Annotated in this window: 55 protein-coding genes, 1 other RNA gene, 1 pseudogene and 1 riboswitch (2 of these 58 only partly in view); of the genes and pseudogenes, 22 read left to right on the forward strand and 35 right to left on the reverse strand. The window is 60.0% G+C overall.

Annotated elements, in window-relative coordinates; all coding sequences use genetic code 11:
* The 7 genes from ACF6ZU_RS07340 to rsmI form a co-directional block, all read right to left on the reverse strand.
* Positions 1-373, reverse strand: partial view of a UDP-N-acetylmuramoyl-L-alanyl-D-glutamate--2,6-diaminopimelate ligase gene (locus tag ACF6ZU_RS07340; RefSeq protein WP_392891179.1) — the beginning only. The gene continues 1,091 nt to the left of window position 1, outside the view; 373 of the gene's 1,464 nt are visible here — the first part of the coding sequence; its start codon is at positions 371-373; its stop codon lies beyond the left edge, outside the window.
* Positions 373-2,112 carry a peptidoglycan D,D-transpeptidase FtsI family protein gene (locus ACF6ZU_RS07345; RefSeq protein WP_392893732.1) on the reverse strand — a complete coding sequence of 580 codons (1,740 nt, stop codon included), beginning with the start codon at positions 2,110-2,112 and terminating at the stop codon, positions 373-375. Before ACF6ZU_RS07345 ends, ACF6ZU_RS07340 begins: the two co-directional genes overlap by 1 nt.
* On the reverse strand, positions 2,112-2,405 hold the full coding sequence (ftsL, locus tag ACF6ZU_RS07350; protein ID WP_392891180.1) for a cell division protein FtsL: 294 nt from the start codon (positions 2,403-2,405) through the stop codon (positions 2,112-2,114). Before ftsL ends, ACF6ZU_RS07345 begins: the two co-directional genes overlap by 1 nt.
* A complete protein-coding gene (gene rsmH, locus ACF6ZU_RS07355; RefSeq protein WP_392891182.1) occupies positions 2,402-3,349 on the reverse strand; it encodes a 16S rRNA (cytosine(1402)-N(4))-methyltransferase RsmH in 948 nt (315 codons plus the stop codon). The genes ftsL and rsmH overlap by 4 nt, the downstream gene beginning before the upstream one ends.
* Positions 3,346-3,801 carry a division/cell wall cluster transcriptional repressor MraZ gene (gene mraZ, locus ACF6ZU_RS07360; RefSeq protein ID WP_186530428.1) on the reverse strand — a complete coding sequence of 152 codons (456 nt, stop codon included), beginning with the start codon at positions 3,799-3,801 and terminating at the stop codon, positions 3,346-3,348. The genes rsmH and mraZ overlap by 4 nt, the downstream gene beginning before the upstream one ends.
* A gap of 354 nt (positions 3,802-4,155) precedes the next feature.
* An RNA gene (gene rnpB / locus ACF6ZU_RS07365) (RNase P RNA component class A) lies at positions 4,156-4,509 on the reverse strand.
* Between the two features lie 75 nt (positions 4,510-4,584).
* The gene (rsmI, locus tag ACF6ZU_RS07370; RefSeq protein WP_392891184.1) at positions 4,585-5,490 is read right to left on the reverse strand and encodes a 16S rRNA (cytidine(1402)-2'-O)-methyltransferase; all 906 of its coding nucleotides are present in this window, start codon (positions 5,488-5,490) and stop codon (positions 4,585-4,587) included.
* A gap of 176 nt (positions 5,491-5,666) precedes the next feature.
* Here rsmI and ACF6ZU_RS07375 point away from each other — a divergent pair, with 176 nt between their 5' ends.
* The 4 genes from ACF6ZU_RS07375 to ACF6ZU_RS07390 all read left to right on the forward strand — a co-directional run bounded on the left by ACF6ZU_RS07375 (position 5,667) and on the right by ACF6ZU_RS07390 (position 9,113).
* A complete protein-coding gene (locus ACF6ZU_RS07375; protein ID WP_392891186.1) occupies positions 5,667-7,478 on the forward strand; it encodes a penicillin-binding protein activator in 1,812 nt (603 codons plus the stop codon).
* Positions 7,478-7,840 carry a YraN family protein gene (locus tag ACF6ZU_RS07380; protein WP_392891188.1) on the forward strand — a complete coding sequence of 121 codons (363 nt, stop codon included), beginning with the start codon at positions 7,478-7,480 and terminating at the stop codon, positions 7,838-7,840. Before ACF6ZU_RS07375 ends, ACF6ZU_RS07380 begins: the two co-directional genes overlap by 1 nt.
* A gap of 104 nt (positions 7,841-7,944) precedes the next feature.
* Positions 7,945-8,538, forward strand: coding sequence for a phosphoheptose isomerase (locus ACF6ZU_RS07385; RefSeq protein WP_008025961.1), 594 nt, complete (start codon positions 7,945-7,947; stop codon positions 8,536-8,538).
* Positions 8,535-9,113 carry a BON domain-containing protein gene (locus ACF6ZU_RS07390; protein WP_392891190.1) on the forward strand — a complete coding sequence of 193 codons (579 nt, stop codon included), beginning with the start codon at positions 8,535-8,537 and terminating at the stop codon, positions 9,111-9,113. Before ACF6ZU_RS07385 ends, ACF6ZU_RS07390 begins: the two co-directional genes overlap by 4 nt.
* A gap of 160 nt (positions 9,114-9,273) precedes the next feature.
* Here ACF6ZU_RS07390 and ACF6ZU_RS07395 read toward each other — a convergent pair whose 3' ends face one another.
* The 7 genes from ACF6ZU_RS07395 to rplM all read right to left on the reverse strand — a co-directional run bounded on the left by ACF6ZU_RS07395 (position 9,274) and on the right by rplM (position 14,161).
* Positions 9,274-9,687, reverse strand: coding sequence for a ClpXP protease specificity-enhancing factor (locus ACF6ZU_RS07395; RefSeq protein WP_392891191.1), 414 nt, complete (start codon positions 9,685-9,687; stop codon positions 9,274-9,276).
* A 16-nt stretch (positions 9,688-9,703) separates the two neighbouring features.
* Positions 9,704-10,321: a glutathione S-transferase N-terminal domain-containing protein gene (locus ACF6ZU_RS07400; RefSeq protein ID WP_007905304.1), complete on the reverse strand. Its 618-nt coding sequence runs from the start codon at positions 10,319-10,321 to the stop codon at positions 9,704-9,706.
* A gap of 150 nt (positions 10,322-10,471) precedes the next feature.
* Complete coding sequence (locus ACF6ZU_RS07405; protein ID WP_392891194.1) at positions 10,472-11,254, reverse strand: cytochrome c1; 783 nt, start codon at positions 11,252-11,254, stop codon at positions 10,472-10,474.
* Positions 11,254-12,465 carry a cytochrome bc complex cytochrome b subunit gene (locus tag ACF6ZU_RS07410; RefSeq protein WP_262165670.1) on the reverse strand — a complete coding sequence of 404 codons (1,212 nt, stop codon included), beginning with the start codon at positions 12,463-12,465 and terminating at the stop codon, positions 11,254-11,256. The genes ACF6ZU_RS07405 and ACF6ZU_RS07410 overlap by 1 nt, the downstream gene beginning before the upstream one ends.
* Positions 12,465-13,058 (reverse strand): ubiquinol-cytochrome c reductase iron-sulfur subunit, encoded by a 594-nt coding sequence (gene petA / locus ACF6ZU_RS07415; RefSeq protein WP_150633468.1) that lies wholly within the window; start codon positions 13,056-13,058, stop codon positions 12,465-12,467. Before petA ends, ACF6ZU_RS07410 begins: the two co-directional genes overlap by 1 nt.
* Before the next feature lie 267 nt (positions 13,059-13,325).
* Positions 13,326-13,718: a 30S ribosomal protein S9 gene (rpsI, locus tag ACF6ZU_RS07420; protein ID WP_003205364.1), complete on the reverse strand. Its 393-nt coding sequence runs from the start codon at positions 13,716-13,718 to the stop codon at positions 13,326-13,328.
* A gap of 14 nt (positions 13,719-13,732) precedes the next feature.
* Positions 13,733-14,161, reverse strand: a complete 429-nt coding sequence (gene rplM, locus ACF6ZU_RS07425) for a 50S ribosomal protein L13 (protein ID WP_007905295.1) — start codon at positions 14,159-14,161, stop codon at positions 13,733-13,735.
* A gap of 245 nt (positions 14,162-14,406) precedes the next feature.
* On the opposite strand from rplM, the gene ACF6ZU_RS07430 reads away from it, so the two are divergent.
* On the forward strand, positions 14,407-15,447 hold the full coding sequence (locus ACF6ZU_RS07430) for an NADP(H)-dependent aldo-keto reductase (protein ID WP_392891199.1): 1,041 nt from the start codon (positions 14,407-14,409) through the stop codon (positions 15,445-15,447).
* A gap of 90 nt (positions 15,448-15,537) precedes the next feature.
* Here the strand turns inward: ACF6ZU_RS07430 and ACF6ZU_RS07435 are convergent, their stop codons facing one another.
* The gene (locus ACF6ZU_RS07435) at positions 15,538-16,674 is read right to left on the reverse strand and encodes an acyl-CoA dehydrogenase family protein (RefSeq protein WP_392891200.1); all 1,137 of its coding nucleotides are present in this window, start codon (positions 16,672-16,674) and stop codon (positions 15,538-15,540) included.
* A 244-nt stretch (positions 16,675-16,918) separates the two neighbouring features.
* Between ACF6ZU_RS07435 and ACF6ZU_RS07440 the strand changes: the two genes are divergently transcribed.
* From ACF6ZU_RS07440 to ACF6ZU_RS07460, 5 genes are all read left to right on the forward strand, one after another.
* Entirely contained in the window at positions 16,919-17,815 is an 897-nt protein-coding gene (locus ACF6ZU_RS07440; protein ID WP_392893733.1) for a GlxA family transcriptional regulator, read from the forward strand.
* Between the two features lie 171 nt (positions 17,816-17,986).
* Complete coding sequence (locus tag ACF6ZU_RS07445; RefSeq protein WP_392891202.1) at positions 17,987-19,933, forward strand: flavin monoamine oxidase family protein; 1,947 nt, start codon at positions 17,987-17,989, stop codon at positions 19,931-19,933.
* Between the two features lie 206 nt (positions 19,934-20,139).
* Positions 20,140-21,027 carry a nitrilase family protein gene (locus tag ACF6ZU_RS07450; RefSeq protein ID WP_392891204.1) on the forward strand — a complete coding sequence of 296 codons (888 nt, stop codon included), beginning with the start codon at positions 20,140-20,142 and terminating at the stop codon, positions 21,025-21,027.
* A 17-nt stretch (positions 21,028-21,044) separates the two neighbouring features.
* Positions 21,045-22,256 carry a hypothetical protein gene (locus ACF6ZU_RS07455; protein ID WP_392891206.1) on the forward strand — a complete coding sequence of 404 codons (1,212 nt, stop codon included), beginning with the start codon at positions 21,045-21,047 and terminating at the stop codon, positions 22,254-22,256.
* A 70-nt stretch (positions 22,257-22,326) separates the two neighbouring features.
* The gene (locus tag ACF6ZU_RS07460; protein WP_392891208.1) at positions 22,327-23,307 is read left to right on the forward strand and encodes an asparaginase; all 981 of its coding nucleotides are present in this window, start codon (positions 22,327-22,329) and stop codon (positions 23,305-23,307) included.
* A gap of 171 nt (positions 23,308-23,478) precedes the next feature.
* Here the strand turns inward: ACF6ZU_RS07460 and zapE are convergent, their stop codons facing one another.
* The 3 genes from zapE to ACF6ZU_RS07475 form a co-directional block, all read right to left on the reverse strand.
* Entirely contained in the window at positions 23,479-24,573 is a 1,095-nt protein-coding gene (gene zapE / locus ACF6ZU_RS07465) for a cell division protein ZapE (protein WP_008025947.1), read from the reverse strand.
* Positions 24,574-24,663: 90 nt separating this feature from the next.
* Positions 24,664-26,019, reverse strand: a complete 1,356-nt coding sequence (locus ACF6ZU_RS07470; RefSeq protein ID WP_392891210.1) for a tryptophan--tRNA ligase — start codon at positions 26,017-26,019, stop codon at positions 24,664-24,666.
* A 24-nt stretch (positions 26,020-26,043) separates the two neighbouring features.
* Positions 26,044-26,673, reverse strand: a complete 630-nt coding sequence (locus ACF6ZU_RS07475) for an alpha/beta hydrolase (RefSeq protein WP_392891212.1) — start codon at positions 26,671-26,673, stop codon at positions 26,044-26,046.
* Positions 26,674-26,817: 144 nt separating this feature from the next.
* Between ACF6ZU_RS07475 and ACF6ZU_RS07480 the strand changes: the two genes are divergently transcribed.
* On the forward strand, positions 26,818-27,252 hold the full coding sequence (locus tag ACF6ZU_RS07480; protein WP_392891214.1) for a YhcB family protein: 435 nt from the start codon (positions 26,818-26,820) through the stop codon (positions 27,250-27,252).
* Between the two features lie 272 nt (positions 27,253-27,524).
* On the opposite strand, the gene ACF6ZU_RS07485 is transcribed toward ACF6ZU_RS07480, so the two are convergent.
* From ACF6ZU_RS07485 to ACF6ZU_RS07515, 7 genes are all read right to left on the reverse strand, one after another.
* Positions 27,525-28,259 carry an OmpA family protein gene (locus ACF6ZU_RS07485; protein ID WP_392891216.1) on the reverse strand — a complete coding sequence of 245 codons (735 nt, stop codon included), beginning with the start codon at positions 28,257-28,259 and terminating at the stop codon, positions 27,525-27,527.
* Between the two features lie 101 nt (positions 28,260-28,360).
* Positions 28,361-29,002, reverse strand: a complete 642-nt coding sequence (locus ACF6ZU_RS07490; protein ID WP_008025937.1) for an MBL fold metallo-hydrolase — start codon at positions 29,000-29,002, stop codon at positions 28,361-28,363.
* Between the two features lie 86 nt (positions 29,003-29,088).
* Positions 29,089-31,827 carry a LuxR C-terminal-related transcriptional regulator gene (locus tag ACF6ZU_RS07495; RefSeq protein ID WP_392891218.1) on the reverse strand — a complete coding sequence of 913 codons (2,739 nt, stop codon included), beginning with the start codon at positions 31,825-31,827 and terminating at the stop codon, positions 29,089-29,091.
* 174 nt (positions 31,828-32,001) lie between these two features.
* The gene (locus ACF6ZU_RS07500) at positions 32,002-33,366 is read right to left on the reverse strand and encodes a DUF1329 domain-containing protein (protein ID WP_392891220.1); all 1,365 of its coding nucleotides are present in this window, start codon (positions 33,364-33,366) and stop codon (positions 32,002-32,004) included.
* Positions 33,367-33,394: 28 nt separating this feature from the next.
* Positions 33,395-35,359, reverse strand: a complete 1,965-nt coding sequence (locus ACF6ZU_RS07505) for a DUF1302 domain-containing protein (protein WP_392891222.1) — start codon at positions 35,357-35,359, stop codon at positions 33,395-33,397.
* A gap of 337 nt (positions 35,360-35,696) precedes the next feature.
* Positions 35,697-37,379, reverse strand: coding sequence for a fatty acid--CoA ligase (locus ACF6ZU_RS07510; protein WP_392891224.1), 1,683 nt, complete (start codon positions 37,377-37,379; stop codon positions 35,697-35,699).
* Positions 37,380-37,652: 273 nt separating this feature from the next.
* Entirely contained in the window at positions 37,653-38,282 is a 630-nt protein-coding gene (locus ACF6ZU_RS07515) for a LysE family translocator (protein ID WP_392891225.1), read from the reverse strand.
* 227 nt (positions 38,283-38,509) lie between these two features.
* Between ACF6ZU_RS07515 and ACF6ZU_RS07520 the strand changes: the two genes are divergently transcribed.
* From ACF6ZU_RS07520 to ACF6ZU_RS07530, 3 genes are all read left to right on the forward strand, one after another.
* Positions 38,510-39,475, forward strand: coding sequence for a 2-hydroxyacid dehydrogenase (locus ACF6ZU_RS07520; protein WP_392891227.1), 966 nt, complete (start codon positions 38,510-38,512; stop codon positions 39,473-39,475).
* 33 nt (positions 39,476-39,508) lie between these two features.
* The gene (locus ACF6ZU_RS07525) at positions 39,509-40,507 is read left to right on the forward strand and encodes a methyltransferase (protein ID WP_392891229.1); all 999 of its coding nucleotides are present in this window, start codon (positions 39,509-39,511) and stop codon (positions 40,505-40,507) included.
* A gap of 40 nt (positions 40,508-40,547) precedes the next feature.
* Positions 40,548-40,684, forward strand: a riboswitch (yybP-ykoY riboswitch).
* A gap of 76 nt (positions 40,685-40,760) precedes the next feature.
* Positions 40,761-41,345 carry a TMEM165/GDT1 family protein gene (locus tag ACF6ZU_RS07530; protein ID WP_214378618.1) on the forward strand — a complete coding sequence of 195 codons (585 nt, stop codon included), beginning with the start codon at positions 40,761-40,763 and terminating at the stop codon, positions 41,343-41,345.
* Between the two features lie 147 nt (positions 41,346-41,492).
* Here ACF6ZU_RS07530 and ACF6ZU_RS07535 read toward each other — a convergent pair whose 3' ends face one another.
* Positions 41,493-42,311, reverse strand: a complete 819-nt coding sequence (locus ACF6ZU_RS07535) for a M48 family metallopeptidase (RefSeq protein WP_392891231.1) — start codon at positions 42,309-42,311, stop codon at positions 41,493-41,495.
* A 1,453-nt stretch (positions 42,312-43,764) separates the two neighbouring features.
* On the opposite strand from ACF6ZU_RS07535, the pseudogene ACF6ZU_RS07540 reads away from it, so the two are divergent.
* Positions 43,765-43,824: pseudogene (locus ACF6ZU_RS07540) on the forward strand (hypothetical protein); the annotation flags it as partial.
* A gap of 198 nt (positions 43,825-44,022) precedes the next feature.
* Entirely contained in the window at positions 44,023-44,727 is a 705-nt protein-coding gene (locus ACF6ZU_RS07545) for a methyl-accepting chemotaxis protein (RefSeq protein ID WP_392893735.1), read from the forward strand.
* A 53-nt stretch (positions 44,728-44,780) separates the two neighbouring features.
* Here ACF6ZU_RS07545 and ACF6ZU_RS07550 read toward each other — a convergent pair whose 3' ends face one another.
* Genes ACF6ZU_RS07550 through ACF6ZU_RS07560 form a run of 3 tightly spaced genes read right to left on the reverse strand, consistent with a single transcriptional unit; the run spans position 44,781 to position 45,894 of the window.
* Positions 44,781-45,404: an SOS response-associated peptidase gene (locus tag ACF6ZU_RS07550; protein ID WP_392891233.1), complete on the reverse strand. Its 624-nt coding sequence runs from the start codon at positions 45,402-45,404 to the stop codon at positions 44,781-44,783.
* A gap of 35 nt (positions 45,405-45,439) precedes the next feature.
* Complete coding sequence (locus ACF6ZU_RS07555) at positions 45,440-45,703, reverse strand: putative signal transducing protein (RefSeq protein WP_392891234.1); 264 nt, start codon at positions 45,701-45,703, stop codon at positions 45,440-45,442.
* Between the two features lie 8 nt (positions 45,704-45,711).
* On the reverse strand, positions 45,712-45,894 hold the full coding sequence (locus tag ACF6ZU_RS07560) for a CPXCG motif-containing cysteine-rich protein (RefSeq protein WP_392891236.1): 183 nt from the start codon (positions 45,892-45,894) through the stop codon (positions 45,712-45,714).
* A gap of 139 nt (positions 45,895-46,033) precedes the next feature.
* Between ACF6ZU_RS07560 and ACF6ZU_RS07565 the strand changes: the two genes are divergently transcribed.
* The gene (locus ACF6ZU_RS07565) at positions 46,034-47,200 is read left to right on the forward strand and encodes a 1-acyl-sn-glycerol-3-phosphate acyltransferase (RefSeq protein WP_392891238.1); all 1,167 of its coding nucleotides are present in this window, start codon (positions 46,034-46,036) and stop codon (positions 47,198-47,200) included.
* A 137-nt stretch (positions 47,201-47,337) separates the two neighbouring features.
* Here the strand turns inward: ACF6ZU_RS07565 and ACF6ZU_RS07570 are convergent, their stop codons facing one another.
* Positions 47,338-47,616, reverse strand: coding sequence for a hypothetical protein (locus ACF6ZU_RS07570; protein ID WP_392891240.1), 279 nt, complete (start codon positions 47,614-47,616; stop codon positions 47,338-47,340).
* A gap of 195 nt (positions 47,617-47,811) precedes the next feature.
* On the opposite strand from ACF6ZU_RS07570, the gene ACF6ZU_RS07575 reads away from it, so the two are divergent.
* Complete coding sequence (locus ACF6ZU_RS07575; protein ID WP_214378627.1) at positions 47,812-48,018, forward strand: hypothetical protein; 207 nt, start codon at positions 47,812-47,814, stop codon at positions 48,016-48,018.
* 185 nt (positions 48,019-48,203) lie between these two features.
* Here ACF6ZU_RS07575 and ACF6ZU_RS07580 read toward each other — a convergent pair whose 3' ends face one another.
* Positions 48,204-48,788: a YajG family lipoprotein gene (locus ACF6ZU_RS07580; RefSeq protein ID WP_123410123.1), complete on the reverse strand. Its 585-nt coding sequence runs from the start codon at positions 48,786-48,788 to the stop codon at positions 48,204-48,206.
* 206 nt (positions 48,789-48,994) lie between these two features.
* Between ACF6ZU_RS07580 and ACF6ZU_RS07585 the strand changes: the two genes are divergently transcribed.
* A complete protein-coding gene (locus ACF6ZU_RS07585) occupies positions 48,995-49,228 on the forward strand; it encodes a hypothetical protein (RefSeq protein WP_392891242.1) in 234 nt (77 codons plus the stop codon).
* Positions 49,229-49,976: 748 nt separating this feature from the next.
* Positions 49,977-51,485 (forward strand): malate dehydrogenase (quinone), encoded by a 1,509-nt coding sequence (mqo, locus tag ACF6ZU_RS07590; protein ID WP_392891244.1) that lies wholly within the window; start codon positions 49,977-49,979, stop codon positions 51,483-51,485.
* Positions 51,486-51,657: 172 nt separating this feature from the next.
* Here mqo and ACF6ZU_RS07595 read toward each other — a convergent pair whose 3' ends face one another.
* From ACF6ZU_RS07595 to ACF6ZU_RS07610, 4 genes are all read right to left on the reverse strand, one after another.
* Complete coding sequence (locus tag ACF6ZU_RS07595; protein WP_392891246.1) at positions 51,658-51,945, reverse strand: PA4642 family protein; 288 nt, start codon at positions 51,943-51,945, stop codon at positions 51,658-51,660.
* Positions 51,946-52,008: 63 nt separating this feature from the next.
* Positions 52,009-52,494: a hypothetical protein gene (locus tag ACF6ZU_RS07600; protein WP_392891248.1), complete on the reverse strand. Its 486-nt coding sequence runs from the start codon at positions 52,492-52,494 to the stop codon at positions 52,009-52,011.
* A gap of 171 nt (positions 52,495-52,665) precedes the next feature.
* Positions 52,666-53,139: a WbuC family cupin fold metalloprotein gene (locus ACF6ZU_RS07605; protein WP_392891250.1), complete on the reverse strand. Its 474-nt coding sequence runs from the start codon at positions 53,137-53,139 to the stop codon at positions 52,666-52,668.
* Positions 53,140-53,143: 4 nt separating this feature from the next.
* Positions 53,144-53,701 (reverse strand): hypoxanthine-guanine phosphoribosyltransferase, encoded by a 558-nt coding sequence (locus ACF6ZU_RS07610; RefSeq protein ID WP_392891252.1) that lies wholly within the window; start codon positions 53,699-53,701, stop codon positions 53,144-53,146.
* A 163-nt stretch (positions 53,702-53,864) separates the two neighbouring features.
* Here ACF6ZU_RS07610 and upp point away from each other — a divergent pair, with 163 nt between their 5' ends.
* Together upp and ACF6ZU_RS07620 are read left to right on the forward strand one after the other, a co-directional pair.
* Positions 53,865-54,503: a uracil phosphoribosyltransferase gene (upp, locus tag ACF6ZU_RS07615; protein ID WP_027925972.1), complete on the forward strand. Its 639-nt coding sequence runs from the start codon at positions 53,865-53,867 to the stop codon at positions 54,501-54,503.
* A gap of 2 nt (positions 54,504-54,505) precedes the next feature.
* Positions 54,506-55,619, forward strand: the 5' portion of a protein-coding gene (locus ACF6ZU_RS07620) for a uracil-xanthine permease family protein (RefSeq protein ID WP_392891254.1). Its footprint extends 161 nt past the window's final position; 1,114 of the gene's 1,275 nt are visible here — the first part of the coding sequence; its start codon is at positions 54,506-54,508; its stop codon lies off the right edge, out of view.

The raw sequence follows: 55,619 nt of genomic DNA on the forward strand, positions 1-55,619 counted from the left end.
GATCCAGTGCCTGCGCAACCAATTGGGTCACGCTGGTTTTGCCGTTGGTGCCGGTCACGCCGATCAGATTCAGGTGGCGGCTCGGGTCACCGTAGAAACGCCCGGCGATGTCCGACAGCTGCGCCGCCAGGCCTTTGACCGGAATCAGCGGCACGTCGGTGATCGGCAGCACGGTCGCGCCTTCGACTTCATAAGCCACTGCCGCCGCGCCGCGCTGCAAGGCGTCGGCAATGTGCGCACGCCCGTCGAACTTGCCGCCCGGTACAGCGAGAAACAGATCGCCAGCCCGTACGTTGCGGCTGTCGAGCGCCAATTCGCGGATCAACAGATCACGGCCGGCGTGGGCGAAAATCTTGTTCAGACTCAGAGACATCAGCCGCGCCCTCCATTGGCTTTCAGCGGAACGACCGGTGTCGCGTTGGCCTGTTGCACCGGCGGCAGGTTGTCCGGCGTGACGTTCATCAGGCGCAAGGTCCCGGACATCACTTTGCTGAACACCGGCGCCGAGACCAGGCCACCGAAGTAACCGGCCTTGGTCGGTTCGTCGATCACGACGACGATAGCGTAGCGTGGATCGCTCATCGGGCCGAAGCCGGCGAACAGCGAACGGTAGGAATTCTCGGCATAACCCTTGGTGCCGACCGACGTTTTACGCGCCGTACCGGACTTGCCGCCGACGTGATACGCCGGCACCTGCGCACGGAACACACCGCGCGGGGCCTCGATCACTTGTTGCAGCATGGTCTGCATGGTTTTCGCCACGGCTTCCGGCAACACTTGTGTGGTTTGCGGCGCTTTGTCGGTCTTGATCAGGGTCAGCGGTGCAAGGCGACCGTTGTTGGCCAGGGCCGAGAAGGCGTGGACCAGCTGGATCGCAGTCACGGAAATACCGTAGCCATAGGACAGCGTGGCGGTTTCGGCCTTGCGCCATTCGCGGTAGTTCGGCAGGTTGCCCACACGCTCGCCCGGGAAGCCGAGGCCGGTGTCCTGGCCGAGGCCGACTTTCTGCGCCAGACGGAAAATGGTTTCGCCGCCGATATCGAACGCGACCTTACTCATGCCGACGTTACTGGAGTTGATCAGGATGCCGGTCAGGTCGAGCACCGGACCTTCGGTCTTGGACACGTCCTTGATGGTGTACTTGCCGATCTGCAGGCTGCCCGGGTACACCTCGACGGTGTCGCTCGGTTTCCAGCGGCCGGTTTCGATCGCGGCGCTCATGGAGATCGCTTTCATGGTCGAACCCGGTTCGAACACGTCGATCATCGCGCGGTTACGCATCATCGCCGGTTGCAGGTTGCGACGGTTGTTCGGGTTGTAGGTCGGCTGGTTGACCATGGCGAGGATCTCGCCGGTCTTCACGTCCATGATCACCAGGCTGCCGGCCTTGGCGCCGTTCTCGATGATTGCGTTGCGCAGCTCGCGGTTGGCCAGGTATTGCAGACGCAGGTCAATGGACAACGCCAAGGGCTTGCCGGCCTTGGCGTTTTTTGTCACCTGAACATCTTTGATAAGTCGACCGCGCCGGTCCTTGATGACCTGCCGTTTGCCAGGGACACCGGCGAGCCATTCGTCATAGGCCAGCTCGACACCTTCACGACCGTGGTCATCAATGTCGGTGAAGCCGACCATATGAGCAGTCACTTCACCGGCGGGGTAGAAACGGCGGAATTCTTCGATGCCGTAGACACCCGGCACTTTCAGGTCGAGCACGGACTGGCCCTGCTCAGGCGTCAACCCGCGCACCAGATAAATGAATTCTTTGTTGGCCTGGGCTTCGAGACGTTCGGCCAGGGCTTTAGGATCCTGACCCAGCGCGGCCGCCAGGGCTGGCCACTTCTCTTTGGCCAACTGCATTTCCTTGGCGTTGGCCCACAGGGTGGTGACCGGGGTACTGACGGCCAGGGGCTCGCCGTTACGGTCGGTGATCAGGCCACGGTGAGCCGGAATCGGAATGTGACGAACGCTGCGCGCGTCGCCCTGACCTTTCAGGAAGGCACGGTCGACGACTTGCAGGTCAATGATGCGCCAGCAGATCGCAGCCACCATGACGCCGAGCAATCCTACCACCAGGCGGAAACGCCACGGGAACAGTGCGCCTTCGAGTTTCATCATGGCGCCACCATCTGCACGTCGGCGGCACCGGGGATGTGCATTTTCAGTTGTTCGGTGGCCAGCACTTCGATGCGGCTATGCGCCGTCCAGGTACTTTGCTCCAGGATCAAGCGACCCCATTCGGCCTGCGCCTTGTCGCGCACGCTCAACTCGTTGTATAGCGAGTTCAGCAACTGGCGGTTCCAGTGGGCGCTGTACGACACGCCGATCGCCGACACGAGCACGCCAATAAACAGCAGCAGCATGAAAAAGCTTCCGCCGGGAAGTGGCTTGGCGAAAAGCTTGCTCACCGCAGCTTCTCCGCGACGCGCATGACGGCGCTACGGGAACGTGGGTTGGCTTTGAGTTCGGCCTCGGAGGCGGACTGCGCTTTGCCATGGACTTTGATTTTCGGTTCGAAAGCGACGTGACGAACCGGCAGGTTGCGCGGCAGGTTGTCGGCTTCGCCTTTCACCAGCTTGCGCATGAACAGTTTGACGATACGGTCTTCCAGCGAGTGGAAGCTGATGACCACCAGACGGCCGCCGATCTCCAGCGATTCAAGCGCGGCTTCAAGGCCGGCTTCCAGATCGCCCAGTTCGTTGTTGACGTGAATGCGCAGGCCCTGGAATGCGCGGGTTGCCGGGTTCTTGCCCTTTTCCCACGCCGGGTTGGCGACTTTCAGTACTTCAGCGAGGTCGCCGGTGCGCTCGAACGGCTTGATGTCGCGACGCTCGGCCACGGCACGGGCCATGCGCCCGGAAAAACGTTCTTCGCCATATTCCTTGAACACCCGCGCGATTTCTTCCACCGGCGCGGTGTTGACGAACTCGGCCGCACTGATCCCGCGGGACGGATCCATGCGCATGTCCAGCGGGCCATCGTTGAGGAAACTGAAACCGCGTTCAGGGTCATCGAGCTGTGGCGAAGACACGCCCAGGTCGAGCAAGACACCGCTGACCTTGCCGGCCAGACCGCGTTCGGCGACTTCCGAACCGAGTTCGGCAAAGCTGCGCTGCACAACGACAAAGCGGCCGTCTTCGGCCGCTAGCGTCTGCCCGGTGGCAATCGCTTGTGGATCCTTGTCGAATCCGAGCAACCGGCCATCGGGACCGAGCTGGCTGAGGATCAACCGGCTGTGCCCGCCGCGCCCGAACGTGCCGTCCAGATAGCAGCCATCAGGACGTACGGCGAGAGCCTCGACGGCTTCGTCAAGCAGTACGGTGATGTGGTTAAAGCCGCTATCAATAGTCACAGGATCAAATCACGCAGTTCATCAGGCATGGCGCCCGGTTGTTGAATAGCAGCCAGGTCAGCGGCAGAAACCGCATTCCAGGCATCCTCGTCCCACAATTGGAACTTGTTCAGTTGGCCCACCAGCATTGCGCGCTTGTCCAGACGGGCATATTCACGAAGACGCGGTGGAACCAGGAAACGACCACTGCCATCGAGCTCGAGGTCGACGGCATTACCAATCAGTAAACGTTGCAGGCGGCGGTTCTCTTCGCGAAGCGAAGGCAGTGCGCGCAGTTTGGTTTCAATAATTTCCCACTCATCGAGGGGGTAGACACACAAACACGGATCAACGGCATCAATTGTGACGATCAGCTGGCCGGAACTACGCGAAACGAGCTCGTCACGGTACCGGCTCGGCATGGCGAGACGGCCCTTTGCGTCGAGACTGATAGCGTTAGCTCCGCGAAACACGTCAGCGTTTCTCCAAATATTAGCGTTTTGCGTTCAAAAAACCCACTTCATGCCACTTTCCGCCACTTGCGCACACTATAGGAATGCGGCCACCGCACCGTCAAGGCGCGGATTAAAGGAAAACCCTTACAGAACTGAGATTTAGGAGCGTATCGGGAGGGGTTACGAGAATCTGACAGATGAATCGCGGCAATAACTTGAGTCAACACAGAAAGCTGCGCTCAGAAGTTAAAGTAGTTTGTTAAGAGTAAGATTTTTTCGGTATTACAAAAGAGGTTCTGCGACTGATTTTACAAGGAGGGAAACTGCCATTACGAGCGCCCTGTTCAATGCTTCAAACAGGGAGGGGAAAAGGTGGAGAGTCGATCTGTAAGCCGGGTTCTGTCTTGAACAGTCATTCGTCTACGATGGCCATCACTGGACATCTTTAGCAACCTACCCGGTCCCAGCGCGGGCCACGCCTTGGGACCCTATTTGGTCTTGCTCCAAGTGGGGTTTACCTAGCCACGAACTGTTGCCAGACGTGCGGTGCGCTCTTACCGCACCTTTTCACCCTTACCGGCGCCGAAGCGCTTAGGCGGTTATTTTCTGTGGCACTTTCCGTAGGCTCACGCCTCCCAGGCATTACCTGGCACTTCGCCCTATGGAGCCCGGACTTTCCTCCCCCCCCTAATTTTCATAGAGGGCAGCGACTGTCCGATCGACTCTCCGCCGCGAAGGTTAACGGCAGAGCGCCCGAAGAACAAGCGCTAAACGCCTTCGGGCACGCCAGCACGTCGGGTTTCACTCGCCCTTCTGCTTATCCAGCGCGACCTGATACAGAACATTCTTGCGCTCGCCGGTGATTTGCGCCGCCAGGGCTGCGGCACGCTTGAGCGGCATTTCCTCGAGCAACAGGTTGAGAATGCGCATGGCCTCACTGCTGACGGCATCTTCGGATTCGGGAGCCGACCAGCCCGCCACCAACACCACACACTCTCCGCGCTGCTGGTTGCTGTCCGACTCGACGAACTCACGCAACTCGGCCAGCGGCAACCCCTTGAGGGTTTCGAAGGTTTTAGTGATTTCACGGGCCAGCAATGCCTGGCGTTCACCACCGAACACCAGTTCCATGTCTTGCAGGCATTCAAGGATGCGATGCGGCGCCTCATAGAAAATCAGCGTGCGCGGCTCTTCCTTTACCAGTTCCAGACGAGCACGCCGCCCGACCGCCTTCGCCGGCAGGAAACCTTCGAAGATAAAACGGTCCGACGGCAGCCCCGCCGCCGACAATGCCGCGATCAACGCGCAGGCGCCGGGAACCGGCACGACGTTGATGCCCGCCGCGCGAGCCTGACGCACCAGGTGATAACCCGGATCGGAAATCAGCGGCGTCCCCGCATCGGAGATCAGCGCCACGTCGTCGCCGGCGAGCAGACGGGTAATAAAGCGGCTACCTTCATCCCGTTCGTTGTGTTCATGACAGGCCGCCAACGGCGTGAGGATGCCGAAATGCTGCATCAGTCGCTGGGAATGTCGCGTGTCTTCAGCGGCAATCAACGAGACTTCACGCAGGATTTTCAGCGCGCGCGCACTGATGTCGTCCAGGTTGCCGATGGGCGTCGCCACCACATAAAGCGAGCCAGCAGCGGAATTCAAAGCACCTGGAGCAGTCAAAGCGCACACCTCATGATCGGTAAAAGTCGCCATTGTAGCGCGTAGAGTGGTTTGCGATACGCGCAAGCAAGCCCGGTTTTTTCGGCCTTTTGTGCAGCGTTGCAACATTTGCACGAGCTAAATTGATCGATTCACGCCAGTAACATCGCGCCCCGGCCAGTGCTTGGGTACAATTCCACGCTAATTTGATCGAGTATCAGGAACACTACATGATCGCTTGCCTGCGGCTGTTCACTGCCCTCTGCCTCGCTGCCTTGCTGGCGGCTTGCGCCAGCTCGCCCTCTTCCAGCCTTGGCGAACTTCCACGGACCCCGGATGCCAGTATCGAGCAACTGCTCGATCAGGCCGCCAAGAGCAAAACGCCTGAAGAGGCCGCGCTGCTTCGCTTGAGCGCTGCCGACCTCGCCTATCGCCAGGGTAATGCCGGACAATCCGCGCAAATCCTGCAACAAGTGCCGGTCGAGCAACTCAAGCCCGGCCAACAAGTGTTTGCCAGCACCCTGGCGGCCGAACTGGCCATGACCCGCAATCAGCCGAAAGCCGCACTGACCGCCTTGAGCCATCCGAGCCTGCAACGCCTGGGCGAATTGCCGGAGGAGCAACAGGTTCGCACCGGCACTGTCCGTGCCCGCGCCCTCGAGGCCGACGGCCAGACCCTCGCCGCGGCACGGGAGCGTATTTTCATCGCACCAATGCTCAGCGGTGATGCCGCCAGCAAAAACCACGAAGCGATCTGGACCCTGATTGCCTCGCTGCCAACCGATCAATTGCAGCCGACCAGCAACGACGACCTCGGTGGCTGGATGGGCCTGGCGCTCGCCGTTAAAACGGCCGGCACCCTGGAGCAACAGCAAGCCGCGATCGACACCTGGCGCGCCCAGAACCCTAAACACCCGGCCGCCATCCAGCTGCCGCTGTCGCTGACCAAACTCAAGGAACTGGCCAGCCAGCCCCTGAGCAAGATCGCCCTGCTGCTGCCGCAAGACGGCCAGCTTGCATCGGTCGGCAAGGCGCTGCGCGACGGCTTCATGGCCGCTCACTACCAGGCACAACAAGCCGGGCAGAAGCCGCCAGCCATCGTGTTTTATGACAGCTCGAAGCTGACGTCGATGGACGAGTTCTATCGCAAGGCCCAGGCCGATGGCGTGCAACTGGTCGTCGGTCCGCTGGAAAAACCACTGGTCAAACAACTCAGCAGCCGCCCGCAACTGCCGATCACGACTCTGGCGCTGAACTACAGCGAAGGCGAACAAGGTCCGGCGCAGCTGTTCCAGTTCGGCCTAGCCGCTGAAGACGAAGCCCGCGAAGTGTCCCGCCGTGCGCGCGCCGATGGCCTGCATCGTGCCGCGATCATGGTGCCGAAAGGCGAATGGGGCGACCGCGTCCTCCGGGCGTTCAGCCAGGATTGGCAAGCCAACGGCGGCAGCATCGTTGCCACCGAACGCGTTGATCAGCCAGTGCAACTGGCCCAGCAGATTGCCGACATGTTCCAGCTGCGCCAGAGCGAAGGCCGGGCCAAGAGCCTGCAAAGCACGGTGGGTTCGCAGGTAGCGGCACAGCCTTCGCGCCGCCAGGACATCGAGTTCATCTTCCTGGCTGCAACGCCTCAGCAGGCCCAGCAGATCAAACCGACCCTGAACTTCCAGTACGCAGGCGATGTGCCTGTTTACGCCACGTCCCATGTGTTCAGCGCGAGCGGCGACGTCAACCAGTACAACGACATGAACGGCATTCGCTTCTGCGAAACCCCATGGCTGCTGGACGCCAATGACCCGGTTCGCAAGCAAGTGACCGCACAATGGCCGCAAGCCGGTGGCAGCCTGGGTCGCCTGTATGCGATGGGCGTCGACGCCTACCGCCTGGCTCCGCGCCTTGGGCAACTCAAAGCCTTGCCGGACAGCCGCATCGAAGGTCAGTCGGGCAGCCTGGGCATGACTCAGAACCAGCGCGTCGTGCGTCAGTTGCCGTGGGCACAGTTCGTCAACGGCCAGGTTCAACGCCTGCCGGACACCCCGCGCTGATGCCCGACAGGTCACGCCAGCAAAGCGGTAAAGATGCCGAGCGCCATGCGCTCGAGCATCTGCAACAACAGGGTCTGCGCCTGCTGGCGCAGAACTGGTTGTGTAAACGCGGCGAGCTTGATCTGGTCATGCTTGATGGCGATACAGTAGTATTCGTTGAAGTTCGCTACAGAAAGAACACCCAGTGGGGTGGCGCGCTCGATAGCATCGATGAGCGCAAACGGCAGAAACTGATATTCGCCGCGCAGTATTTTCTTCAGCGCGAGTCGCGTTGGGCCCATTCCCCTTGCCGCTTCGACGTGGTTGCCATCGACAGCAACCATGATCAGTTGAACTGGCTGCAGAATGCCTTCGACAGCTGATCACGCGCGTCCTGAAGCGGACACTTTCACCCAACAATTTTGCTCTTTGCTTTGCGGGCTGCACATTCATGTGCCGAGTAGCCGCGCTAATTAAGGTCACACAGATGGACATGCAATCCCGAATTCGCCAGCTTTTCCAGGCCAGTATCGACACCAAGCAAATGGCGATGGACGTACTTGCACCGCACATCGAGCAAGCCAGCCAGGTGATGGTCAACGCCCTGCTCAACGAAGGCAAAATGCTTTCCTGCGGCAACGGCGGTTCTGCCGGTGACGCCCAGCACTTTTCGTCCGAGCTGCTCAACCGCTTCGAACGTGAGCGCCCGAGCCTGCCGGCCATCGCGCTGACCACTGACAGCTCGACGATCACCTCGATCGCCAACGACTACAGCTACAACGAAATCTTTTCCAAGCAGATCCGTGCGCTCGGCCAGCCGGGCGACGTATTGCTGGCGATTTCCACCAGCGGCAACTCGGCAAACATAATTCAAGCGATCCAGGCCGCACATGATCGCGAAATGATTGTCGTAGCATTGACGGGACGAGATGGCGGCGGCATGGCGTCACTGCTATTGCCCGAGGACGTCGAGATTCGCGTACCGGCCAACGTCACCGCACGTATTCAGGAAGTCCACCTGCTGGCGATCCATTGCCTTTGCGACTTGATCGACAGCCAACTGTTCGGGAGTGAAGAATGACCCCTAATCGCCTAGGCCTTCTGGCCTTGACCCTGTGCCTCGGCATCAGCGGCTGCACCTCGGTGGTGAATGCCAGCCGTGAAGCGCCGATCGATGATGACCGCGGCACACGTACCCTGGGCAGCAAGATCGACGACTCACTGATCGACACCAAAGTGGGCGTGAACATCGCCAAGGCCGATCCAGCCCTGGACAACGATTCGCACATTGTCGTCACCAGCTTCAACGGTGTCGTGCTGCTCGCCGGCCAAACCCCACGCGCCGACCTCAAGGCCAAGGCCGAACAAGCCGCCGCCTCCGTCCAGCGCGTGAAGACGGTGCACAACGAATTGCAGGTCCTGCCACCTTCCGGCTTCCTCGCCCGCCAAAACGACACCTGGCTGACCTCCAAGATCAAAACCCAGATGCTCGCGGACGCGAACATCCCGGGCTCGCGCATCAAGGTTGTCACCGAGAACGGCATCGTCTACTTGCTGGGTTTGCTGACCAAACAGGAAGCGGCGCAGGCAACCAATCTGGTGCAGGGCGTTTCCGGCGTGCAGAAGATTGTGAAGCTGTTTGAGTACATCGATTGATGGGCTTCTGTAGGAGCGAGCTTGCTCGCGAAAAACGTTCCGAGAATGCGTTCATTCAGACAGCACGCGCTATCGTTCACGTCCATCGCGAGCAGGCTCGCTCCTACAACGTTTGAAAGTGGTGAAATAAAAAGGGCGATCCTTGCGGATCGCCCTTTTTTTATTTCACCACTTTCAAACTAGGCCGACCGCTAGGGCGCGGCGGCTCGCTGTCCGGTGGCGGAAGATCATCTTCCGGCTCGATCTCGTCTTCGTCTTCCATAGGCGATTCCAGATCGAACACCATGCCCTGGCCGTTCTCCCGGGCGTAAATGCCCAGGATCGAGGCGATAGGCACGTACAGGGTGTGCGGCACGCCACCGAAGCGACCTTCGAAGCTCACTGCTTCGTTGTCCATGTGCAAATGACGCACGGCGGCCGGCGATACGTTCAGGACAATCTGTCCGTCACTGGCGAAACCTTGTGGCACCTGCACCGACGGATACTCGGAATTGACCAGCATGTGCGGGGTGCAATCGTTGTCCACAATCCACTCGTAGAGCGCGCGGACCAGATAAGGTCGACTGGAGTTCATAGCGGCTCCTTAAGCCTTAGCGCATATCGCGTTCGACACCAGACAGACTCGCCTGGAAAGCCTCACGCGCAAACGAGCGCTCCATATAATCAAGCAGCGGCTTGGCTGGCCGCGGCAGTTCAATACCCAGAATCGGCAAGCGCCAGAGTATTGGTAATAGGCAGCAATCCACCAGACTTTGTTCCTCACTGAGGAAAAACGGCTTGTCGGCGAACAGCGGCGACACACCGGTCAGGCTTTCGCGCAGCTCTTTACGAGCCACGACCCGGGCTGCTTCCTTGGTCCGCGAATCCAGGATCAGATCCACCAGACCACACCAGTCACGCTGAATACGATGAATCAGCAGGCGACTGTTGGCACGCGCCACTGGATAAACCGGCAGTAACGGCGGATGCGGGTAACGCTCATCCAGATATTCCATCACCACGGTCGACTCCCACAACGCCAGGTCACGATCGACCAGGGTGGGCAGGCTTCCGTAAGGGTTCACCTCAATCAGTTTAGGCGGCTGGCGACCAGCTTCCACGTAAATGATCTCGGCGCTGACACCCTTCTCTGCAAGTACGATACGCACCCGGTGGGAATAGTGGTCGGCGGGGTCGGAGTAACAGGCCAACCGATTGGTCACGCCCATGGCGATCCTCCTCGCTTGTTGAAATTATCGGAAGCGGAAAAACGAGCGCGCCCAGAGGGCGCCTCCCGTAACGTCTGGCTCACCAGACTCGTTACACCTTCAGAGACGCCCTTGGGCGCGCGCGATTAACAGCAATTGCTTGAAACTTAATCAGTGCACATCTTTCCAGTATTCGCGCTTCAGCAAGTAGGCGAAGACGAAGAAGAACGCCAGGTACAGCAAGACGTAGGTACCGATGCGCTGATGCTGCAGCTTAACCGGGTTAGCCGAGTAAGCGAGGAAGGTTACCAGATTCTTGACCTTCTCATCGAACTGCTCTTCGGTCAGGGCACCGCTCTTCGGCACGATGGTCAGCTGATCGCACGCTTCATGAGTCAGCGCGGTACCGGTCAGCGGATCATATTGCTTCTTGCCGTCCTCGACGATCTGCACCTGTTTGCAGCCGACCACCTGGCGACCTTGCAGGCCCACCAGAACGTTCGGCATGCCGACGTTCGGGAAGACCTTGTTGTTCACGCCCCAAGGGCGCGACGGGTCTTCGTAGAACGACTTCAGGTAACCGTAGAGCCAGTCGGTACCACGAACACGAGCTACCAGGGTCAGGTCGGGTGGCGCAGCACCGAACCAGGTCTTGGCGTCTGCCGGCTGCATGCCGATGTTCATGTGGTCGCCGATCTTGGCGCCAGTGAACACCAGCTTCGACAGCATCAGATCGTGGGGAATGCCCAGATCGTCGGCAACACGCTCATAGCGCTGGAACTTGGCACTGTGGCAGCCCATGCAATAGTTGGCGAACGTCCGTGCGCCGTCCTGCATGGCAGCCTTGTCGGAAACGTCGATGTCGACCTTTTCCAGCTCAGGACCACCGTGCTCGGCGGCGAAGGACAGTACAGGCATAGCAGCAAGAATCAGTACAGCAAATAGCTTTTTCATCAGCCAGTCACCCTTTCCGGAACCGGTTTGGTCTTCTCGAGCCTGGTGTAGAACGGCATCAGAATGAAGTAGGCGAAGTACAGGAACGTACACACCTGCGACAGCAACGTACGCTCAGGGGTTGGGGCCAATACGCCCAGCACGCCCAGGATCACGAACGAGATGCAGAACACCCAGAGCCAGATCTTGCTCAACCAGCCCTTGTAGCGCATCGACTTGACCGGACTACGGTCCAGCCATGGCAGGACGAACAGTACAGCGATGGCCGCGCCCATGGCGATAACGCCCAGGAGCTTGTCCGGAACCGCCCGAAGAATTGCGTAGAACGGCGTGAAGTACCAGACCGGTGCAATGTGCTCGGGCGTCTTGAAGGCGTTCGCCACTTCAAAGTTCGGCTTCTCGAGGAAGTAGCCGCCCATTTCCGGGAAGAAGAACACGATCGAGCAGAAGATGAACAGGAACACCACCACGCCGACGATATCTTTCACGGTGTAGTACGGGTGGAAGGCGATGCCATCCAGCGGTACGCCGTTTTCGTCCTTGTGTTTCTTGATGTCGACGCCGTCCGGGTTGTTCGAACCGACTTCGTGCAGCGCCAGAACGTGCAGCACCACCAGACCGAGGATCACGATCGGCAGGGCAACAACGTGCAGGGCGAAGAAGCGGTTCAGGGTAATACCGGAAATCAGGTAGTCACCACGAATCCACTGGGTCAGGTCGTTGCCGATGACCGGGATCGCACCGAACAGCGAGATGATCACCTGGGCACCCCAGTAGGACATCTGGCCCCACGGCAGCAGGTAACCCATGAAGGCTTCCGCCATCAGCGCCAGGTAGATCAGCATGCCGAAGACCCACACCAGCTCACGCGGTTTCTGGTACGAACCGTAGAGCAGGCCACGGAACATGTGCAGATAGACCACGATGAAAAACGCCGAAGCGCCGGTGGAGTGCAGCAGACGCAGGATCGAGCCGTACTCGACGTCGCGCATGATGTATTCGACGGAGGCGAATGCCTCTTCCGCCGACGGGGTGTAGCTCATGGTCAGCCAGACACCGGTAACGATCTGGTTGACCAGAACGAGCAATGCCAGGGAACCAAAGAAATAGAAGAAGTTGAAGTTCTTCGGGGCGTAGTACTTGCTGAGATGGTCTTCCCACATTTTGGTCGCGGGGAAGCGCGCATCAACCCAATCCATGAACTTGCTCATCACGCTTTCTCCGTATCGACGCCAATGACAATAATCTCATCGGTCTCATAGGAATGCGGGGGAACTGGCAGGTTCAAAGGCGCAGGTTGCGACTTGTAGACGCGGCCAGCCAAATCGTAGTGGGAACCGTGGCAAGGGCAGAAATAACCACCTACCCAATCCTTGCCCAGATCCGCAGGCGCCACTTCGGGACGGAAGGTCGGCGAGCAACCGAGGTGGGTGCAGATACCGATCAGCAGCAGAACCTCTGGCTTGATCGAACGCGTTTCCGGGTCGACATAAGTCGGTTGAGTCGAGTTCTTGGAGGTCGGGTCAGACAGCTGGCCCTCGATCTTTTTCAGATTCCCCAGGATTTCCTCGGTACGGCGGACGATGAACACCGGCTGACCGCGCCACTCAGCAATCATCTGCTGGCCTGGCTCGATTTTGCTGACATTCACTTTCACCGGTGCACCTGCGGCTTTCGCCTTGGCACTGGGAAACCATGACCCCACGAACGGGACCGCAGCCCCCACCGCTCCTGCAGCACCCACCACGGATGTGGCTGCTACCAAGAAGCGACGCCGGCCTGCATTCACGCCGTCATTGCTCATTCAGTCCTCTCCCATCAGCTTTGTGGCCTGTTAAATCAGGCATCTACTAAGTAAATCTATGTACTTATAAAAATTTTGCCGAATGGTAATGAAAAGCCCCAATTCTGACAAGGTAATTACCGAAGGGCCCCACTGCCAAGCCTTGTAGTATAGGGGCTCTGCGGATGTGGCAAGTTGTCACAGAGCAATTCTTTGATAAATCGCACGCATAAAAAAACGCCCAGCTCCGTGAGGAAACTGGGCGTTCTTTTTGAACGAGAAAGCGAATTAACGCTTCGAGTACTGCGGACGCTTACGCGCTTTACGCAGACCGACTTTCTTACGTTCAACTTCACGAGCGTCGCGGGTAACGAAGCCAGCTTTGCGCAGAGCGCCACGCAGGGTTTCGTCATAGTCCATCAGAGCGCGAGTGATGCCGTGGCGGATTGCGCCAGCTTGACCACTTACACCACCGCCGATCACGGTGACGTAGATGTCGAACTTCTCGACAGTCTCAGTCAATTCCAGCGGCTGACGAACTACCATGCGGGCAGTTTCGCGGCCGAAGAAATTATCCAGCGAACGGTTGTTGATGGAGATGTTACCAGTACCCGGACGCAGGAAAACGCGTGCGGTTGCGGTCTTGCGACGGCCAGTGCCGTAATTTTGAGTCGCCGACATAATGAACTATTCCGTTAAAACTTCAGTTCTTGGGGCTGCTGAGCAGTATGAGGGTGTACAGCGCCCGCATAGACTTTCAGCTTACGATACATGTCGCGACCCAGCGGGTTCTTAGGCAGCATGCCTTTGACCGCGGTCTCGATCACGCGCTCAGGGGCTTTAGCGATCAGCTTTTCGAAGTTGATCGACTTGATGCCGCCCGGGAAACCGGAGTGGGAGTAGTAGATTTTGTCGGTGGTTTTAGCACCGGTTACACGAATCTGCTCGGCATTGATAACGACGATGTAATCGCCGGTGTCAACGTGAGGAGTGTACTCAGCTTTATGCTTGCCACGCAGACGGCTCGCGATTTCGGTGGCCAGACGACCCAGGGTCTGACCTGCAGCGTCGACGACAAACCAGTCGCGCTGTACTGTTTCCGGTTTAGCAGTAAAAGTTTTCATTCTTTATAGCCTCAGGGGCCGCCCTGTAAATTAGACGGCGGATCTTACTGAATAGTGCGTACTTTGACAAGTCAAAGGCAGCCGGATACAGACGCTTTCGGGGGCTCGGGTCGGCGCGTCCGTTCAACGGCAAGATTCTTCGGCGGCGGCGCATCACTTCCACTGCAGAAAGAGGTGCGCAATTATGCAGATTGCGAAAAATATTTCAACCTGCTTTTATGATTGTTTTGCCCAAGGAGCACCCGATGGACTATCGCCAGCTAGGCCGCACCAATCTGAACGTGAGCGCCATCTGCCTCGGAACCATGACCTGGGGCGAGCAAAACAGCGAAGCTGAAGCCTTCGCCCAGATTGAACGGGCCAAAGGCGCCGGGATCAATTTCATCGACACCGCCGAGATGTATCCGGTGCCGCCGAAGGCCGACACCTACGCCACCACCGAGCGCTACATCGGCAATTATTTCAAAAGCCGCGGTGATCGCGCCGACTGGATCCTCGCCAGCAAGATCGCCGGCCCAGGCAACACCATCGACTACATCCGCGACAAAAACCTGCGGCACAACCGTCAGCACATCACGGAAGCCGTGGATGCCAGCCTCAAGCGCCTGCAGACCGACTACATCGACCTTTACCAGTTGCACTGGCCGGAGCGCAGCACCAACTTTTTCGGACAGCTGGGCTACAAACACAAGATCGAAGCCAACCTGACACCGCTGGAGGACACCCTCGAAGCGCTGGACGAACAGGTCAAGGCCGGCAAGATCCGCCACATCGGCCTGTCCAACGAAACGCCGTGGGGCACCATGCGTTTCCTGGCGCTGGCCGAAGCCCGTGGCTGGCCGCGTGCGGTATCGATCCAGAACCCGTACAACCTGCTCAACCGCAGCTTCGAAATCGGCCTGGCGGAAATCGCCATCCGCGAACAATGCGGCCTGCTCGCTTATTCGCCGCTGGCGTTCGGTTTCCTGTCAGGCAAGTACGAAGGTGGCGCACGTCCACCGAAAGGTCGCCTGAGTCTCTACAGCCGCTTCAGCCGCTATTTCAACCCGCAGTCGGAAGCAGCGTGCAGCCGTTACGTGGCGTTGGCCCGTGAGCACGGTCTGGACCCGGCGCAAATGGCCCTGGCGTTTGTGACGCAACAGCCGTTCGTGACCAGCAACATCATCGGCGCGACGACGCTTGAGCAGCTGGACAGCAACATTGCCAGCTTCGAGCTGAAACTGTCCGATGAAGTGCTGGCGGGGATCGAGGCGATCCACAAGGATCACCCGAATCCGGCGCCGTAACCCGCACTTGTAGGAGCCGGCTTGCTGGCGATGGGGACAACGCGGCATGCAACCAAAACCGCGCCGTTTCAATCGCCAGCAAGCCGGCTCCTACAGGGATCTGGCAATAATCTCCTTCATGATTTCATTGGTGCCGGCATAAATCCGCTGCACCCGCGCATCCGCCCACGCCCGTGCAATCGGGTATTCCCACATGAACCCGTAGCCGCCATGCAACTGCACGCACTCGTCGAGCACCTTGCATTGCAGGTCCGTGCCCCAATATTTGGCCATCGCCGCGGTCGGCACATCGAGCTTGCCTTGTAGATGCAATTCCAGGCAGCGGTCGACGAAAACCCGGCCGATCTGGATCTCAGTCGCCATCTCCGCCAACTTGAATCGCGTGTTCTGGAAATCGGCAATCGCCTTGCCGAACGCCTTGCGCTCGCGGGTGTATTCCAGCGTCCATTGCAAAGCGGCTTCAGCCGACGCCAGCCCGCCGACGGCAACAGTGAGGCGCTCCTGCGGCAATTCCTGCATCAGATAAGCGAAGCCCATCCCCGCCTGCCCCAGCAGATTTTCCTTGGGCACGCGAACGTCCTGGAAGAACAGCTCCGAAGTGTCCTGCGCTTTCATGCCGACTTTTTCCAGACGCTTGCCCTTGGCAAAGCCCGGGGTGTTGGCCTCGACCAGGAACAGGCTGGTGCCCTTCGCGCCCGCTTTCGGATCGGTCTTGGCCACGACAATCACCAGGTCTGCCAGATAGCCGTTGGTGATGAACGTCTTCGAACCGTTGATGACATAGTCGTCGCCATCGAGCACTGCGGTGGTTTTCACCCCTTGCAGATCCGAACCGGCGCCTGGTTCGGTCATGGCAATCGCGGTAACCATCTCGCCGGATACCAGTTTTGGCAGGTATTTGTGTTTCAGCGTTTCACTGCCGTAATGCAGGATGTACGGTGCGACGATGTCCGAATGCAGGGAAAAACCGATGCCGGTCAGGCCCAGGCGCCCCACTTCTTCGATCACCACCGCGCTGTAGAGAAAGTCCGCGCCCAGCCCACCGTATTCTTCCGGCAGGTGCGAACAGAGCATCCCCGCCTCCCCCGCCTTGTTCCAGAGCTGGCGGTCGATATAGCCTTGTTTTTCCCATTGGCCATGAAACGGCACAGCTTCTTTTTCGAGAAACGTTCGCACGCTGTCGCGGAAAAGTTCGTGCTCGGGACTGAACAAGGTTCTGGGAATCATGCGGCACCTGTCATTATTTTTAGAAGGAGTTGACCTTCAGAGACTAAGCCGCTCACCCGATACAGGACACTGGACACATCCGACAAAAAATAAGACGATCCAGCCGTCTGCTGACCACTTTCCCCTATAAGAATAAAGTTGAATTATGTCTAACCAAGCCTCCACGCCCTTGCGGCGCGTCAGCATCCTGGCCATCGACCGGGTTTTCGCTTCCACCCTCATGCAGGCCAAGGATTTCTTCCATCTGGCCAGCCTGCGCTACGGCAAACAACTGGGCAACGGCCTGACGCCCGCGTTCGAAACGCGCCTGGTCAGCCCCGACGGCAAACCGGTGAACAGCTTCAGCGATGTGATCATGCCGGTGGACGGCGGCCTGGAAAACGCCGATGTCATTATCCTCCCGGCCTTCTGGGACGATTTCGACACCCTGTGCCAACGTTATCCCCAGGTCCTGCCGTGGCTGCGCCAGCAACATGCGCGCGGCGCGGTGCTTTGCGGCGAGGCTACGGGGGTGTTCTGGCTGGCTGAAGCCGGGCTGCTCAATGGCAAGGAAGCGACCACCTACTGGCGCTTCTTCAATGCCTTTGCCGAGCGTTTTCCGAAGGTGCACCTCAACCAGGACAAGCACCTGACCGACGCCGACAACCTGTACTGCGCCGGCGGCACCACCTCGGCGTGCGATCTCTACATCTACCTGATCGAGCGCTTCTGCGGCGCCAACGTCGCCCAGGCCGTGGCCCGCGACATTCTCTACGAAGTGCAGCGCAGCTATGCGCCGGGACGGATCGGTTTCGGTGGCCAGAAGCTGCACCAGGACGTGATCATCCTGCAGATCCAGCACTGGCTCGAAGAGCATTTCGCCGACAAGTTCCGCTTCGAAGACGTCGCGCGCGAACACGGCATGAGCATCCGCAACTTCATGCGCCGCTTCCAGACGGCCACCGGCGACAAGCCGCTGCATTACCTGCAACGCCTGCGCATCGAAACCGCCAAGGGCCTGTTGTCCGGCAGCCGCAAAAGCATCAAGACCATCAGCTATGAGGTCGGCTACGACGATGCCAGCTTCTTTGCGCGCCTGTTCCGCCAGCACACCGAGCTGTCGCCGAACCAGTATCGGCAGCAGTTTCAACAAGCGGCGTAAACCCGGCTCCACAAGGTGTGTGCCGCCGTATAAAAAGACCTGCCATGCAGGTCTTTTTTCCCACGGTAAAAAACGAATGCAGAGCACCTTCGGGCCCCGTTTGACGGCTATGCGCTGATCGCCCCGCAACCTCAACATCTTCCCTGCCAACACCATCAGGGAAGATCATCAGTGACTATCGGATCCAGTTACGACTATCCGCCGTTTCCTCCCGAGGAAAACGCCCGAAACAAGCCCTCGGCAAAAAGCAGGTGGGCCGCCCGTTTCCCCAATCCACCCGACCTGTGTTTCGACTATCGGGCACTGGTTGAGCAGGAAGGCGGCATTGCCCAGGCAACCGATCCACAGCACAGGATTTGCATCATCGGCGCCGGCGTCACCGGCCTGACAGCGGCCAGGGAGCTGTATCGCTGCGGCTTTACCCACGTATCCCTCATCGAACAATCCAGGCGCATCGGCGGCCGCCACCTGACCGTTGCCGGAAACCCAAACACCACACAAAGCCAGACCCCGTTTGAAATGGGCGCCATGCGCATGCCCTTCTTCAATCGGGCGGATGAGCCGCCGACTGAAGGCCGGTCGCTGATGGCCTACTACACCAAGGCATTTGATCTGGCGTTTTCGGACTTCCCCAACCCCGGCAGCCAGTGGGTCCGCTCGACCGGCATTTACCTTCGAGAAGGTCGCATGGGCGGCCACCCGACGCCGCACATGCTGATATGGACCAACCTCGATGGCAGGACGCCTCCGCCGGACGAAGACCTGCAAAAGGTCTATGCCAAATGGAAGGCCTTTTCCGATCGGATGAGCCGCCATGTCGCTCAGGTGTACGCCGGCGAGGAATGGGAAGCGACGTGGAGCGCCATCGTCGAAAAATATGAAAACGTGTCCTTCCGCGAACTGGTCCGCATGCCCGCACTGGAAACCCTGGATGAACGCTCGCCCGGGGATTTTGGTGGCCTGGGAATGTCCATGGAAGAGTCAGCGATTTTCTACGCGATCGGCATCGGTGACGGCAGCTGGGGGGCGTTCTACGACGTCTGCAGCCTGTACCCGCTGCGCACCGCCATTTTCGGTTTCAGTACTGGGTTGCAACTGATCCATGGCCGGGTCGACTCAAAGGGCGACCCGCTGCCCTCGCCCTACCTGAACAGCGAAGCCGTGCATGACTGCGCCGGGCTCAGTTTCGACAGGCCCCGCTACATCGGGCTCGCGGCGCTGGACGAATGCCTGCTGTTCATGAAAACCGACGAAACCGGAAAATCCGTCTACGAACACAGCCGCGAAACAAACACCGGCCTTCTCACCGACTCCTCGGTGACCCGACTCAAAAAGCTGACCAACCAGAAAATCCGGGTCTACTTCAACTGGAAATACAGTCAGCCCGAACAGACCCAGGAACACTTTGAAGACTTCGATTCAGTCATCATGACCCTGCCCTCCTGGCTGATCGAAACGCGCATCAAGCTCGAAAATTTCAGCCAGGAAATGCTGCCTTTCGACACCATCAACGCCTACAAAACTGCGCACTGGGAAACCAGCTGCAAGGTCTTCGCACCGTTGAAAAAAACTTTTCTTTCGCAAAACACGCGGATCCCGCAAGCCATCGTCACCGACAGTTTCATTCACGACGTCTACACCTACCGCTACAACGAACACTACAGCTACGACTGCATTCTCCTGAGTTACACCTGGGAGGACGATGCGACCAAGCTTGCTTCATACAGTGACAAGGAACTGGTGGCCACGTGTGCCGAGGAGCTGGATCGCATCCTCATGAACTGCACCAATATCCAGCAGAAAATCTCGCCATACATCGACCTTGACCAAGCCGTCGTCCAACGCTGGATGACCGACAAAAATGCGCTGGGTTGTGCAAAGTTGTACCGGCCGGGCACCTACTACGATGCCGTGAGCCTGATGAAATACAACCGGGATTTCGCGCACGTCTCCGGCCTGTATTTTTCCGGCGAATCCTTCTCCGTCGATGCCGGCTGGACGGAACCCTGCTTTCGAGGGGCCGTCGATGCCGTCATTCACATCTGCGACAAAACCGCCGCGACCTTCAATGGCGGTTTCTCCATGAATGACTATCCGCACTACCGACTGAAAGCCTGAAAGCCCCGCTCCAGAGCCATGCACCCGGTGTACTGGCTCGCCTTCCCGACCTCCCCCCGCAAACTGATTCAACCCTCACGCCCCCATCTTCGGAAACGGACTACAGCCGTACCGGAAGCCGCCGACTTACGCCCCTTTGCCGTTTCAACACTTAATAAACACGCAATTAAACAGCGTGAATAACAATAAAAAAGAGGTCATCGGCAATGAGCGATCCAACAAGCCCTGTTCGTGTAGCAGTCGTGCAATTCGACCCTCAGGTCGGCACCGAAAAATGCGCAGACAACCTGCGTTGCAGCCTTGAGTTAGCACTGGAAGCGGTCAACGGTGGAGCGAATCTCATCGTCCTTCCCGAGCTGTCCAATACCGGCTATTTCTTCAGCAATCGCCAGGATGCGTTTGCCCATGCGGAGTCCGTGCCCGACGGGCCGAGCGTGCAGCTCTGGATGGATTTCGCCCGACAACACAAGGTTTACCTGGTGGCCGGCCTGGCCGAGCGCGACGGCATGCGCCTCTTCAACACCGGCGTGCTGGTGGGGCCTGACGGCTTTATCGGCAAGTACCGAAAAGCGCATTTGTGGAACCTGGAAAAACTCTGGTTTACCCCCGGCGACCAGGGCTTTCCAGTGTTCGATACACCGATCGGGCGGATTGGTTTGTTGATCTGCTGGGACATCTGGTTTCCGGAGGTGCCACGCATTCTCGCCCAGCAAGGCGCCGACATCATTTGCAGCCTGAACAACTGGGTCTGGACGCCACCGCCGCTGTTCGACGAGGCCGGCAAATGCATGGCGTCGTACCTGACGATAACGGCCGCGCACGTAAACAATGTGTTCATCGCCGCTGCCAGCCGGATCGGTGAGGAGCGCGGCGCGCGTTACCTCGGTTGCTCGTTGATTGCCGGCACCAACGGCTGGCCGATCGGAGCGGTGGCCTCGGCGGACCAACAGGAAATCCTCTTCGCCGACATCGACCTGACCAGTTCCCGCAGCGCACCGATCTGGAATGACCTGAACGACCTGCATCGCGATCGTCGAGTCGATCTCTACGATCAGGCGCTCGGTTACACCCAGCACCCTTGCCTGCCGCGCTGATCAGGGGGCAATGACCGATGGAATCCACCACTGGAAAAACCCCGCCTGATCGTCTCGCCGCAAGATCATCACTGGACATCGCGATCCTCTTCCTGGTGCTCGGCACCGCATTGCTGATCGTCTGGTTGTCATTCACCCACCGCTCCAGCTGGGCCGCCGATTGGCCCGACTATCGTCATTTGCTTTCAAGCCTCCCCCATCCCAACGCGTGGCTGCGCTGGGTGCTGGGGGACATCAGCGAAGTGGCGTTCTACAAACACGAGTTCGCCTCCATCGGCTTGTTGGCGGGGGCCTACCTGGCCTACTGGGCCAACCGCAGCGGAAAATCCTGGCAAGGCTTCGCCATCTCCTACGGCAGCGGTTTGTGGCCATGGCTGGTGACCAGTTCGTTGCTCGGGCTGGTGCTGAGCAACCTGCTGTGGGGCTGGACGGTGACGGCCGACAGCTGGCAACCGACATTTGCCGCCTTCGTTTCACTGCCGGCGGCGATGGTGTTGATGTTCGGCAAAGGCTGGAAGGTCACGATCAACGGCGCCATCCTCGGGGCGGGGCTCGTGACGCCAATGTGTTTGTTGATGGTCAACTACGTGTGTAACCCGCTGGCGTTGCCGGTGGTCATTGGCAATGTCTCGGGCATGGCAGTCGCGAGCGTGCTGGCCTTTCTGCTGTGCCGTTACGTACCGGGCCTGGTGAAGTCTGTCTCGCCCAGCCAGCCGTCCGAGCCTGAGGCCGAAACCGCCCCCGCCAAAACGCCTGACTACGGTGTCATCTGGAGCCTGCGTCGGGTGCTGGCGGATTTTTCGGAAGCGCCGTTCTATGGCAACGAGTGGGCCAGCCTCGGCCTGATTCTCGGCGCCTTGCTGGCATTCACGCTGAATCCGCTGAGTCCGGTTTACGGTTCAGCCCTGCTGCCGCAACTGATCGGCGCACAGGCGCTGACATCAGCGCTGGGTGTAGTGATCTGGCGGCGACAATGGATATCACTCGGCTGGTATCCGACCTACGTTCCGCTGGTGTCGGTGGTGCCCGCCGCGGTTCTGACGTATGGCGGCACCTGGCCAGTCATCGTCATGAGCGCACTGCTAGGCGCCTTGATTGCCCCGCCGCTGGCGTGTGCGATTGCCAAACGGCTGCCGGCCGACATGCATGGCTTCATCGGTAATGTACTGTCCATGGCCATCAGCACGCTGCTGATCATTCCGTTTATCGGGTTCCTGATCGCCAACTGACTCACATCGCCATCCGGCTGTATCGCGAACGCGGTGCGGCCGATCTCTTCACACTCAAGCGAGGTATCACATGGACTTGCCCAAACTGGCCATCGCCGCACTTGGCGGTACCGTGAGCATGCAAGCCAGACACGCCGGTGAAGGAGTGATTCCGACCGTCAGTGGTGAAACGCTGCTGGCATCCCTTCCGGAATTGACGTTGCTGGCAGAGGTGTCGATTGAAACGCTGGGACTGCTGCCCAGCGCTTCGCTGGATTTCGAGTTTTTGCTGAGCGTATTGTCCTGGGCGAATTTCCAGATCAGACAAGGCGCTACAGGCGTGGTCATCACGCAGGGCACCGACACCCTGGAAGAAACCGCTACCTTTTTCGACTACCTGTGGGACCACGATGCACCGCTGGTCCTGACGGGGGCGATGCGCTCCGCAGCCCAGGCCGGGGCGGAGGGGCCGGCGAATCTTCTGGATGCCTGCCGGGTGGCACTGGCCTCAAGCAGCCATCAGCGCGGTGTCCAGGTGGTCATGAACGGGCAGATTCATTCGGCAAGCGCGGTGCGTAAAACCGACTCATTGGCCTTGCAGGCGTTCTCCTCTCCTATCGTGGGTCCCGTAGGTCTGTTGGTGGAGGACACCGTTCGATATCTGCGCCCACCAGTCCCGCGCGATGCTCTGCCTTTGCCGGTGCAAACCACACAACGGATTGCCTTGCTGGAAGCGTCGCTGTCCGCCGACAGCCTGCTGCTGGAGAACATCGTTGGGCTGGGCTACGCCGGGCTGGTGATCGCGGGGTTCGGTGCGGGACATGTTTCGGCGAGCTGGGCGAAACGGATCGAGGCAATCGCGCAGGAGATTCCAGTGGTCGTTGCCACCCGGACCGGCTCTGGCGCCACGGCTCGCTCGACTTACGGCTTTGACGGCGGCGAGATCGACCTGACACGCAGGGGCGCTTTGATGTCGGGGTTTCTCTGTCCACGCAAAGCCAGAATCCTGTTGTGGTTGCTGGTCGGTTGCGATCGGCAGGACGAGCTGGCGAAACATCTTTCACACACCTGACACACGCCCCTGTAGGAGCGAGCCCTGCTCGCGATGGGCGTCAACGATGACGCGTAAAATCTGGTACCCCGCGGCGATCTCGGGCTCATCGCGAGCAGGGCTCGCTCCTACAAGGGATCTTTGGCGCATAAAAAAGGCCTGCATTGGCAGGCCTTTTTTATGTTCCGAATCCTACGGCTTATGCGCCCGGGACAGGAATTCGTGGGACTGCATTTCCAGCAAACGGCTGAGGGTGCGCTGGAACTCGAAGTTCAGGCGGCCGCCGGTGTAGAGGTCTTTCAGCTCGACTTCAGCGGAAATGATCAGCTTCACGTTGCGGTCGTAGAACTCGTCGACCATGTTGATGAAGCGTCGGGCGATGTCGTCGGTGGTGACGCTCATCTGCTCGACACCGCTGAGCAACACGGCGTGGAAAATCTTGCCCAGTTCGATGTAGTCGTTCTGGCTACGCGGACCGTCGCAGAGCTCGCGGAAGTCGAACCACGCCACGTCATCGCAAGTGCGCAACGCACGGATTTCGCGGTTCTCGATGATCAGCACATCATTCTCGATGGCCGCGGTGCATTCCGGCGTCAGCGCACGGAAGCTCTTGCGCAGGCTTTCGTGGGACGCTTCGTCCAGCGGGAAGTGGAACAACTCCGCTTGCTCAAGGTGACGCAGGCGGTAATCGACGCCGCTGTCGACGTTGACGATCTCGGTGTTCTGCTTGATCAGCGCGATGGCCGGCAGGAAGCGCGCGCGTTGCAGGCCGTCCTTGTACAGACCGTCCGGCACGATGTTCGAGGTGGCGACGAGGGTCACGCCGTTCTTGAACAGCTCTTCCATCAACGTGCCGAGGATCATCGCGTCGGTGATGTCGGAAACGAAGAATTCATCGAAGCAGATCACTCGCGACTCGTCGGAGAAACGCTTGGCGATGATGGTCAGCGGGTTTTTCTCGCCGCCGAGGGTCTTCATCTCTTCGTGCACACGCTTCATGAAGCGGTGGAAGTGCGTGCGAGTCTTTTCCTTGAACGGCAGCGCTTCGAAGAAGGTGTCGACCAGGTAAGTCTTGCCGCGACCTACGCCGCCCCAGAAATACAGGCCCTTGACCGGCGCCTGTTCTTTCTTGCCGAACAGTTTGCCGAGCAGGCCCGGTTTGTTCTGCGAAGCCGCGACCAGATCGTCGTACAGGCGCTGCAAATGGCGCACGGCAGTTTCCTGCGCGGCGTCATGGAAGAATTCCGGGCGCTTCAGATCAGCTTGATATCGTTCTAGGGGCGTCATAATTCGTTAGCAAGGCAACAAAAACGGGCCGTCACTGTAGCGATGGCCCATGGGAATGGCAATCGGCCCTTGGTCGGACCGAACCGTTGTTTATTCCTGAACCGGCGTCAAAGCGATCCGCAAAGCGTCGATCGCACCGTCGCGAGCAGCACTGTCGGCGAAGGCCGGGCTGTCGGCAACGCACTCGCCTTCCAGCCAGACGCTGAAGCTCAGGTCTTCGCTGCGCACGTCCAATGGCTGGCCCGCTTGCAGCTGTTTGGTCACCTGACCGGCGGTTTTACCGTCGGCGAAGTTGCGTGACAGCAGCAGTTGCTCGCCATCGGCGGCCAGCAGACGGAAGCGGAAACTGCCATCGTCTTCGCGGAAGCTGACAAAACGCGCAGCCTTCGCGGCCTTCTTTTTGGTGGTCGCCGCAACTTGAGTCTGGGCCACAAAAGAACGCAGGCCGACCGCTTCACGCAACTCATTGAGGAACGGCGTCGCCACGGCACGGGCCTTTTTGGCGCCGATTTGCAGGATGTCTTCCAGGTCCGCCGGGCGTTCGATCAGTTGGTGATAACGCTCGCGGGACTCGCCCAGCTCGCTGTCGAGCAACTGGAACAGACGGTTCTTCGCTTCGCCCCAACCCAGGCCCTGCAGCAATTCGCTGCGGAACTCGTCGGATTGTGCCGGAGTGGAGAAGGCCTGGAACAGTGTGAACAAGTGCGAATTGTCCGGGTCCTTGGCTTCGCCTGGCGCGCGGGAGTCGGTGACGATCCGCGAGATCGCGTCCTTCATTTCCTTGGCGCTGCTGAACAACGGAATGGTGTTGTCGTAGCTTTTCGACATCTTGCGACCGTCGAGGCCCGGCAACGTCGCCACGCTTTCTTCGATCAACGCCTCGGGCATGGTGAAGAACTCCTTGCCCTGGCCAAACAGGTGGTTGAAACGCTGACCGATGTCGCGCGCCATTTCCACGTGCTGGATCTGGTCACGACCGACCGGCACCTTGTGCGCGTTGAACATCAGGATGTCCGCGGCCATCAGCACCGGGTAGCTGTACAGGCCCATGGTGATGCCGGCATCCGGGTCTTCGCCGGTTTCAACGTTTTTGTCCACTGAAGCCTTGTAGGCGTGGGCGCGGTTGAGCAGGCCCTTGGCGGCCACGCAGGTCAGCAGCCAGGTCAGTTCAGGGATTTCCGGGATATCGGACTGACGGTAGAACGTCACGCGGTCCACATCCAGGCCACCGGCCAGCCAGGTCGCGGCGATTTCCAGACGCGAGCGCTGGATGCGCAGCGGGTCATCGCATTTGATCAGGGCGTGGTAGTCGGCCAGGAAGTAGAACGAATCGGCATTGCTGTCGCGACTGGCAAGGATCGCCGGACGGATGGCGCCGGCGTAGTTGCCAAGGTGCGGCGTGCCGGTGGTGGTGATGCCGGTGAGGATACGGGTACGAGTCGTCATGGGTAATCGCTTGTCAGACTGCAATCAATTCGAAAGACGCGGCAGGATCAGATCCTTGAGATCGGTCAGCTTGCCATGAAAAAAGTGTCCGCATTCTGCCACTTTCAGCAGCTCATGGGGACGCTCGAGTTTTTCGGACCAGTCGTAGACGGTTTGCGGGTCGATGACTTCATCGGTTTCCGGCTGGATCAGGGTCAGCGGGCAGTTGACCGGCAACAGGTCGTAACCATTGAGGCGGCTGACGGCGGCCGCGACCATGAACAGATGCTTGAGCTGTTCACCCTGCGCTTCCAGACGTCCGCCGAGACTTGCTGCAACAAATCCGCCGAAGGAGAAACCGAACAGGGTCAGCGGCAAGTCGGGATGTTTCGCCCGCAGCCACGCGGCGGCGGCCTGAGCGTCGTCGACCTCGCCGGTGCCCATGTCGTGCGAGCCTTCGCTGGCCCCGACGCCACGGTAATTGAAACGCAAGGTGATCAAACCGGCGTCACGCGCGGTGCGCTGCAGGGTCGAGACCACTTTGTTGAGCATGGTGCCGCCCTGCACCGGGTTCGGGTGGCAGATCAGCGCAATGCCGCGCGGCTGCTCGATGTCCAGGTAAAGAGCTTCCAGTTGGCCGACCGGGCCATCAATCACTACAGGGGTTTCGCGCATAAGCAAGGAAGGAACTCCGTGACCTCGAATCGGGTCGACTCGTCTAGCAAATTGTCTGTGCCGATGTATTGCGAGTGAATCGCGGTATACAGCGCAGGTTCGAGCCGTTAACGTAAAGCAAAGCCGTTTATAGAGGAAGGACTCGTGGAACACTCGCTCTTAGTTTGGTTGTTGCCGACTCTTGCCCTGGTTGTGGGTGTCGCCATTGGTTTCCTGATCGCTCGCCTGGTGCCGAACGCCGCGCCGAGCAGCACGCAACGTCAGCTGGATGACATTCAGGAACGTTTTGACAGTTATCAGAACGAGGTGGTTACCCACTTCAACAGCACCGCCTCCCTGGTCAAGAAACTGACTCAGAGCTATCAGGAAGTGCAGGATCATCTCGCCGAGGGCGCCAATCGCCTGGCCCTGGACGAGCAGACCCGCCAACGCCTGCTGGCCTCGCTGCACGCCGACGCGGCAGCGGCCCCACGGGAACGCCTGACGCCACCGCGCAATCAGGAACCGCCTCGCGACTACGCCCCGAAAGCCCCGAACGCGCCGGGCATGCTCGATGAGCATTACGGCCTGAAGAAGTAATCAGGTTTCGCGCGATATGAAAAAGCCCCCGGACGAGTGATTGTCCGGGGGCTTTTTTATGCTTTATGACGGAGTCCGGGGAAACTGTAGGAGCCAGCTTGCTGGCGATTGTCCTTAACGATAACCCGTACAGACTGGTTCACCGCGGCGCACTTGAGTTCATCGCCAGCAAGCTGGCTCCTACAGGTTCTTTGCTTTCCGGGACAAAAAAAACCCGCCCGATCTGCTGAGGATCGGGCGGGCTTTTTTACGCCTGGGGTTCAGTCAGGCGATCAAGGGTATTGCTGAACCGTGCCCGGTTGCTGCTGGGCACCACCGTACTGCTGACCGGGAATCGCCTTGAGGTTGACCTCGACCCGGCGGTTCTGCGCCCGGCCATTGACGTCGGCATTGCTGGCCACCGGATTATCCGGGCCGGCGCCACGGGCGCTCAGGTTGGCACCGCTCACACCTTGCGACGTCAGGTAGGTCGCGACGCTCTGGGCCCGACGCTGCGACAGGTCCATGTTGTGCTGACGGCTGCCGGTGCTGTCGGTGTAGCCGACAATTTCGATCTGGTTCTGGTTGAACTCTTTCAGCGAGCCCGCCAGGTTGTTCAGCGGCTGGTAGAAGCTTGAAGCGATGTTCGCCGAATCAGTGGCGAACGTGATGTTGCCCGGCATGATCAGCTTGATCTGGTCGCCCTGACGCTGCACCTCGACACCGGTGTTGGCCATGCTCGCGCGCAGTTTTTTCTCTTGCTGGTCGGCGTAGTAACCATAACCGGCAGCGGATGCACCCACCACGGCGGCGCCGATCAACGCACCCTTGCCACGGTTGTTGTGGTCGATGGCAGCACCTGCGAGTGCGCCGGCCAGAGCACCGAGACCACCGTATTTCGCGGTTTTGCTCATGCCGGTGGAACCGCCGTCGGCCTGCCCCTGATTGTCGTAAGGGTTAGGCGAGGCGCAGCCAGACAGCAAGGCCACAGCCGTAGCGACAATAATCAAACGCTGCTTGGTGAACATGAAGAGCTCCTACTTTTTGCATTCTGTGGTGCAACGGACCAAGGCATCGGCCTTTGCGGGCGTTGGATCATTTCGCGCGCCGAAAATTCCGTGGGCGAGCATCAAGCGCGGACAAAAGGGTTGTCGCGCATCTCGTCGCCCAGACGCGTGTCCGGACCATGACCGGTCACGACTGTCGCGTCTTCGTCGAGGGTATAAAGCCGTTGCTTGATGGAACGCACGATGGTCGCCTGGTCCCCGCCCCACAAATCCGTACGCCCTACTCCGCGACGAAACAACGTGTCGCCGGCAATCAGCAGCTTAGCCTCTGAAAACCAAAAGCTCATGGAACCCGGCGTATGACCGGGCGTATGCAACGCCACGCCGCAACCGCACGCCAGCTCTTCATCGTCGGCCAACCAGCGATCAGGCGACGGAACCGGGGTGTAAGGCACACCGAACATCTGGCATTGCATCTCCAGATTGTCCCAGAGGAATTGATCCTCCTTGTGCAAATGCAGGGTCGCACCGGTTTTCTCCTTCAACTGACCGGAGGCCAGGAAGTGATCGAGGTGCGCATGGGTGTGGATGATGCTGACGACCTTCAGGCCCAGGGCGTCGAGGCGAGCGAGGATCAGTTCGTGATTGCCACCCGGATCGACCACGATGGCTTTTTTCGTGACCGGATCGCCGATGATCGTGCAGTTGCACTGCAACGGGCCGACGGGGAAGGTTTCGCGGATGAGGGTCGGTTGCTGGGACATCGGGGCATGCTCGGTAAACAGGGACAGCGGATTTTCGCACAGATCGGCATCCCGTCATCTGCCGCCATGTGTTTCGGCAAGCGACGTCAGCCCAGCACCCCCAGCGCCTTCGCCCGCGCGACCGCTTGCGTGCGCCGTTCAACCCCGAGCTTGCTGTTGATGTGGCTGGCGTGGGTTTTCACGGTGTGCAGGGAAATAAACAGCTGATCGCTGATTTCCTGGTTCGAACAGCCTTGGGCAATGAGTTTCAGAACGGCCAGCTCGCGGGAGCTGAGCTGTTCGCAGGCCTGTGAGGGTTCAAAGGCAACGCGCGCAGCCACGGCGGGCAGGCGCTCCGACAGGCTCTGCGAAACCGTCGCTTTGGCGCAGTGTTGCAGCTGCTCGCGCAACCAGTCCGGGTATTTGCTCAACAGACCATCGAAAGGTTGCAGGGCACCACCGCTGGCCGCGTCCAGTGACTGAGCGAAGGCTTGCCGGGCTTCAGGCTCGCGATTGTGGGCCAGGAGCAGTTCGGTTTTCTGTGTCAGCGTCATCACGCTGAGCAACTGCCGACCGGTTTGCTGCCCATGCTCAAGCAAGGCATTCAAGCGCCCTTCGGCAAGCATCGGCTGCCCCTTGATGACCTCCAGCAAAGCCTGCTGCAATTCGATGTGCAGCGGCAGTTGCGGATGGAATTCCGGAGGCGCCGCCGGTTGTTCACCGTTGTAGGTCTGGCCCAGTCGCGCGAGCCAGGCTTCTGCCAGGTCGGTGCGACCCTGAGCCAGCCAGAGTTCGCATTTGACCAGGGTGATCATCGCCAGGTAGTAGATCGGCGGTACGTCCCAGATGTGCATCAGCCGTTCGGCTTCGGCGAGTTCAGCGAAGGCCTTGGCATATTCACCGCTGCTGCCTTCGAGTCTGGCGATCACGCAATGCCCGATCAAGACACTGATGTCACGACAGGCGCGGGCCTCGGTCAGCCCCGCCTGCAAGCGCTGCCGGGCGGTTTGTGGTTGCAGGCGCAGCACCAACAGAAACCCTTCATACAAGGTCAATCGTGCGCGCACGGCGTAAAGGCGCTGCGGCGACAACCCCTGCAGGCGTTGCAACCCTTGGCGGACTTCATCCAGCGAGCGCAGGATTTCCCCCCGCGCCTGCAATACCCGGGCGCGATCATAATGGGCCAACGCTTCGAACAAGGGATTGCCGACCCGTTGCGCCAGCTCCAGGGAATCGCGGTTCAGCCCGCGTGCGCGCCACAGGTCACCGTCGGCAATCGCCAGGTTGGACAGGGTCGAGAGGCACATCAGGCGCTGTCCGTAACGCTTGGCCGGAAGGCTTTCCAGCGCTTCGGTGCAATAGAGCAGCGTCAACTGGCGATTACCGCGCCCCCGGGCAATGATCCCGCTCAAGGCCAGCCATTGCGCCAGCATGGATTTCTGCGCGGTGGCCGACGGTGCCGGCAGGAAGCGGCTCAGGTGACTGGCCAGCTCCTCGGCGGCGTCCAGCTGACAGGCCAGGCCCAACGCCCAGCTGTAGAGCACGATCAGTCGCGGCGTGCTGATCAGCAGGCTGTCGGGCAAGTCCATTTTCCAGCGCAGCAACATGCCGACGTTCTGTTCAGCCAGCAGTTGTTCTTCGGAGAGGTTTTGCACCAGGTTGGCCGCTACGTCGAGGTGGCCGGCGCGCAACGCCTGCTCCACCGCTTCATCGAGCAGGCCCTGCGCATTGAACCAGCGACAGGCACGCAAATGCAGACTCGCCGCCGGCACCATGACCTGGCGGGTCGGCCGCGTGCGCAGCAGGTCGGAAAACAGATGGTGATAGCGATACCAGTGACCGTGCTCGTCCAGCGGCACCAGGAACACCTGATGTGCAAGCAGGAAACCGAGGATCTCGGCACTGTCATGCGCTTCGCGAATCGCGTCGCACAATTCGCTGCAAAACCGCTCCTGTGGGGCGGTGTCGTACAGGAATGACTGCACCTCGGCGGGCAGGCAATCGATCACTTCTTCCAGCAAATAATCGCGAATCAGCCCTTCCCCGCCATTGAGGGACTGGGGCAACGCACCTTCGGAACCGGCTTCCGACGCCGCCAGCAGCCAGAAACGCAAGCCGGCAACCCAGCCTTCACTGCGCTGGATCAGGCTCTCCAGAGCTTCGCCGCGCAGCGATGTGCTGTGCCGGTCGAGCAGGGTCAAGGCTTCATCGTGGGTCAGGCGCAAGTCCTGTTCATGCAACTCGAGCAGTTGCCGGGATAACCGCAACCGCGCCAGATGCCAGTCCGGGCGCTGGCGACTGGTGACCATCACCAGCAAGCCGTCGGGAAGATGATTGAGGAAAAATTGCAGGCAACGATCGAGCACCGGCCCTTGGGCCAGATGGTAATCATCGAGCACCAGCAACAGGGGCGCAGTCGGCAGCAAGTGCACGGCCAGTTCGTCGAGCAAACCGTCCAGCCATTCTTCGAAGGCAAACGGCTGATGCCGCTGACGCATTTTCAGCAGGCCCAGGGACTGCCTGCCCAACTGCGGGAAAAAGTCCTGAAGACCTTCAAGCAGTCGCTCGAGAAAACGCCCTGGATCGTTGTCCCGCGGACTCAAACCCAGCCACAGACTTTGCCAGTGCGCCGGCAACCCCTGACAGAACTCCACCGCCAGTGAACTCTTGCCGAACCCGGCTGGAGCACTGACCAGCAACAGCCTGCCACCGAGCCCCGCACTCAGGCGCTCGCATAAACGGGGTCGTAACACGTGACCGTCAGGCAATGGCGGACGAAAAAAACGTCCGTCCAGTGTCGCGACGGCAACGCTTGCAGGACCCGGTAGTGGGGACAGATCAGTCATGGCCGGCTCTTGTTTGAAATGCGGTTGGCGGCGTTGCAGATGTCCGCAGCCTAGCGGTAAACGAAGAGGTATTGAAGGTTATTGCTACAAATGGCTACAAAAAGTCTACGCGCAAAAAAAAGCCCCGAACCAGTCGGGGCTTTTTTCGAGGATGCGGCCTCTGCTCAGTTCAGGTTAGCGAACCCCGGTCTGACGCAATGCCGCCGGCGTGAAGTCGCTGGTGGTGGCAGTGAAACCGAAGTTGTATGCCGACTTCTCTTCGTTCTTCATGCCCAGTGCCAGGTAACGGCCGGACTGCAGGTCGTAGAGGGCTTCCAGGGTGTACCAAGGCACTTGAACGTTGTAGTAGTTCTGGGAGTGAGCTTCCGCCACACGCCAGAGCTGGTTACGACCGTCGTAGTGATCGATCACCGCTGCCTGCCAGGTGTCTTCGTCGATGTAGAAGTCACGCTTGGCGTAGATGTGACGCTGACCTTCCTTCAGGGTTGCCACGACATGCCAGACCCGGCGCAGCTCGTAACGAGCCAGGTCCTGGTTGATGTGACCGGCCTTGATGATGTCGGCGTACTTCAGCTTCGGATCGTCGAGCTTGTAGCTGTCGGAGGCGATGTACATCTCTTTCTTGCCTTCGAGTTTCCAGTCGTAACGATCCGGTGCACCGTTGTACATGTCCAGGTTGTCGGAGGTACGCAGGCCATCCGCTGCAGTACCTGGCCCGTCATAGGACACTTGCGGCGCACGACGCACACGACGCTGACCGGCGTTGTAGACCCACGCCGAACGCGGCTCCGCCACTTGGTCGAGGGTTTCGTGCACCAGCAGCACACCACCGGCCAGACGTGCCGGCGCAGTCACTTCCTGCTTGAAGTAGAACAGGATGTTACCCGGGTTCGCCGGATCGTAATCCTTCATCTTGTCGCGGAATACGAACTGGTCCTGGAAGTAAACCAGGCTGTACGAGCCATTCGGCTGCGGCGTGGCCTGGGTCACCAGACGGGTCACGCTGCCACCGCGATAACGGGTGATGTGGTTCCAGATGACTTCGACACCGGATTTCGGAATCGGGAACGGCACCGCGGTTTCGAAGTTTTTCAGCCCGTTGCCGCCGGACACCAGCTCGGTGTTGGTGGCGTTTTTCTTGATGGCAGCGAATACGTCGTCCGGCACGGTCGCGCCGCGATGGGACGGATAGACCGGCATCTTGAAGCTTTCCGGATAGCGCTTGAACATCGCGTACTGGCCCGGAGCAAGCTTGTCTTTGTACTGGTCGACGTTCTGCGCCGTGATGGTGAACAGCGGTTTTTCACTGGCGTACGGATCGGAGAGGAAACCCTTGCTATCGACCGCGCCGGCATTTTTCGGCAACGGCTTCCAGGCCGGAATCGAACCGTCGGCATTGCCCGCCATCTCGGCGCCCATTGGCGTCAGGCTCTTGCCCAGCTTGTCCGCTTCGGCCGCAGGGACCGCTGCCATCACACTGGTCGCCAGCAGCGTTAGCCCCAGAACTCCAGCGTTGAACAGACTCTTTGTTGTTTTCATAGGTGTGTTCGTCCTGAAAATGCAGTGCTTAGAAGTTCACGCCGAAGCTGAGCGCAACGAAGTCGCGGTCATCCACGGTGGTGTACTTGCCGTCAAAGAAGTTGGTGTAGGCCAGGGACGCGGTGTAGGTGTTCTGGTACTCGGCATCGAGGCCCAGGCTGACCGCTTTGCGACCTTCCTCGAAGTTGCCGCCAGGACCTGGCGAGTAACCGTCAACGTCATGGGACCAGGCAATGTTCGGCTTGAAGTTCACACCGGCGATGACGTCGTTGTATTCCCAGATGGCACGAGCGCGATAACCCCAGGAGTCTGTGGTGGTGAAGCCATCGTTTTCGCAGTAGCGGCTGACGTTGTTTTGCGGTCCGCCTGCCAGGGTCGATGCGTTCAATGTCTGGCACTGACCGCCAGGCAATGGGCCAGGGCCGTAGCTCGGATCACGCCCGTAACGTGCTTTCGAGGTGCTTTCCAGGCCGCCGACGTGAGTCCAGCCCACCTCGCCCACCACGGTCAGACGCTCGGCGCCCATCACCTGGTCGAAGAAGTGCGTGAAGGTTGTTTGCAGCTGGCTCACTTCCTTGCGGCGATAGCCGTGCTGATCCTGTCCTGGCTGGCCTTGCAGCACGGAAACGTTAGGGTTCAGCGGCGTCAGGCCGGAGAAGAGGATGTCGGTGGTGTTGAGCTGTACCGGCGCGTTCGGACGGTAGCTGAACTCACCACTCCACGCGGTACCGGTAGGCAAGGTGGTGGAGAAGCTCAGGCCATACAGACGGATATCTTCCGGGTACTCGACGAAGTAGCTGGAGTTACCCGCGACCACCAATGGCAAAGTCTGTGCCGCCAGCCCGTTCGCACCACCCACGATGCCACCCACGGCGCCTGGCGGAATGCCCGCGCCAATCAGTGCGCCGCCCAGTGCGCCACCCAGTGCCTGTGCGTTGTAGGCACTCGCCGGTGCACCCTGGCCGCTGAAAATAGGCGCACGGCTGTGGTAGTTCATGAAGTAGGCACCGAACTCGGTGTCCAGTGGCTCGAACATATACTTGAAGGAAACGCCGAACTGGCCGCTGTCACGCGCATCGCGATCAGCACCGCGACGAACGATGGCGCCTTCATCCGGGTCACCCCAGTTCACGCCCCGGGCAGCCAGCGTGTTGATGACAGCGTTGCGCGCCCCGGCCGGCAATGCCCGCAAAGAGTTGTTGAGCCCATTACGGGTTCTCAACACTGCCAGGTTATTGTCGCAACCATCGGAAATCACGTCCGGTTGCGAGAAGAACGTACCGCAGTTATCGGTAACGGTCTGGTCCCATTCCAGCTGGTAGAACGCTTCGGTCGACAGGTTCTCGGTCAGGCTCTGGGACACGTAGAACATGTTGACCGGGATCAGGCCTTCCTTGATCTCGGCACCTGGACGACGGAACGCGGAAACGTCGATCGGGTTGATCGAGTTGATGCCGCCGCCGATGAAGGTACTTTCACCCCAGCTGACGACCTGCTTGCCCAGACGCACGGAACCCGGCTGATCGGCAATCGCGTAGTTGTGGTAGACGAAGGCGTCGAGGATCTGACCGCCAGAAGACTTGGCGCCTTCCTTGCGGTTGTTGTCGCTGATGTCCTTGAACGGACGGCTTTCGTCCTTCAATTCGAAGTCATACCAGTATTTGCCCCGGACGAAGATGCCGGTGTCGCCGTATTTCAATTCGAGGTCATGGATGCCCTTGAAGATCTTCGAGAAGGTTTCCCCGCTCTTGAAGTTCAAGTGGCCGTCGTCGGAGGTCTGGGACAGGCCACGGCCACCGTTGTTGACGCCGATGAGGTTCTTGTTGGCACTCTCGGTAGACCAACTGGCACCAATCGACAGGGATGAGTCGAACTGACCTTCGATTTCACCAACGTTGAAACTGACGCCGAATGCGGGCCCGGCGAGCGTAGAGGCAAGACTGACAGCCAGAGGCAGTTTTGCCCGGCGCCAGAACTGGTTTACTGATGTCATCGACGCTACTCCATGTGCATTATTGTTATGGCAGTGAGTACTTTTAAAAACGCTGTGGTTGACCGGGAGCCAGGGCTTCCCGAAGTCACTCCAAAGTTGCATCGCCCCGTGTTGTGCGTGTGCCCCGTTCTTAAAAATCCTTGAGCGGACTATAGCCAGCAGGTAGTACTGCTTGATCCCTCTAAAGTGTGATTTGCAGCTGCCGGCCACTCTGGAACAGTCCTTTCGCCAGGCCGACACCCGTCGGCACGGGAAGGATGGCTGAAAATTCGGATTTCACAAGCCAAGCGCTTGCTTGGTGGGCCTGGCGTGCCTTTTCAGGCACGCCGGAAGACGCTTAAAGCGTCGAAAGGAAGGTGCTGTTGTTGGCTTGCCATTCGGTGATGTCGAGGCGAATCCGCTTCTTGTCGAGCTTGCCGACACTGGTCTTGGGAATTTCAGTAACAAGGGCGATCTGACTCGGGATGGCCCACTTGCTCAGGTGCCCCAGCTCGACAAACGGCTTGAGGTGTTCCTTGAGTTCCTTCGCCCCAATTACATGGCCTTCGCGGATGACCAGCAAGGCAAACGGGCGCTCCCCCCATTGCGGATCGGCGATGCCCACCACTGCTACTTCGCGTACCGCTGCATGACGGCTGATCAGGTCTTCGAGGTCCAGGGAGGAGATCCACTCGCCGCCGGTCTTGATCACATCCTTGATGCGGTCGCGGATGTCGATCACGCCCATGCTGTCCAGCGTCGCCACGTCACCGGTGTGCAACCAGCCGCCGGCCCAGAGCTCGGCGCCCTTCTGCGGCTCGTTGAAATAGCCTTCGGTGAGCCACGGCGCACGCAGCACCAGTTCGCCCTGGGTCTCGCCGTCGGCGGGGAGGAAGTTGCCATCGGTATCGACGATCGCCGCCTCGACCAGAGGCCCCGGCACGCCGGCCTTGATCCGGTAGGTGGTGCGCTCGTCTTCGGTGCCGGCCATCAGTTCATCGTTGAGGTGCGCGCACGAAACCAGCGGCCCGGTTTCCGACATGCCGTAAGCGGCGGTCAGCTGAATGCCCTTGGCTTTAGCGGCTTCGTACAGCGCTCGGTTCAACGCACTGCCGCCGATGACGATTTTCCAGCCACCGAAGTCCGTGCCTTGTGCCGCCTTGGCGTTGAGGACCATTTGCAGGATGGTCGGGACGCAGTGGGAAAAGGTGACCTTCTCCTTGCGCCACAGCTCCACCAGGTATTCAGGATCGTAGCGACCGGGATAAACCTGCTTGAGCCCGAGCATGGTCGCCACATACGGCAAACCCCAGGCGTGCACATGGAACATCGGGGTGATCGGCATGTACACGTCGTTGGTGCCCAACAGCCGTACGCTGTCGATGGCACCCATGATGGTCGACACGCCCATGGTGTGCAGCACCAGTTGCCGATGGGTGAAATACACGCCCTTGGGATTGCCGGTGGTGCCGGTGGTGTAGAAGGTGGTCGCGACCGAGTTCTCGTCGAAATCCTGGAAGTCGTATTGCGCGCTCGCGGCCGCCAGCAACTGCTCGTACTCGCCGACGAGGTTCGGCAGGTCGGCGGTCTTCTCCGGCAGGTCGGTCAGCAGCAGGGTTTTCTCAACCGTGGTCAGGTGCCCGGCAATCGCGTTGTACAGCCCCACGAATTCGCTGTTGACCAGCACGAAGCGGTCCTCGGCGTGGTTCATGGTGTAGAGGATCTGCTCCGGCGACAGGCGCACGTTGATGGTGTGGATCACCGCGCCGATCATCGGGATGGCGAACATGCATTCCAGGTATCGGTGGCTGTCCCAGTCCATCACCGCCACGGTATCACCGGCCTTGACGCCGGCGGCCGTGAGGACGTTGGCCAGCCGCGCGACCCGTTCGATCAGGGTCGGGTAGCTGTAGCGCAACTGGTCGCGGTAGATGATCTCGCGGGTTTTCTCATAGCGCGCGCCAGACATCAGCAGCCGTTTGATCAACAGCGGGTACTGGTAAGCGCCTTCGGCTGGGGGGATAACGCGAGTCTGCAACATAAGAATCCCTTTTCTGACTGCACGGTCGTGACTGAAAGTAAAAGCACTCTAGTGCCCTTCCATGACAACCAAATCAGCCGAAGGAATGATTTGTAACGATCAGCAAATGCTAGCGTTGCGCCAGCATTTACGGGCATTCACCCGCACGAGTAACTGTAGGAGCCAGCTTGCTGGCGATGGATTAGCTGACACCGTGTCCTTTCCAGAATGAACGCGTCATCGTTGAAGTCCATCGCCAGCAAGCTGGCTCCTACTAAGGATGGTGTTCGTCGATCAATGCATCTCGGTGAAGGCGAGTTTCACCCCGATAGCGATCAGCACAGCGCCCATGGTCCGGTCGAACCAGTGCCCCATGCGGGCAAAACCGGCGCGCACGCGCTGCTGGCTGAACAGCATCGCCACCAGGCAGAACCAGAACGCCGTCGCCGCTGCGAGGTAAACCCCGTAGCCGGCCTGAACGCTCAGTGGCGTGTGCGGATTGATGACCACGGTGAACAACGACAGGAAAAACAGCGTGGCTTTCGGATTCAGGCCGTTGGTCACGAAACCCGAAGTGAATGCGCCGCGCGCCGTGCGCTCGCCCGCTTCCTTGTGCAGGTCGTCAGCCACCGGCTTGGCCGGCTGCGCGCGCAGGGCCTTGAAGCCGATGTACAGCAGGTAAGCGGCAGCCGCCCATTTCAAGGCGTTGAACAGCACGATCGACTGGGACACGATCAGGCCGATGCCGAGCAACGAATAACCGACGTGCAGGAAAATCGCCGTGCCGACGCCCAGCGCGGTCCATGTTCCTGCGCGACGACCGTGGGTCACGCTCTCACGCACCACTACGGCGAAATCGGGGCCGGGACTGGCGACGGCGAGCAAGTGAATCAGGGCAACGGTCAAGAACTCTGTCCAGTACATGCGGGTTCCTCAATAAAAGTGCGCTCAAGGTGTCAACAATCCCTGTGGGAGCGAGCCTGCTCGCGATGAGGGAGTGCCAGTCGTCAGACTCTTGTCTGACACACCGCCTTCGCGAGCAGGCTCGCTCCCACAGGATGAGTGTCCGGCCTGATGATGCGTAACGATTTGTTTCATCTGGTAGGCTCGGCAGATTACGCCTTCAGTTCAATGCACAAAAGGTACAGTTGATGACGAACTCTCGCCGCGCCGTTTTCCTCGACCATCCTTCGCTGGACCTCGGCGATCTCGACCTCAGTCCATTGCGCGAATGTTTCGATGAGTTGCAGCTGTTCGCACAGACCACGCCGGACCAGGTCATCGAACGCCTGAAAGGCGCCACCGTCGCCATCAGCAACAAGATCCTGATCGATGCCACAGCCATCGCCGCCAGTCCCGAACTGAAACTGATCCTGATCACCGCCACCGGCACCAACAACGTCGACCTCGCCGCCGCCCGCGCCCATGGCGTGACCGTCTGCAACTGCCAGGGTTACGGCACGCCATCGGTGGCGCAGCACACGATCATGCTGCTGCTCAACCTCGCGACGCGCCTGGCCGACTACCAGAAAGCCGTCGGTGAAGGCCGCTGGCAACAAGCGAAACAGTTCTGCCTGCTGGACTATCCGATCGTCGAACTTGAAGGCAAAACCCTCGGCCTGCTGGGTCATGGCGAGCTGGGCTGCGCGGTCGCCCGGCTGGCCGAAGCCTTCGGCATGCGCGTGCTTCTGGGCCAGATTCCGGGGCGCCCTGCCCGGCCGGACCGTTTGCCACTGGATGAACTGCTGCCGCAGATCGACGCGCTGACCTTGCATTGCCCGCTCAACGAACACACCCGCCACTTCATCGGTGCCCGCGAACTGGCCTCGATGAAGCCGGGCGCATTCGTGGTCAACACCGCTCGAGGTGGCTTGATCGACGAACAGGCGCTGGCCGATGCCCTGCGCAACGGCCACCTCGGCGGTGCAGCCACGGACGTGCTGAGCGTCGAGCCGCCGACCGCCGGCAATCCACTGCTCGCCGCCGACATTCCACGCTTGATCGTCACGCCGCACAACGCCTGGGGCAGTCGCGAGGCGCGGCAGCGGATCGTGGGCCAATTGACCGAAAACGCGCAGGGATACTTCAGCGGTAAGGCGCTGCGGGTCGTCAGTTGATAAACTGCGGCACTTTTTTTCAGGGAGCAGAGTATGGATCCGCGCAGTGAAGTACTGCTTCGTCAGGCCGAGTTATTCCAGGGTTCAGTGTTGCTGGCCGGCTTGCCCGCCGATGATTTGCTGGGCCGCCTGCCCGACGCCCACGGCTGGTGCTGGCACGCCGGCGACCAGGCCGCGCTGGACGCTCGCTTCGTTGAACGCAGCCATTTCGGCGTGACCGCACCCGAGCGCGAGTTCGAGGCGGCGGTAGTGTTTCTGCCCAAATCCAAGGACCTCACCGATTACATCCTCAACGCCCTCGCCTCGCGCCTGGCCGGGCGCGAGCTGTACCTGGTGGGTGAAAAACGCAGCGGCATCGAAGGCGCGGCCAAACAGCTGAACCCGTTCGGCAAACCGCGCAAGCTCGACAGCGCGCGGCATTGCCAGCTGTGGCTGGTCACCGTGGCCAATGCGCCAGAAGCCAAATCCCTGGAAAGCCTGGCGCAAACCTATGAGTTGCCGCTGGCCGAAGGCCCGCTGAAAGTCATCAGCCTGCCGGGCGTGTTCAGCCACGGTCGCCTGGATCGCGGCAGCGCCTTGCTGCTGGAGCATCTGGATAAACTGCCAAGCGGTCATTTGCTGGACTTTGGCTGCGGCGCCGGTGTTCTGGGCGCGGCGGTCAAACGTCGTTATCCGCACAATCAGGTCACGTTGCTCGACGTGGATGCGTTCGCCGCCGCCAGCAGTCGCCTGACCCTGGCTGCCAATGGTCTGGAAGCCGAGGTGATTACCGGTGACGGAATCGATGCGGCGCCGATGGGTTTGAGTGCGATTTTGAGCAACCCGCCATTCCATGTCGGCGTGCACACGGATTATTTCGCCACCGAGAACCTGCTGCGAAAAGCAGCCAAACATCTGAAAAACGGCGGCGAACTTCGGTTAGTCGCGAACAGTTTCCTGAAGTACCAACCGCTGATCGAAGAGCACCTCGGCGTGTGCGCGATCAAGGCCGAGGGACAGGGTTTCAGAATCTACCGGGCCAAGCGCGGCTGAAAATTTGTACTTGCCCAATCGGATTTGCCTAGGCAGAATCCGCTCCGTCCTAGGGGAGTAGTCTCCCACGAGCGCCATGCTCGTCCGGCATACGTCAACATACTTGGTCCTCAGACCATGGCGTATGCGACCCCAGCGTCCGCATCAGACGGATCGCAGGGTTTGACAAGACCTATGACACGAACACCTTACCCGGGGCGGGAAGGCTGTACGTGTCATAGCCGTGTCGACCCGCCCCTTAGGAAAACCCCTGATGCTGGATTCATTGCTCGTTCCCACCGCAATCGTTGCCTTGGCCGAAATCGGCGACAAGACGCAACTGCTCGCGCTCATTCTCGCTGCCCGCTTCCGCAAACCGTGGCCGATCATCGCCGGCATCGTCGCCGCGACCCTGGCCAACCACGCGGCAGCCGGTGCGGTAGGCGCCTGGGTCGGCAGTTTCTTCTCGGATGCGATGCTGCACTGGATCCTCGCCGCGAGCTTCACTGCGACGGCATTGTGGACCCTGGTGCCGGACAAGATGGATGACGACGAAGCCAGCACCGCCCGCAAGTTCGGGCCGTTCCTGACGACGCTGATCGCTTTCTTCCTCGCGGAAATCGGTGACAAGACCCAGATCGCGACCGTGATGCTCGCCGCGCAATACCCGGAACTGTGGCTGGTGATCATCGGCACCACCGTGGGCATGTTGATTGCCAACGTGCCAGTGGTACTGGCGGGCAATTTTGCGGCGGACAAACTGCCACTGACACTGATCCGTCGCCTGGCGGCGTCGGCGTTCTTCATCCTGGCGATTGTTGCGGTGTACAAGGCGATGCAGAGCAGCGGGTGGGTTTGACGCGTTCAGTCAGTAACACCGTGTAATCGATCATCGCGAGCAGGCTCGCTCCCACATGGATGTTGTGATCGACACTGACCCTTGTGGGAGCGAGCCGGCTCCGGGCGGCGTTCCGACGATGAGGCCAGAAGCCTCAACAGATAACGATCAGGACTTCGGCGCTTTCTCGTAGAGCGGCATCACCTTCGGAATCGCCGCCTGCAACGAGGCAATCCGGCTGGCCGACGCCGGGTGAGTGCTCATGAACTCCGGCGGCGAACCTTCCGACGCCTTGCTCATCTTGTTCCACAAGGTGATCGCGGCGTTCGGGTTGTAACCCGCGCGGGCCGCCAGTTCCAGGCCGATCAGGTCCGCTTCGTTTTCATTGGCACGGCTGTTGGGCAGTGTCATGCCGTAGTTGGCCACGGTGTCCGCCAACGCCAGGCTGTCCTGGCCGAGACCGAACAAGGCACCGGCACCCTGCTTGGCCATTTCGATGCCGTACGCCTTGGACATGGCTTCACGACCGTGTTCGCGCAAGGCGTGGGCGATTTCATGGCCCATGATCGCGGCGATTTCATCGTCGGTCAGTTTCAGACTGTCGATCAGCCCGGTGTAGAAAATGATCTTGCCGCCAGGCCCGCAGTTGGCGTTGAGCTCGTCACTCTTGATCAGGTTGACTTCCCATTTCCACTGGGCCGAATCCGGACGGAAAATCGGCGCCTGGGCAATCAGCCGATCGGCGATCACCTGGATGCGCTTGGCATCGTTGCTGGTCTTGTCCAGCACACCTTTGCTGGTCGCCTCGCCAACGGTCTTCTGATAAGACTGGGCGTACATCTGGTTGACCTCGTCCGTGGACAACATGCTGAACATGTACTGCTTGCGTTCAACGCCCACGGCACCGCCGCTGGTGGTGTTGACCGACTGACAACCGGCGAGCAACAGACTCGCGCCCAGTGCACATACAACCAATCGCTTGTTCATCAAAAAACTCCCTGAAAACATGCCGGGTATCCTAGGCGCCGAATTGTATCGACGCCAGATACAACAGACATACAGACGCAGATTTCGGACAAAGCTCTCATCCACAGTAGGAAAAAATTCACATACCGCCAACCGCCACGGCCAGTCACGGCCGGCAATGATTCAATTGCGACATCAACCACTCCAAAACAGCCATTTCGTCGCCCCTCGCTCATGGCCTTCAAGCTCCCTGCCGATACACCACCGCAGACGTCCTCTTGCGTGCGGAGCACCCATGAAATTCAAGTCGATCCAGTTTTCCGTGGCCGCCCTCGCGGGCGCCATCGTATTAAGTGTCGTGGCAGCGCTGGTGCTGTACGCGCTGTTTTCCGGCGCAAGGACGCAAGACATGGTCCAGGAGCGGACCCAGGCCCAATTCGAGCAAGTCATCGAACAGCGCCTGACCTCCCTGGCGCAAACCCAGGTCAGCCAGATCCAGCGCGAGCTCGAAGCGCCGCTGCTGATTGCCGGCGGACTGGTGCGGGTCAACGCGCTGATCGGTACGCCTGGCGCGGACGGCCAACCACAGCTGAGCCTGAGCCGCGAGCAATTGATCGGCCTGATCAAGGAAAACGTCGCCAGGAACCCGAAAATCCTCGGCACCTACATCGGTTGGGAGAAAGACGCCCTCGACCACAATGACGCCGCGTACGTCGGCACCAAGGTCGTGGGGATCGATGCCAGTAACGGTCGTTTCCTGCCGTGGTGGTTCCGCAACGAGGACGGCAGCCTGGGCCTGGACAAACTGGTGGACGTCGACGACCAGAAAACCCTGTCCACCGGGGTGCGCGCCAGCGAGTACTACCTGTGCTCGAAAGAAACCAAGAAATCCTGCGTGATCGATCCGGCGCCCTACAAGGTCGGCGACAAGATCGTCATGCTCGCCTCCTTTATTGAACCGATCATGCTCAACGGCCAGTTCCAGGGCATCGTCGGCGCCGACCTGTCGGTGAACTTCATCCAGGAAATGCTTCTGGGCGCGAACCAGAAACTGTACGGCGGCTCGGGCGTCATGGCGCTGATCGGCGGTAACGGCCGGATCGTGGCCTACACCAAGGATCCGAGCAAATTCGGCGAGAAGGTCAGCGACATCCTCGACAGCCAGCAGATTGCCAACATGGCCAATCTCAAGCGCGGCGAAGTGACCTACACCGTCGATAAGGCCCAGGGCCGGATCGAGTTGTACCTGCCATTCGGCATCGGCCAGACCGATGCGCGCTGGACCCTGATGCTGCAACTGCCGCTGGACGCGGTCATGGCCGACCTGCAAAAACTCCAGGCCGACCTGAACACCCAGCGCAAATCCGACACGTTCGGCATGGCCATGGTCGGTCTGCTGATCGCCGGCATCGGCCTGCTGGTGATCTGGCTCGTGGGCCACGGCATTGCCCGTCCGCTGAAACAGATGGTGGCCATGCTCGACGACATCGCCAAAGGTGAAGGTGACCTGACCCGTCGCCTGACCAGCGACCGTGCCGACGAACTGGGCTCGATCGCCAAAGGCTTCAACACCTTCCTGGCCAAGTTGCAGGCGATGATCACCCAGGTGGTCACGTCCGTGCAGAGCGTCAGCGATTCGTCGGAACACACCGCCGACATCGCCATCCGCACCAACATCGGCGTGCAGAAGCAAATGGTCGAGATCGACCAGGTGGCCACGGCGGTGCATGAGATGACCGCCACCGCACAAGACGTGGCGCGCAACGCGACCCAGGCCGCGCAAGCGGCCAGTCATGCCGACCAGGCCGCGTCCGAAGGCAAGCAGATCGTAATGGACACGTCGAACTCGATCGGCGTGCTGGCGGTGGAAATCGGCAAGGCTGTGAGCGTGGTGCAAACCCTGGCCAAGGACAGCGAGAACATCAACGCGATCCTCACCGCCATTCGCGGGATCGCCGAACAGACCAACCTGCTGGCCTTGAACGCGGCCATCGAAGCGGCACGTGCCGGTGAACAGGGCCGTGGTTTTGCGGTGGTGGCCGATGAAGTGCGCAACCTGGCGCAGAAAACCCAGAAGGCCACCGAAGAAATCCAGACCATGATCCAGCAGCTGCAACAAGGCACGCGCGATGTGGTGCGGGTCATGGAAGACAGCCAGAACCGCACCGATGAAAGCGTGCAGCACGCGGCGAAAGCGGCCGAAGCGCTGGATGCGATCACTCAGGCCGTGTCGGTGATCAATGACATGAACACGCAGATCGCCAGTGCGGCCGAGGAACAGAGTGCAGTGGCGGATGACATCAACCGGAACGTGATCAACATCGGGCAAGTGGCCAATGAAGTGGCGGGCGGCGCGGATGAGTCGAGCGCGGCGAGTGCGGACTTGACCAAGCTGGCCGAGCAGCAGCGGCGGTTGATCAATCAGTTCAAGGTTTGATCCAAAGACCCTATCGCTGGCAAGCCAGCGATGGCGTCACCCCAGACAACCCATCAGCCGGGGGTCAGACACTCCGGCCCATTCAACTTCGGATCATTCACCAGATTCGCCAACACCCGCTCGCGCAACGCCGCGGGCTCACTGGCCAGCAACCCCTGCAACACATGCAACGGCGTCTCGGGATCGAGCCACGCGGCCTGCCCCGCCGCATCCAGGATCAACGGTCGCCGCTGACTCGCCGCCGGCTGCGTGATCACGGCCGTGCTCAGCCACACTTGCTCCTGCACCGGATAGGCCTCCCAGACCGCGGCAAAAAACAGCGTCGAACCCTCCCCCGGTGTCAGCCAATACGGACGCTTGCGGGTGCCGCCGCGCCATTCGTAAAAACCGTTGGCCGGCAACAGGCAGCGACGCTCGCGCAGGGCCTGGCGAAACATCGGTTGTTCAGCCACGGTTTCGGCCCGGGCATGGGCCGGCGTGCGGGACAGATCGGTCAGCCACGGCGGCGTCAAACCCCAGCGCGCACGGGCCAGCTCACGCTGGCCGTCGACACCGGCACGCAGCATCAACACCGAATCATTGGGGGAAATATTCCACTGGGCCTGCTGATCGGCGGGGAAGCCAGGCAGGGCCGCGAAGGCAGGATTCCAGCGAAACAGGGCATAACGTCCACACATGGGGCAGCACGACTCTTGATAAAACGGACGTCAGCCTAACAGACCAGCGTGCCGGGAAAGCTGTCCGGTTGTTCATCGCCGGGCATTGGCAGCGCGGCATTGTACGCGGTGATCAACTCGCGGGCGTATTCAGCCTGGTCGTTATCCACCGCCAACCCGAGCAGGCCGAAAATCGGCAATTCGCCCGTGCCGCCGAGTAAATCGCGGCCGACCAGATGCGCCTCGACGCCCTCGCTGGCCAGCATGCCTTGCAGCAACTCGCCTTCCATCAGGTTTTCCGGTTCGTAGATTCGCTGCATGGGCGCCCTCACTCGTTCTCGCTGAACACTTCGAGATGCCATTCCTCTCCATGAACCTGCAACACAAACGTAATGGGCCGACAACACACCTGACAGTCCTCGATATAGGTCTGATCGCCTGCCGATAAATCCACAGTCGTCTCGACCTCTTCACCACAATACGGACATTCATACTCTGCAGCTTCCAGCATCGCGGTCTCCCAGGTGACTTGTGCGTATAATCGCCGGTCTATTTGCAGGGCTATTTTTGTCTGGCTACCTTTTCAGACCGTGCCCCGTTGGTTTTCGATCAAAACCTTTACTTACCCTAGCCGTTTCTAACAAGAGAGCATGATGGGCGAATTCGATGCCATCCGACCTTACGACGACAGCGAAGTCCCAGCAGTGCTGGCACGCTTGCTCGGCGACAAGGCGTTTCTAGATATCCTCACCCACTTCCGCTTCCCGCGTTTCGCCGGTGCCTTCGGCTGGATGCTCAAACCTCTTATAGCTCATCGGCTGCGCCGTGAGTTCGCCGGCATCGATTCGGTGGCCACGTTGCAGGACAAAGTCGAGTATTACGTCGACCACACCATCGAGCGCGCCACCGACGGTGTCACCTACACCGGTGTCGAGCAGTTCAAGTCCGGCAGCGCCTACCTGTTCATCGCCAACCACCGCGACATCGTGATGGACCCGGCCTTCGTCAACTACGCCGTGTACCACGCCGGCCTGCCGACCCCGCGCATCGCGATCGGCGACAACCTGCTGCAAAAGCCCTTCGTCAGCGACCTGATGCGCTTGAACAAGAGCTTCATCGTGCACCGTTCGATCACCGGTCGCCGGGAAAAAATGGCGGCTTACCAGCTGCTGTCGGCCTACATCAACCACTCGATCCGCAACGATTGCGCCTCGATCTGGATCGCGCAGGCCGAAGGTCGGGCCAAGGACGGTGACGACCGCACCGAGTCGGCGATCCTCAAGATGTTCCACATGAGCCGCAAGGACGAGCCGTTCGGCGAAGTCATCCGCTCGTTGAACGTGACCCCGGTGTCGATCAGCTACGAATACGACCCGTGCGACCAGGCCAAGGCCCGCGAGCTCTACATCCGCGCCACCACCGGCACCTACACCAAGGCGCCCGGCGAGGACGACGTGAGCATCGCCAAGGGCATCACCGGCTACAAGGGCCGTGTGCACGTGAACTTTGCCGCGCCGATTACCGAGCTGTTCGAAGACACCAAGCAATTGGCGATCGAGATGGACAAGCAGATCCTCGGCGGCTACCGCCTGTTCCCGGTGCATTACCTGGCGTACGCGCAGTGGAAGGATGCCGACCCGCAATTGCAGGTGCCGAAAGCGGCTGAGGTATTTGCCGCCGACGAACTGGCAAAGGCCCAGGAAGAATGGCAGCGCCGGCTGGATGAATGCCCGCAAGAGCATCGTCCGTTCCTGGTGCTGCAATACGCCACGCCGGTGCGTAATCAGTTCCGTGTGAAGGCTGGGTTACCGCTGTAGCAGTGGCCTAGGCACGCTTTCTGTAGGAGCGAGCCTGCTCGCGAAAAACGTCCAGACACCGCGTTTATTCAGACTGCACGCGTTATCGTTGACGTCCATCGCGAGCAGGCTCGCTCCTACAGTGGTTTACGGTGTGGTCAGACGCGCGTGCTGATCCACGACACCAGCAACGCCAGCCCCAGGCAGGCAAAGCCGAAGCGGTAGAAAAACCGGTTCATGCGCAAGGTCGCCCAATCCAGGACGGGCTCTTCACTGGGCGAATTCTGACGCTGTGCCGCCAGGCTGGCCTGTGCGCGTTGTTCGCGACGGCGCGTGGCGTGCAGCAGCCAGCCGCCGGGGAAGGCAAACAGCAAGGCCAGCAGGTTGATCAATTTGGCGGGATGGGCGGTAAACAGCGTCATCAAATGCAGCGACATCACGAACCTCGGACAAAACAGGTGTGGCAGACGCCGGACCGACGACCGCGGCGCGGATTCTACCGAAAGCCGCCCCTCCTGCCCGCCGATTTACGACAAATAACTCACCATCTGGCAGATTCCTGCCCTACGTCACGGCTTCGTCATCTGTATGCGGCAGTCTCTCGCCCCATCAAAACCGACACGGACACCGTCATGCTCCACGCTGAAAACCAGGATCGCCTCTACCTCATCGCGCAAAGCGACGAACAACAAGCATTGGTCGGCAGCCTTGCCTTCAACGTTCAGGATCGCCATTGGCTGGTGTATTGCGCGCTGGGCGGGCACCAACATGCGGACCTGCCGGAGGCGGATTTGCTGACGGGTGTGAGTGTGCTGGATTTTTATTCACAGGCCGCCTGACAACACCGCCCCCTGTAGGAGCGAGCTTGCTCGCGAAAAACTTCAGGACAACGCGTTAAATCAGACAGCCCGCGTTATCGTTAACGTCCATCGCGAGCAAGCTCGCTCCTACAGTTGTGCGATGTACAGATACAAAAAAGCCCGGCGCCATCACTGGCGCCGGGCTTTTTGATGTCAGCGAAAACTTACTCGCCGAGAATCTGACCCACGGTCGGGTCCTTGAACAGGCGCGTCAGCGCATCGCTCAACACATCGCTGACCAGCTTGGTGTTGGTTTCCTGGTTCGGCGCCATGCCGAAACGCTGATCCAGGGAGGCGCCGTAACGACCGCTGTAACGGCGGTTGGCATTCTGCACATCAGAGCGGAAGGTCGCGCCGATGGTCGCCTCGGTCACATACATGCCTTCTTTCGGCGACTGATACTTCAGCTCGGCCAGGGTCACGGTCAGTTGTGGGGCATTCATGCCATTGGACACCGGAGTGAAGCCCAGCAAGCGCACGGCGGCTTCCGCTTGAGCCTGCAGTTTCGGCAGGATCTGCGCGCCTTGCACAGTGATTGCGCTGGTCTCAGGGTACAAGCCCCCACGGGTGCCCAAGGTTGGCGACGGACGACCATCAACCACCCGAACCACGACCTGCTGGCCATGGCCGACCGGTGCCAGCTGAGTGGTCAGCTTCGGCTCCGGATTCAGTTGTTGCGGACTGTGGGCGCAGCCGACCAGGGTCAAACTGGTCACAGTGATCAAACCGAACAACAAGCGTTGCAACATGCTCTTCTCTCCAGAATCAGGCACAAACAGGCCGGCAGTATAGCGGTGCGCCATCGTCGCTAACCAGCACCTCGCCGTGAATACTGAAATGTCTGACAAACCCCGGCGCAGGGGGTTCCTGTCACACAGATGTCACTGCCGATACACGCGCATGTCACGGCATTCGGGCAATCTTCTCGGCAGTCACCCCTTCAAGGTACTTTGCCATGCGCTACCTGATTTCACTGTTCGCACCGCGCCCGCTGCATCGCTGCTTCGTCCTGCTCGACCGCAACGGTCATTGCCAGGCGTTCAAGCAGTGCAGCCTGCAGCCAATGGGCGATGGCTGGGTCGAAATCGATGAAATCCGCCTCAATTGGCTGCATCATCCGTTGCCTGCCAGCGCCCGCGTCAGCCAGCGCCAGCCACGCGCCCGCGCGCAACAGCTGTTGACCACCTGACCAGACGCCTAATAAAAGTCATTAAACACGCCCATTTCCCTGCGTTTCTTAGATACAATCTCCCCCCGATTATAAGGACGTCTCCTGATCGGGCCTCGCAGCATCGTCAATGTTTCGGTATTGCACTGGATTTTGACACCCCGCACCGCCCACAGAGAGCCGCCCACACAGATCGAGTGAAGCTGGCGCGCTTGCTGTTCCCTGAGCAAAAACCCCACTTTTCGCGAATCTGCAGAGCTGTCATTACGCTCGGTCACTGAGCTGTTTGCCCGTTTTGCCTGTCATGTATCCCATGACGGCAATCCATCCGGGCACGGTGCCAGGCTGGGGCAGCCCTTTTTTGAGGTTCACGTCTTCAAAAGAGCGTGAAAAAAACGGGTTTTCACAACTTCACAAGAGTGTGGCGAGCAAATGAATAGTTTTGCGTCTGAACATGCACCATTAGCGTCTGGAACAGCCCAACGACACAGGACCGAGTATTCCTCGAACACCGGAGCCTGAAGCCTGTCCGCTACGGATTTGGTTGCACAAACGGATGTCTCGACCATAAGTCGAATTGCCAGTCGCGCGTTGAAATGAGTTCATAGACCTCATTGACCCGGCCGGTAGCGTCCGTCGAAGTTGCGATAAATTGCGAAGATTCGGACATGGCGACACTGCCATGGGTACCTGGGGCATCACTGACACGCCCCGAACGCCTGGCAGCCATGCCGACAATTTGGTGCTGCAGATTTTGGAGACGCGTTAAATGGCGCATAACGAAGCAGTCGACGTAGTTCTGGTTGGGGCCGGCATCATGAGTGCCACCCTCGCCGTACTGCTCAAAGAGCTCGACCCCGCGATCAAGCTGGAAGTCGTCGAGCTGATGGATTCCGGTGCCGCGGAGAGTTCCAACCCGTGGAACAACGCCGGGACCGGTCACGCCGGGCTGTGTGAGCTCAACTACACGCCGCAGGCCGCCGACGGCACCGTCGACATCAAGAAAGCCGTGCACATCAATACCCAGTTCGAAGTGTCGAAGCAGTTCTGGTCGTACCTGACCAAGAAAGGCACCTTCGGCTCGTGCAAGTCGTTCATCAGCCCGGTGCCGCACCTGAGCTTCGTGCAGGGCGACAGCGGCGTTTCCTTCCTCAAGGAACGCTTCAAGGTGCTGAGCAAGCACCACGCCTTCGCCGACATGGAATACACCGAAGACAAGGCAAAAATGGCCGAGTGGATGCCGTTGATGATGCCGGGGCGTGACGCTGGCGAAACCCTCGCCGCCACCCGTGTGATCAATGGCACCGACGTCAACTTCGGCGCCCTGACCAATCAGTTGCTCAAGCACCTGACCAGCGCACCCGATGCCCAGGTCAAGTACTGCAAGCGCGTGACTGGCCTGAAACGCAACAACGGCGGCTGGACCGTCAGCATCAAGGACGTCAACAGCGGCAACACCCGCGAAGTCGACGCAAAATTCGTGTTCCTCGGCGCGGGCGGCGCGGCATTGCCGCTGTTGCAGGCGTCGGGCATCGAAGAAAGCAAAGGCTTCGGCGGCTTCCCGATCAGCGGCCAGTGGCTGCGTTGCGACAACCCGGAAGTGGTCAAGCATCACCAGGCCAAGGTGTACAGCCAGGCCGCCGTGGGTTCGCCACCGATGTCCGTGCCGCACCTCGACACCCGCGTGGTCGATGGCAAGAAGTCCCTGCTGTTCGGGCCTTACGCCGGTTTCACCACCAAGTTCCTCAAACACGGCTCCTTCATGGACCTGCCGATGTCGGTTCGCGCCGGCAACATCGGCCCGATGCTGGCTGTGGCGAAAAACAACATGGACCTGACCAAGTACCTGGTCAGCGAAGTGATGCAGTCGATGGAGCAGCGTCTGGACTCCCTGCGCCGCTTCTACCCAGAAGCGAAAGCCGAAGACTGGCGCCTGGAAGTGGCCGGCCAACGGGTGCAGATCATCAAGAAAGACCCGAAGAAAGGCGGCGTTCTGCAGTTCGGCACCGAACTGGTCGCGGCCAAGGACGGTTCCCTTGCTGCCCTGCTGGGCGCTTCGCCTGGCGCGTCGGTGACTGTTTCGATCATGCTGGAACTGATCGAAAAATGCTTCCCGGCCAAAGCGTCCGGCGAGTGGGCGACCAAACTGGCGGAAATCTTCCCGGCCCGTGAAAAAGTCCTGGAAACCGATGCTGCGCTGTATCGCAAGATCAACACGCAGAACAACATCGCGCTGGAACTGGTTGAAGAAAGCAGCGAGACGCCAAGCTTCGCTTGATCGTGGCGCACAAAAAACGCCCCGTTCTCATTGAGAGCGGGGCGTTTTTTTATGCCTGTTTCACGGTAAATCTGATTTTGTAGGAGCCGGCTTGCCGGCGATGGCGGCAGCTCTGACACACCGCGTTGCGCCCATCGCCAGCAAGCTGGCTCCTACAAGAACAGGGATTTCTTCAGCCGCGGGCTTTTTCGATCAGTTCGATGTAGTCCGGAGCATTGCGCTGATCCTTGATCACCGCGACGAAGTCATTGCCGTGCTCGTCCTTGCCGTCCAGATCGAAACCGGCTTCAACGAAGAACGTCAGAAACCGTTCGAAATCGTCGATGCGCAGGCCACGGTAGGCCTTGATCAGTTTATGCAGGGACGGCGAAGTGGCATCGACCGGTTCGAAATCGAGAAACAACTTGATCTGCTCATCGCCGATCTCGTCACCAATCACTTGTTTCTTATCTTTACGCATTGCCGACTCCAGCTCGCAGACATTTCACGGGGCGGGCAGTTTACCCCTCACAGGCCGCCGGGCTCAACGCGGACGAACGGCCCCGGTGTGCAAGTCGGCCCAGACATGGCCGTTGGCGTAGCTGAGGAACTGGCAATACACCGTGTCATTGCGCAACAAGTCGATCACCACGCGGTACTGCGCCATCGGGTAAAACAGCGTCAGGGTTTTGCTTTTTTCGTCGTAGATCGGCTTTTTCAGGCTTTTGCTTTCGCCATCGAAATTAACCAGCACCTGATTGATCGTCGCGCCCTTGTTCAAGGATTTGCCCTTGAGGCGGATCAGCAGCGGCGACGTCACCGGGATCGGCTGCTGCGTGGACTGCCGCTGACTGCCGACCACCACCGAATACTCGGTGACCTGCATCAATTGTTGCTGTTCCGGTTCGGCATCACGCAGGGTCAGGTCATCGGGCGGGAGAAACTGCCCGTGCATCGGTGCCGGCGCGGCGGCCAGAGGCAGGCTGAGGGTCAGCAACAGGGCGGCGCAGCTGCGGATCAAAAGGCTCATGACAGGCTCCGAAGTCGAGGCCGGGCACTTTAGCACGCAGACCGGAGACGATTACCTGTAGGAGCGAGCCTGCTCGCGAAGAACTTGAAAACGCCGCGTTTTTCCAGACAGCCCGCGTCATCGTTAACGTCCATCGCGAGCAGGCTCGCTCCTACAGTGGGATGGGGTGTATCAATCGAACTGCGCGCGCATCCAGGCTTGATACTCGCCCACGCCCGGCTCGCCTTCGCGCGGCGCCCAGTGCGCCAGCTCGCCCTCACCCACCGGGCGATACGGGCCGGCCTTGCACTCGAACATCAGGCTGTCGGCTTCCAGCACTACCAGGCCATGAAACACGCCGGTTGGCAGGTCTACGCCGACGCAGTCGCCACCGGCCTGCAGGACTTGCTTGCTGACCACCACGCCCGACTCGTCGAAGATCAACAGGCCCAGCCGCCCCTTGAGGACAAGCAAGGTTTCGGCCTTGTTCTCCCCCAAGTGGCGATGAGGCGGGATGTACGTGGCCGGCTGCAACCCCACCGCCATGCGATGGCAAGCGTCTTCCATCTGATGGAAGTTGTGGTGCTGGCGACCTCGCGGGTTGGCCGCGGCTTTCTCGGCAAGCTCAGTGAACAGGGTTTGATCAAGAAAGCTCGGCGTGGCCATCGGCTTACATTCCTTTAACGGCGAAAATCCCGTTGGCGTTACGCCAGTAACCTTTGTAGTCCATGCCATAACCGAAGATGTAACGGTCAATGCACGGCAAACCGACGAAATCGGCTTTCAGGTCCGGGCGAGCCTTGCGGTCGTGGTCTTTGTCGATCAGCACGGCGGTGTGCACTTTGCGCGCGCCAGCGTGTTTGCAGAAATCGATGATCGCGCCCAGGGTGTGACCTTCGTCGAGGATGTCGTCGATGATCAGCACGTCACGGTCGATGAACGAGACTTCCGGCTTGGCTTTCCAGAACAGGTCGCCGCCGCTGGTTTCGTTGCGATAGCGGGTCGCGTGCAGGTAGGACGCTTCCAGCGGGAATTGCAGATGGGTGAGCAGCTTGCCGGCGAAGATCAGGCCGCCGTTCATCACGCAGAACACCACCGGGTTAGTGTCAGCCATTTGCTCATTGATATGTGCACCGACGCGGGCGATGGCCGCCTCGACTTCAGCTTCGGTGTACAGGCAGTCAGCCTCTCGCATGACTTGACGGATATGCTCGAGATCAGCGGACATGGCGCTCTCCAAGGGGTGGCATTCAGGAAAAGCGGGCAAAGGTACGCATCCCGCACGGCCAGATCAAGCGTTTGTGGACTAACGTACTCTATTGTCTATAGGACAACACCCTCGGATAGATTAATCTAGGCCGGTTTTTTTGCCCGCCGCCGGAGCCTTTCCCATGCCCATCCTCGAGATCCGCCATCCGCTGATCCGTCATAAACTTGGCCTGATGCGCCGCGCAGACATCAGCACCAAGAATTTCCGTGAACTCGCCCAGGAAGTCGGCGCCCTGCTGACCTACGAAGCCACCAAAGACCTGCCGCTGGAAGCCTACGACATCGAAGGCTGGTGCGGCACCGTGTCGGTCGAGAAAATCGCCGGCAAGAAAATTACTGTAGTACCGATCCTGCGCGCCGGTATCGGCATGCTCGAAGGCGTACTGAGCCTGATCCCGGGCGCCAAAGTCAGCGCCGTGGGCGTGGCCCGCAACGAACAGACGCTGCAAGCCCACACCTACCTGGAAAAACTGGTCCCGGAAATCAACGAGCGCCTGGCAATGATCATCGACCCGATGCTCGCCACCGGCAGCTCCATGGTCGCCACCATCGACCTGCTGAAAAAAGCCGGTTGCCGCGACATCCGCGCGATGGTGCTGGTGGCTGCACCGGAAGGTATCGCCGCGGTCGAGAAGGCTCACCCGGACGTGACCATCTACACCGCTTCCATCGACGAAAAACTCAACGAACACGGTTACATCATCCCCGGCCTGGGCGATGCCGGTGACAAGATCTTCGGCACCAAGCAGAAGGACGCGTGACCATGCAGCAAGAGTTCAACGATCCGCTCTGGCGCACGGTGCTGTCCGGCGCCCAGATGCTGTTCGTGGCGTTCGGCGCCCTGGTGTTGATGCCGCTGATTACCGGCCTCGACCCGAACGTGGCGCTGTTCACCGCTGGCCTGGGGACGATCCTGTTTCAGATCGTCACCGGCCGTCAGGTGCCGGTGTTCCTGGCATCGAGCTTTGCCTTCATTACTCCGATCATTCTCGCCAAGGGCCAGTTCGGCCTCGCGGCGACCATGGGCGGCGTGATGGCGGCGGGTTTCGTCTACACCTTCCTCGGCCTCGCCGTGAAGATCAAAGGCACCGGGTTCATCGACCGCTTGCTGCCGCCGGTGGTGATTGGCCCGGTGATCATCTCGATCGGCCTGGCCATGGCGCCGATTGCCGCCAACATGGCGATGGGCAAGGCCGGCGACGGTTCCGAGCTGATCCATTACCAGACCGCGATGCTGATTTCGATGCCCGCGCTGCTGACTACCCTGATCGTCGCCGTGTTCGGCAAAGGCATCTTCCGCCTGGTGCCGATCATCTCCGGTGTGCTGGTGGGTTTTGCCATGGCGTTCTATTTCGGCGTTGTGGATACCGCAAAGATTGCCGCAGCACCGTGGTTCGCCATCCCGAACTTCACCGCGCCGGAGTTCAACTGGCAGGCGATTCTGTTCATCGTTCCAGTCGCCCTGGCGCCGGCCATCGAGCACATCGGCGGCGTGATCGCCGTGGGTAGCGTGACCGGCCGCGACTACCTGAAGAAACCGGGCCTGCACCGCACGCTGCTCGGTGATGGCATCGCCACCACCGCCGCCGGTTTGTTCGGCGGGCCGCCGAACACCACGTACGCCGAAGTGACGGGCGCGGTGATGCTGACCAAGAACTACAACCCGAAAATCATGACCTGGGCGGCGATCTTCGCCATCAGCCTGGCGTTCATCGGCAAGTTCGGCGCGCTGCTGCAAAGCATTCCGGTGCCGGTGATGGGCGGGATTCTGTGCCTGCTGTTCGGTTCGATCGCAGCGGTGGGGATGAACACGCTGATCCGCCACAAGATCGACCTGGGCGAAGCCCGCAACCTGGTGATTGTCTCGGTGACACTGG

It is taken from the genome of Pseudomonas migulae (genome assembly GCF_043225285.1).
GTDB classification, from domain to species: Bacteria; Pseudomonadota; Gammaproteobacteria; order Pseudomonadales; family Pseudomonadaceae; genus Aquipseudomonas; species Aquipseudomonas migulae_C.

Bases quoted from the DNA above. Each gene is read 5' to 3' on its own strand.
- ACF6ZU_RS07470 (WP_392891210.1), bottom strand. From the start codon at position 26,019: ATGACGACTCGTACCCGTATCCTCACCGGCATCACCACCACCGGCACG.
- ACF6ZU_RS07490 (WP_008025937.1), bottom strand. From the start codon at position 29,002: ATGTCCCAGCAACCGACCCTCATCCGCGAAACCTTCCCCGTCGGCCCG.
- petA (WP_150633468.1), bottom strand. From the start codon at position 13,058: ATGAGCAATGACGGCGTGAATGCAGGCCGGCGTCGCTTCTTGGTAGCA.
- ACF6ZU_RS07565 (WP_392891238.1), top strand. From the start codon at position 46,034: ATGATGGGCGAATTCGATGCCATCCGACCTTACGACGACAGCGAAGTC.
- ACF6ZU_RS07500 (WP_392891220.1), bottom strand. From the start codon at position 33,366: ATGAAAACAACAAAGAGTCTGTTCAACGCTGGAGTTCTGGGGCTAACG.
- ACF6ZU_RS07535 (WP_392891231.1), bottom strand. From the start codon at position 42,311: ATGAACAAGCGATTGGTTGTATGTGCACTGGGCGCGAGTCTGTTGCTC.
- ACF6ZU_RS07585 (WP_392891242.1), top strand. From the start codon at position 48,995: ATGCGCTACCTGATTTCACTGTTCGCACCGCGCCCGCTGCATCGCTGC.
- ACF6ZU_RS07505 (WP_392891222.1), bottom strand. From the start codon at position 35,359: ATGACATCAGTAAACCAGTTCTGGCGCCGGGCAAAACTGCCTCTGGCT.
- ACF6ZU_RS07595 (WP_392891246.1), bottom strand. From the start codon at position 51,945: ATGCGTAAAGATAAGAAACAAGTGATTGGTGACGAGATCGGCGATGAG.
- ACF6ZU_RS07560 (WP_392891236.1), bottom strand. From the start codon at position 45,894: ATGCTGGAAGCTGCAGAGTATGAATGTCCGTATTGTGGTGAAGAGGTC.
- ACF6ZU_RS07375 (WP_392891186.1), top strand. From the start codon at position 5,667: ATGATCGCTTGCCTGCGGCTGTTCACTGCCCTCTGCCTCGCTGCCTTG.
- ACF6ZU_RS07550 (WP_392891233.1), bottom strand. From the start codon at position 45,404: ATGTGTGGACGTTATGCCCTGTTTCGCTGGAATCCTGCCTTCGCGGCC.
- ACF6ZU_RS07475 (WP_392891212.1), bottom strand. From the start codon at position 26,673: ATGCGCGAAACCCCTGTAGTGATTGATGGCCCGGTCGGCCAACTGGAA.
- ACF6ZU_RS07380 (WP_392891188.1), top strand. From the start codon at position 7,478: ATGCCCGACAGGTCACGCCAGCAAAGCGGTAAAGATGCCGAGCGCCAT.
- ACF6ZU_RS07485 (WP_392891216.1), bottom strand. From the start codon at position 28,259: ATGTTCACCAAGCAGCGTTTGATTATTGTCGCTACGGCTGTGGCCTTG.
- ACF6ZU_RS07580 (WP_123410123.1), bottom strand. From the start codon at position 48,788: ATGTTGCAACGCTTGTTGTTCGGTTTGATCACTGTGACCAGTTTGACC.
- rplM (WP_007905295.1), bottom strand. From the start codon at position 14,161: ATGAAAACTTTTACTGCTAAACCGGAAACAGTACAGCGCGACTGGTTT.
- ACF6ZU_RS07555 (WP_392891234.1), bottom strand. From the start codon at position 45,703: ATGCAGCGAATCTACGAACCGGAAAACCTGATGGAAGGCGAGTTGCTG.
- ACF6ZU_RS07525 (WP_392891229.1), top strand. From the start codon at position 39,509: ATGGATCCGCGCAGTGAAGTACTGCTTCGTCAGGCCGAGTTATTCCAG.
- ACF6ZU_RS07570 (WP_392891240.1), bottom strand. From the start codon at position 47,616: ATGTCGCTGCATTTGATGACGCTGTTTACCGCCCATCCCGCCAAATTG.
- ACF6ZU_RS07455 (WP_392891206.1), top strand. From the start codon at position 21,045: ATGGAATCCACCACTGGAAAAACCCCGCCTGATCGTCTCGCCGCAAGA.
- ACF6ZU_RS07430 (WP_392891199.1), top strand. From the start codon at position 14,407: ATGGACTATCGCCAGCTAGGCCGCACCAATCTGAACGTGAGCGCCATC.
- ACF6ZU_RS07400 (WP_007905304.1), bottom strand. From the start codon at position 10,321: ATGGGCGTGACCAATCGGTTGGCCTGTTACTCCGACCCCGCCGACCAC.
- ACF6ZU_RS07385 (WP_008025961.1), top strand. From the start codon at position 7,945: ATGGACATGCAATCCCGAATTCGCCAGCTTTTCCAGGCCAGTATCGAC.
- ACF6ZU_RS07510 (WP_392891224.1), bottom strand. From the start codon at position 37,379: ATGTTGCAGACTCGCGTTATCCCCCCAGCCGAAGGCGCTTACCAGTAC.
- ACF6ZU_RS07460 (WP_392891208.1), top strand. From the start codon at position 22,327: ATGGACTTGCCCAAACTGGCCATCGCCGCACTTGGCGGTACCGTGAGC.
- ACF6ZU_RS07610 (WP_392891252.1), bottom strand. From the start codon at position 53,701: ATGTCCGCTGATCTCGAGCATATCCGTCAAGTCATGCGAGAGGCTGAC.
- ACF6ZU_RS07545 (WP_392893735.1), top strand. From the start codon at position 44,023: ATGACCGCCACCGCACAAGACGTGGCGCGCAACGCGACCCAGGCCGCG.
- ACF6ZU_RS07495 (WP_392891218.1), bottom strand. From the start codon at position 31,827: ATGACTGATCTGTCCCCACTACCGGGTCCTGCAAGCGTTGCCGTCGCG.
- upp (WP_027925972.1), top strand. From the start codon at position 53,865: ATGCCCATCCTCGAGATCCGCCATCCGCTGATCCGTCATAAACTTGGC.
- ACF6ZU_RS07605 (WP_392891250.1), bottom strand. From the start codon at position 53,139: ATGGCCACGCCGAGCTTTCTTGATCAAACCCTGTTCACTGAGCTTGCC.
- rpsI (WP_003205364.1), bottom strand. From the start codon at position 13,718: ATGTCGGCGACTCAAAATTACGGCACTGGCCGTCGCAAGACCGCAACC.
- ACF6ZU_RS07390 (WP_392891190.1), top strand. From the start codon at position 8,535: ATGACCCCTAATCGCCTAGGCCTTCTGGCCTTGACCCTGTGCCTCGGC.
- ACF6ZU_RS07435 (WP_392891200.1), bottom strand. From the start codon at position 16,674: ATGATTCCCAGAACCTTGTTCAGTCCCGAGCACGAACTTTTCCGCGAC.
- ACF6ZU_RS07530 (WP_214378618.1), top strand. From the start codon at position 40,761: ATGCTGGATTCATTGCTCGTTCCCACCGCAATCGTTGCCTTGGCCGAA.
- ACF6ZU_RS07515 (WP_392891225.1), bottom strand. From the start codon at position 38,282: ATGTACTGGACAGAGTTCTTGACCGTTGCCCTGATTCACTTGCTCGCC.
- ACF6ZU_RS07600 (WP_392891248.1), bottom strand. From the start codon at position 52,494: ATGAGCCTTTTGATCCGCAGCTGCGCCGCCCTGTTGCTGACCCTCAGC.
- ACF6ZU_RS07395 (WP_392891191.1), bottom strand. From the start codon at position 9,687: ATGAACTCCAGTCGACCTTATCTGGTCCGCGCGCTCTACGAGTGGATT.
- ACF6ZU_RS07450 (WP_392891204.1), top strand. From the start codon at position 20,140: ATGAGCGATCCAACAAGCCCTGTTCGTGTAGCAGTCGTGCAATTCGAC.
- ACF6ZU_RS07520 (WP_392891227.1), top strand. From the start codon at position 38,510: ATGACGAACTCTCGCCGCGCCGTTTTCCTCGACCATCCTTCGCTGGAC.
- ACF6ZU_RS07345 (WP_392893732.1), bottom strand. From the start codon at position 2,112: ATGAAACTCGAAGGCGCACTGTTCCCGTGGCGTTTCCGCCTGGTGGTA.
- mqo (WP_392891244.1), top strand. From the start codon at position 49,977: ATGGCGCATAACGAAGCAGTCGACGTAGTTCTGGTTGGGGCCGGCATC.
- ACF6ZU_RS07410 (WP_262165670.1), bottom strand. From the start codon at position 12,465: ATGAGCAAGTTCATGGATTGGGTTGATGCGCGCTTCCCCGCGACCAAA.
- ACF6ZU_RS07405 (WP_392891194.1), bottom strand. From the start codon at position 11,254: ATGAAAAAGCTATTTGCTGTACTGATTCTTGCTGCTATGCCTGTACTG.
- ACF6ZU_RS07575 (WP_214378627.1), top strand. From the start codon at position 47,812: ATGCTCCACGCTGAAAACCAGGATCGCCTCTACCTCATCGCGCAAAGC.
- zapE (WP_008025947.1), bottom strand. From the start codon at position 24,573: ATGACGCCCCTAGAACGATATCAAGCTGATCTGAAGCGCCCGGAATTC.
- rsmI (WP_392891184.1), bottom strand. From the start codon at position 5,490: ATGGCGACTTTTACCGATCATGAGGTGTGCGCTTTGACTGCTCCAGGT.